This window comes from Oceaniglobus sp. K40-3, from assembly GCF_055808395.1.
In genome coordinates this window covers 283,808-340,590 of the sequence record NZ_CM147868.1, presented here as the reverse complement: position 1 = coordinate 340,590, position 56,783 = coordinate 283,808, and the positions used below count along the sequence as shown (strand labels likewise).

Here is a 56,783-nt window from a genome sequence, read left to right as displayed (position 1 = left end):
TGCTTTTGCCGTTAAAGTCGCACCGCAGAGACAAAAAGGAAACCGCGCTGTTCAAGGCCTGCCCAGATGGGCCGTGTGCGCGCTCCCGAGAGGCAGAGGCAGCTGGAGGCTGTGATTGATATGAATTCATTCTTCGTGCGTATCGGTGTGACCATGGCGCTTGCGGTGGGGGCGACGGGCGCATTTGCGCAGGCCGAATCCACCAACCGGGTTGCCGTTGAAACCGCTTGGGCCGTGTTCGTCGAAAACGATCCCAAGGAATGCTGGAGCGTGTCCAGCCCCAAACAGACCGTCAATTCGAAAGATGGGCGCGTTGTTGCCGTGCGTCGGGGTGATATCCTGATGTTTGTCAGTTTCCGCCCCGGATCGGGCGCAAAGGCCGAGGTATCGTTTACCGGTGGTTATCCCTTTGCGCCGGGATCGACTGTCAGCATGGATGTCGGCGGCACCAAGTTTGAGCTGTTCGTCGATGGCGAATGGGCCTGGCCGGCCTCGGATGCCGAGGATGCCAAGATCGTAGCCGCTCTGAAACGCGGCTCCGAGGCGGTGCTGACCGCCCGTTCATCACGCGGCACCAAGACCGAAGATACGTTTTCGCTGTTTGGTTTCACTGCGGCGATGGACGAAGCATCCAAGCGCTGCGCCAACTGATTGGCGGCCCGCTGCCTGGCGGGACACTTTGCGGCGACACAAAGGCGCGATTCGCCATACTGAGGTCAGGATCACCGGGTTGGGTGGGTGTGCGTTTACCCATACCGGATTCCCATGCCTCCTGATCCCTTTGCCGTTGTCACCTGCCCCGAAATCGTCGGCTTGTTTCACGCCCTGTTCATGGGCGTGCCCGCGGGGGCATGCCTGAGCCTGAACATCACACCGCTGGGCGGGATTATGGCATTGGTGGCACTTGGTGTGGGGGTGATGTGTTTGCAGATGTTGGTGCATCGGATGCTGCATGGGCCAAGTGCCGCGCAATCGGCACGGAAAGACGACGGGGCAAGCCTGCGTGACATTGGAAACCGCGCCCGGGCGCGGCGGGTGGGGGCCTGACGATGATCCTGCAAAGCTGTCATATGGGCCAGGCCCGTGATCTATTCGAGGTGCTGGCGGTTCTCCCCGATTGTGCCATCACCCTGGCCGGTCCGATGGTCATTCCGTTGGTCGCCGCAGTGTTGATTTTTCTGATCGGAGTCGCGCGTCATGGCTGCGTGGAAGACAATACGCCGCCCGCTGCCCTGTCGCGCCGTGAATGATCGCCGCGTCAGTGCAGGCTGTGCTTTGTATTTCACGCGCGAATCCCATATAGGCAGGACATTCAACCCTCGGAGTGTTTGCCATGCCCGCCCCCGCGCCCATTACGCAGGATCTTTTGACCCTTCCGCGCAAACTGCCCGAGGGCGGACCGCTTAACCTTGTGGGGTTGACGCGCGACGGAATGCGCGATGCGCTGATCGCGGCAGGAACGCCCGAGAAACAGGCGAAAATGCGCACCGGCCAGATCTGGCAGTGGATCTATGAAAAGGGCGTGCGCGATTTTGCCGCGATGACCAACCTGGCCAAGGCCTATCGCACGCTTTTGGCCGAAACCTTTGTGATCGAGATTCCCGAGGTGGTCGAACGGCATGTAAGTGCCGATGGGACGCGCAAATATCTGGTGCGGATCGCTGGGGGGCATGAGGTTGAAACCGTCTATATCCCCGAAGAACATCGCGGCACCCTGTGTATCTCTTCGCAGGTGGGCTGCACTCTGACCTGTTCGTTTTGCCACACGGGCACCCAGCGGCTGGTGCGGAATCTGACGGCAGGCGAAATCATCGGGCAGGTGATGCTGGCACGTGACGATCTGGGTGAATGGCCGGAAACGGGCGGGCCGAACGATGAAACGCGGCTGTTGTCCAACATCGTGCTGATGGGAATGGGCGAGCCGCTTTATAATTTCGAGTCGGTGCGCGATGCGATGAAAATTGCCATGGACCCCGAGGGAATTTCCCTGTCGCGGCGGCGGATTACCCTGTCAACCTCGGGTGTTGTACCTGAGATTGCGCGCACCGCCGAAGAAATCGGGTGCCTTTTGGCAGTGTCGTTTCACGCGACCACGGACGAGGTGCGTGACCGGCTGGTGCCGATCAACAAGAAATGGAACATCGCCGAATTACTGGGGGCCTTGCGCAGCTATCCCAAGGTAAGCAATTCCGAGCGGATCACGTTTGAGTATGTGATGCTGAAGGATGTGAATGACAGTGACGAGGATGCATATCGTCTGATCGAACTGATCCGGGGAATTCCGGCCAAGATCAATCTTATCCCGTTCAACGAATGGCCTGGCGCGCCCTATCAGCGGTCAAGCAACAACCGGATACGGGCGTTTTCCGAGATTATCTTTAACGCAGGCTATGCTTCGCCGGTCCGCAAGCCCCGGGGGGAAGATATCATGGCGGCCTGTGGCCAGTTGAAAAGTGAAAGCGAGCGGGTGCGTAAGGGCGTACGCAGGGAAGCGGCCAAGCTTTAGGTTTTTTTAACCAAACTGCGGTGTGATAGGACCATGGATGTGGTTCTTAAAATGCCGGACGAGATGGTGCAGACGCTGCGCAAGATTGCGTTGTCCGAGGATGTGAGTGTGGGGCAGATCGTGCGCAATGCTGTCGTGCGGGATTTGCGGCGCCGCAGGAGTGCGAAGAGGGACGACAGGACCGATGAGGCGCTCGTCGCTCCCTTGCGGTCGCTTCTCGCTGACGAATTTGCCTTTTCACCAACCTGGAAAGATTTGCAAATCGGTCTCGCCCGCAAGGGATATACCCTGCGTCCGGCCGGGGGTGGGCTTGTGCTTTGCATGGCAGAGACCGGTGCGCGGTTGTGCAAGGGATCGGATCTTGGGTATAGTCATCTGGCGCTGGCCCGCAGGTTCGGAACCCCCTTTCCGGGTCATTCCAATACGTTTCAGGTGCAGCGCCAGTTGCCCGACGCGGCACCTTGCACATGAATTCGCAGATCAGCGCCCGGGGATTTCCTGCCGTTTCGTACCGGCGCCGTCCCAACTGTCGATTGCCTCGATTGCGTCGGCTGCGGTTTCGACAAAGCGGAACAGGTTGAGATCGTCTTGCGAAATCGTGCCCGCTTCGGACAGGGCATCCCAGTTGATGATCCCTTCCCAAAAGGCGCGCCCGAACAACAGGAACGGCACACGCTCCATGCGGCCCGTTTGAATAAGGGTCAGGGCCTCGAACATTTCATCCAGGGTGCCAAACCCTCCGGGAAAGATACAAACCGCCCGCGCCCGCATAAGGAAGTGCATCTTGCGAATCGCAAAATAATGAAAGTTGAAACACAGGCCCGGTGTGACATATTCGTTCGGCGCCTGTTCGTGGGGCAGAACGATGTTCAGCCCGATCGATTGCCCCCCGGCATCCATGGCACCGCGATTGCCGGCCTCCATCACGCCCGGCCCGCCGCCGGTGACGATCACATCGTCATGGCCGCCGGATTCCATCGACCGCAGGGTCATCAGCCGGGCGAATTCGCGGGCCTCGGAGTAATAACGCGACAGGGCGGCCAGGGTTTTCGTGCGCGCACCGTCCGCTTTGGCCGGTTCGGGAATGCGGGCGCCCCCGAACAGCACCACTGTCGATTCGATTCCGGCCTCGGTCAGCAGCAATTCAGGTTTGAGCAGTTCCAGTTGCAGGCGCACCGGACGCAGATCGTCGCGACACAGGAAGGAATCATCGGCAAAGGCCAGTTGATATGAGGGTGCGCGGGTTTGCGGCGTATCCGGGATTTCCCTGGCCTGGCGCATGTCTTCCCGGGCCTGACGAAACGGCGAATTGCGGTGGTCCTTCATTGGTGGGTATCCTGTTGTTGGTGACCCCGACACTTATCTTGGAACGTCAGGCGTGGCCAGAGAACCCTGATTGAGGCAAGATTGCACGATGTGCGGCTTTGTCCGCTGGACGTGCCAATGACTCCCCGCTAAGAAACGGCAGAGAAACAACCTCGCCCAACGGCGGGGCTGTCCTGTATTTGCCCCATTGCGGGCCAGAAGATGGAGAATGCCGTGTCCCACGCTGATGATCCCGAAGGCACGCGCCGCGATTTCTTGTACTATGCAACCGGTGGCGCCGGTGTCGTCGTTGCGGGGGCTGCGGTCTGGCCGCTGGTCAACCAGATGAACCCGTCGGCCGATGTTCAGGCCCTGAGCAGCATCCGGGTGGATATAAGCGGTGTCGAAACAGGCACCCAGCTGACGGTGAAATGGCAAGGCAAGCCGGTGTTCATTCGCCGCCGTACCGAGAAAGAAATCACCGAAGGGCGCGATGTTCCCCTTGCCGATCTGCGCGATCCCACTGCCGAAAATCAGAACCTTGCCGCCGATGCGCCGGCAACGGATGCGAACCGCGCCCTGTCGGAAGACGGTCAATGGTTGGTGATGATCGGCGTCTGCACGCACCTTGGCTGTGTGCCTCTGGGCGAAGCGGGTGATTTCGATGGCTGGTTCTGCCCCTGCCACGGTTCGCACTATGATACCGCCGGACGTATCCGCAAGGGCCCGGCCCCCAAGAACCTCAAGGTTCCCGTCGCACGGTTCGACGACGAATCCACACTTGTCCTCGGATAACGGAGCATAAAATGGCTGGAATCCCGCACGACCATTACGAGCCGAAAACCGGCGGCGAAAAGTGGCTTCACCGTCGCCTGCCGGTTGTCGCGCTTCTTTACGACACGATCATGATCCCCACCCCGAAGAACCTGAACTGGATGTGGATCTGGGGCATCGTCCTGACGTTCTGTCTGGTGCTGCAAATTGTTACCGGCATTGTTCTGGTGATGCATTATACCCCTGACACCACACTGGCGTTCGCAAGCGTCGAACATATCATGCGCGATGTGAATGGCGGTTTCATGCTGCGCTACATGCACGCCAATGGTGCATCGCTGTTCTTTGTTGCGGTGTATCTGCATATTTTCCGGGGTCTTTACTATGGTTCCTACAAGGAACCGCGTGAGGTGACCTGGATCATCGGGATGCTGATTTATCTGCTGATGATGGCCACCGGTTTCCTTGGCTATGTGTTGCCCTGGGGGCAGATGTCATTCTGGGGCGCGACGGTGATCACCGGGCTGTTTGGTGCCATCCCGTTCATTGGCGAATCACTGCAACAATGGCTGCTTGGCGGGCCTGCCGTGGACAATGCCACGCTGACGCGGTTCTTTTCGCTGCATTATCTGCTGCCGTTTGTGATTGTCGGCCTGGTGGCCGTCCATATCTGGGCGTTCCACACGACGGGCAACAACAACCCCACCGGGGTTGAGGTGCGGCGCGGGTCAAAAGCCGAAGCCGAGAAAGACACGCTTCCGTTCTGGCCCTATTTTGTGCTGAAAGATCTTTTCGCATTGGCCGTGGTTCTGGCGGTGTATTTTGCGATTGTGGGCTTCATGCCCAATTATCTGGGTCACCCCGACAACTATATCGAGGCGAACGCCCTCGCGACGCCTGCGCATATTGTGCCCGAATGGTATTACCTGCCGTTCTACGCCATCCTGCGCGCCTTCACGGCGGATGTCTGGGCGGTACAGCTTGCCTCGTTCCTGACCGGTGGGATCGTCGACGCCAAGTTCTTTGGCGTGCTGGCAATGTTCGGTGCGATTTTCGTGATGGCGCTGGCACCCTGGCTTGATACCTCTTCGGTGCGGTCGGGCCGGTATCGCCCGATGTTCAAATGGTGGTTTGCGCTGCTGGCCCTCGATTTCATGGTGCTGATGTGGTGTGGGTCCATGCCCCCGGAAGAGCCATATGCTTCGATCTCGCTGATTGCGGCGGCCTATTGGTTCGCTTACTTCCTGATCATCCTGCCGCTTTTGGGTGTGATCGAAAAGCCGCGGTCGCAACCCGCAACCATCGAAGACGATTTCAATGCGCACTACGCACCGGAGGCCGGGGATAGCAAAGCCTCTGCCGCCCCGGCCGAGTGAGAAAGGACAGCATCGAGATGCTCAAGCAGCTTACCATTGCCGTAACTCTGGCGTTTGGCCTGTCCTCGGGGGCGGCTTTTGCCGCCGGGGAAGAGCCCCATATCCACGATGTGGACTTTTCCTTCGAAGGCCCGTTCGGCAAATACGATCAGAACCAGCTTCAGCGCGGGTTGCAGGTCTATACCGAAATCTGTTCGGCGTGTCATGGATTGGAATTCGTGCCGTTCCGCTCGCTCGGGGATGAGGGCGGCCCGCACCTGCCGGAAAATCAGGTGGCTGCCTATGCCGCCAATATCGACGTGTTCGACCCCGAACTGAGCGATGGTGCGGGCGATTATCGCCCGGCCAAACCCGTTGACCATTTCCCCAAGTCGGGCATGGCAAACGCGCCGGACCTGTCGTTGATGGCCAAGGCCCGCGCCGGGTTCCACGGGCCATATGGTTCCGGGATCAACCAGTTCGTCAAAGGGATCGGCGGGCCGGAATATATCGTCAATATCCTGACGTCCTTCACCGGCGAAGAAAAGGAACAGGCGGGAACGGTCCTTTATGAAAACACCGCATTTCCCGGTGGTTGGATCGGCATGACGCCGCCGCTGTATGATGATGCGGTGACCTATGCCGATGGCCATCCGGCCGACATGCACCACATGGCCGAAGATGTGGCCGCATTCCTGATGTGGACGGCCGAGCCAAAGATGATGGCGCGCAAGCAGGCCGGGTTTGTCGGGGTTCTGATGCTGGTGATCCTGTCCGTGCTTTTGTACCTGACCAACAAGCGGATCTGGGCGCCGATCAAACATCGCCGCAAAGACGGTGTTCCGGCTGAGTGATCTTTGTCTGAGTGACATTCAAAGGCGCGTCCCAAGCGGGGCGCGCCTTTTTGTTTGTGCGGCCTAAAGTGGCCGGCCCTGCAACAGATTGGGTCGGTCACCGGTCAGGCCCGCCGCCTCGCGGATAAAGCGACGGCGCAGGTGGGGCAGGGCGTTGACGGTGCCAAGGCCCAGATCACGGGCGGCGCGCAGCAGCGGGTTGTCGTTGGAAAACAGCCGGTTGAATGTGTCTGTGGCCAGGGCCATAGACGCGATATCGAACCGGCGCCATTGCTGATATCGCTCTAATACATCGGTCCGCCCGATATCTTCGCCGCGCCGTTTTGCCTCGGCCAGCACCTGTGCGAGGGCGGCGATGTCTTTCAGCCCGGCGTTCAAACCCTGTCCGGCGATGGGGTGCATCCCATGGGCGGCATCACCGCACAGGGCCAGGCGTGGCGCGATCATCGACTGGGCAAGGGACAGGGACAGGGGATAGGTGAACCGCGCGCCCGCCAGCGCAATGTCGCCCAGAAAACCCCCAAACCGGGGGCGCAGCACGGCAAGGTATTCTTCGGGTGGCAGGGCGTTGATGCGGCCTGCGGTGGCGTCACGCTCTGTCCAGACGATGGAGCTGCGGTTTCCGGACAGGGGAAGAATCGCCAGCGGCCCTTCGGGCATGAAAAGTTGATGCGCCACACCGTTGTGCGGGTGTTCGTGGGCGATGGCCGCAACCAGCGCGGTCTGCCCATAGCTCCAGCCCGTGTGGCGAATGCCGGCGCGCCGGGCGGTGCCGCTGGTGCGCCCGTCACAGCCGATCAACAGCCCGGCGTTGATTGTGCTGTGATCGTCAAGGGTGACAGTCACGCCGGTGGGGTCAACCATCTGGGCCGTGACGCTGCGCCCGGAAATCGCGGTGATTCCCGGCGTCGCATCAAGTGCGTCGAGAAGGCGCGGACGCAGGTGGCGATCCTCAACCATATGGCCCATGGGGCCTTCCTCGATTTCACTGTGATCGAATTCCAACACAAAAGGCGATGGTCCTTCGCCCGCGCGTCCGTCACTGACCTTGATGTCCAGAATCGGCTGGGCAACCTCGCGCAGCCCGTCCCACAGCCCCAGCGCGCGCAGCATTGCGCAGGACGAATGGGCAAGGGCATAACTGCGCCCGTCAAATGCCGGATCGGCACGGGTTTCGCGCGGTTTGCCGTCGATAAGCGTTACACTGAACCCGCCACTGGCCAAAGCCAGGGCCAGTGTTGCGCCGTTCAAACCGCCGCCTGCGATCACGATATGGGTGTCGGTATTCATGCCCAAAGAAATGGAGCAGACGGCGGCCATTGTCCATGCGCCCGACTGCCGCTAGCGTCGTCGCGACAAACAAGGGGGCAGGTGATGGCTGATTGGCTGAACATGACGGCGGGTGATTTGGGGCGTGGGATCGGGGCGGGGCAGATTGACCCGCTGGCGCTGTGCGACGCGTATCTTGCAGCCATCGAAACCCATCAGTTCACCCCGCGCATTTATGCCCGCACCACCCCCGACCGCGCGCGAAGTGAGGCCCGCGCCGCCCGCGATCGCGCGCAGGCGGGACGGCGCCTGTCGCTGCTGGATGGTGTTCCGATTTCGTGGAAAGACCTGTTTGATACCGCTGGCGTTGCCACCGAGGCAGGATCGGCCCTGTTGCGAGGGCGGGTGCCGGTGCGTGATGCGCAGGTGTTGCGCAACGCCGGGGCTGCCGGGTTGGTCTGTTTGGGCAAAACGCATATGACCGAACTGGCGTTTTCGGGGCTTGGCATGAACCCGGTCACCGCATCGCCCCCCTGCATCAACGATCATGGGGCGGTGTCGGGCGGCTCGTCCTCGGGGGCGGCAACCAGCGTGGCGTTCGGGCTGGCGGCCTGTGGTATCGGGTCGGATACGGGCGGGTCGGTGCGCGCGCCGGCGGTCTGGAACGATCTGGTGGGGTTGAAAACCACCCTCGGCCGGGTGCCGGTGGAAGGTGTCGTGCCGCTTTGCCCCAGATTCGACACGATCGGCCCCCTGTGCCGCTCGGTTGAGGATGCGGCGCTTATGCTGGCCGCGCTGGAGGGTGGCGCGGCGCCTGACCTGACCGGCGCCGACCTTGCCGGTGCCCGTTTCATGGTGCTTGAGACAATCGCCATGGATGATCTGGCGCCCGAAGTGGCGGCGGGATTTCAGAGCGCGGTTGAACGGTTGCAGGGTGCCGGCGCCATTGTGACGCGATGCACGATTCCCGAAGTGGACGAGGCGATGGCCCTGTCCGGCACGTTGTTCGCCCCCGAAGCATACGGTGTGTGGAAAGACGTGATCGAGGCCAACCCCGAGGCGATGCACGATCAGGTGCGCGAGCGGTTTCGCGGCGGCGCCAGGGTCAGCGCCCCCGATTATGTTGCCGCCTGGCGCACGATCGAGCGATGCCGCGCGGCATATGCCGCTGCCACTGCGGGTTTTGACGCGGTGTTGTTGCCCACCTGTCCGATTCTGCCACCAAATCTGGCCCGGCTGGAAAACGAATCCGATTACTTCGTCAATGCCAATCTGATGACTTTGCGCAACACACGCATCGGCAATCTGATGGGGCTGGCGGCACTGACCCTGCCCACGGGCCTGCCTTCGACCGGGATCACCCTGCAAAGCGGGCCGATGAGCGAACATCGCTTGTTGCGTCTTGGTGCTGCGGCCGAACGCGCCTTGGCCTGAAAGACACACCCGGCGCGCCAAACTGTGGAAATGGCGGGGCTTTTTCTGGACCGGGTGCGCGCGCCTGCGCTATCGTCCCCTCAAAGGGGCGACATGACCCCGAATTTTGAGGCACCGATGCAATACCCCCAGAGGTTTTCGAACCTGCCTGAGTACGCGTTTCCGCGTCTGCGGAACCTGCTGGACGTCCATACGCCCGGCGGAACGCCTGTTCACATGACGATCGGCGAGCCGCGTCATGAATTTCCGGCATGGGTCGTGGATGTGATCGCCGAACACGCCGCCGGATTCGGCAAATACCCCCCGAACGATGGCGCGCCCGAACTGCTGAGCGCGATTGCCGGGTGGGTGCAGCGCCGTTATGGCGTGGCCTTGGATGCGGCGACTCAGGTAATGGCGCTGAACGGCACCCGAGAGGGGCTGTTCAACAGCGCGATTGCCCTGTGCCCCGAGGTAAAGAATGGCAAGACGCCGGTGATTCTGGTGCCCAATCCGTTTTATCAGGTCTATGCCGTGGCCGCCCTGGCTGTTGGGGCCGAACCTGTCTATGTGCCGGCCACTGGCGCCACCGGATTTTTGCCCGACTATGGCGCGCTGCCCCGGGATGTGCTGGATCGGACCGCCATTGCCTATCTCTGTTCGCCGTCCAATCCGCAGGGCGCGGTCGCAAGCCGCGAATATTGGCGGGATCTGATCGCACTGGCCGAAAAACACGATTTCCGTGTTTTCGCGGATGAGTGTTATTCCGAGGTTTACCGTGATACCGCGCCCGTGGGGGCGTTGCAGGTGGCCCGGGAAATGGGCGCCGACCCGGACCGGGTGGTGGTGTTTCATTCGCTTTCCAAACGGTCGAACCTGCCCGGGTTGCGGTCGGGGTTTGTGGCCTCTGGGGCCGGCAATCTGAAAGCGTTGAAGCAACTGCGCAACTATACCGGTGCGCCGCTGCCCCTGCCGCTTCAGATGGCGGCGGCGGCGGTGTGGAACGACGAAACACATGTCGAGGCAAGCCGCGCACGGTATCGCGGCAAGTTCGACATCGCAGATCAGGTGTTTGCAGGTATTCAGGGCTGTGGTGCGCCCGAGGCCGGATTTTTCCTGTGGTTGCCCGTGGACGATGGCGAAGCGGCAACCGTGAAACTGTGGCGCGAAACAGGGGTCCGGGTGCTGCCGGGGGCCTATCTTGCGCGGGATGTGAACGGGACCAACCCCGGACATCAATATATAAGGGTCGCGCTTGTGGCCCCGGAACAAGAAATGCAGCGCGGGCTTGAACAGCTTCGCGACTGTCTCTTTACGTGAGGACGGACGAGTATGGCCTATCAGACCAGACAGCGTGACCCGCTTTTTGACAGCAACACACAGGCAGCGCTGGAACGGCGTGGCAAGGAATTGCTTGGCATGGCGCTGCTTGCGGTTGGGGTTCTGGTGGCGCTTTTGCTGGGATCCTATGTTCCGAATGACCCGTCGTGGTTTTCTGTCACCAGCGAACCCGCGCAAAACCTGCTGGGCCGGTTTGGGGCGTCGATTGCGGCGCCGCTGTTCAACATTGTGGGTTGGGGCGCCTGGGGTTTTGTGGTGGTGTTTATGACTTGGGGCGTGCGGTTTGTTGGCCATTTTGGCGATGATCGGGCATCGGCACGCCTGATATTCGCGCCTTTGGCAATTGCCCTGGCGTCGGTCTATATCTCGACCCACGAACCACCTGCCGGGTGGGCCCATTACTTTGGGCTGGGCGGGTTGTTTGGCGATACGATTTTGGGTGCCGTTCTCGGGGTTGTTCCGGTCAAGGCGACGTTTGGTCTGAAATTGATGGCGTTTTTCATGGCCATCGGAACACTGGCCATGGGGGCCTTTGTTCTGGGGTTCACCCGGCCTGAACTGCGCCATATCGCCAGTTTCCTGATCCTGTCGGTGATCCGCAGCTATGACATGATCATGAATGGCCTGGGGCAGGGGGCCAAGGGATTGGGCAAGGGCGCGGTTGTGGGGTTGCGGGCTGCGCATACCGCCTCGTCCTCCATGGCTGAAAAACGGGCCGTGTCGCGCGCGGCGGCGGCCGAGGCGGCAGAAATGCGCGCCCAGCTTGATGCCGAAATGGCACAGCCAGTGCCGCAACCCGAGGCGCCGCGCCGCACCCCGGTTTTGCGCGCCGCGCGTCACGATCCGGCACCCGTGGAAAATGACCCATACGGCGTGTTCGACGACGACGAAGTGATTGAGACCGCACCCAAACCTTCGTTGTTCACGCGCCTGCCGAACCTGTTCAAACGCCCCGCGGAACCCGATTATGTTCCGCAGGATGTGGCCGAAGACTATGATGTGGTGCCCGAGGTGGGGGATGACCGGATCAAGGCAAAGATTGCCGACGTGATCAAATCACGGATCCGCGCGCAGCCGATCCTGACGGCAGGTGCCGGGGCACGGGCCGAACCGCCGATGCGTGGGCGCCATCCGCGCGGCCCGCAACCGATGATCCTTGATACCGCTCCGCGTTTGCCCGCCGAACCGCCGCTGCACGCGCCAACCCCGGCGCCGGTATCGCGCGCAGCGGTTGAGGTTGAGGAAGATGCCGCATTGGCCGCCGCGCCGATGCCCGAGCCCGAGCTGGTCGCGCCACAACCCACCCCCGCCCCGGCGCCCCCGGTGTTTCGTTCGGCCCAGAGCGAAGCACCGAAAAGCGTGGTGCAGCACCCGCCGAAAAAGCCCGTTCAACCCAGCAAGCAGGCCCGGGCCGAGGCTCAGCCTGCCCTGCAATTCGAGGACAAATACGCCGCCTATGAATCGCCGCCATTGAACCTGCTGACCAGTCCCGACACCGTTACCCGTCATGTCCTGAGCGACGAAGCGCTGGAAGAAAACGCGCGGATGCTGGAATCGGTGTTGGACGATTACGGTGTGAAAGGCGAAATCGTGTCGGTCCGCCCCGGCCCCGTGGTTACGATGTATGAGCTTGAGCCGGCGCCGGGCCTTAAAGCCAGCCGCGTGATCGGGCTGTCCGATGATATTGCGCGTTCCATGTCGGCGCTTTCGGCCCGGGTTTCGACGGTGCCGGGGCGCAGTGTGATCGGGATCGAACTGCCCAATGTGAACCGCGAAATGTGCGTGCTGCGCGAAATTCTGGCGGCGCGCGATTTTGGCGACAGCTCCATGCGCCTGCCGTTGGCCCTGGGCAAGGATATCGGTGGCGATCCGGTGGTCGCGAATCTGGCCAAGATGCCGCACCTGTTGATTGCCGGGACGACGGGTTCGGGTAAATCCGTGGCAATCAACACCATGATCCTGTCCCTGCTTTACAAGCTGACCCCGGAAGAATGCCGGATGATCATGATCGACCCCAAGATGCTGGAACTGTCAGTTTACGACGGCATTCCTCACCTTCTTTCGCCTGTCGTGACCGACCCGAAAAAGGCGGTCGTGGCCCTGAAATGGACCGTGGGCGAGATGGAAGAACGGTATCGCAAGATGTCGAAGATGGGGGTGCGCAACATCGAAGGCTATAACGGTCGGGTGCGCGAAGCCCTTGAAAAAGGCGAAATGTTCTCGCGTACCGTGCAGACCGGGTTTGACGATGACACGGGCGAACCCGTGTTCGAAACCGAAGAGATCCAGCCCGAGATCCTGCCGTTTATCGTTGTCATCGTCGATGAGATGGCCGACCTGATGATGGTGGCAGGCAAAGAAATCGAGGCCTGCATTCAACGTCTGGCACAGATGGCACGGGCCTCGGGGATTCACCTGATCATGGCCACGCAGCGCCCCTCGGTCGATGTGATCACCGGCACGATCAAGGCCAACTTCCCCACCCGGATTTCGTTTCAGGTGACATCGAAAATCGACAGCCGCACCATTCTGGGTGAAATGGGCGCCGAGCAGCTTTTGGGCATGGGTGACATGCTTTACATGGCTGGCGGGGCCAAGATTACCCGCGTTCACGGGCCATTCTGTAGTGATGAAGAGGTTGAGGAAATCGTCAACTTCCTCAAGGGGTTCGGCCCGCCTGAATATATGTCGGGGGTGATCGAAGGCCCGGACGAGGACAAGGAAAGCAGCATCGACGCGGTGCTGGGTCTGGGCGGTGACGGCAACAGCGAAGATCAGCTTTATGATCAGGCCGTTGCGATTGTCATCAAGGATCGGAAATGTTCGACCAGCTATATTCAGCGCAAGCTGGCCATCGGTTATAACAAGGCCGCGCGCCTGGTGGAACAGATGGAGGACGAAGGCGTCGTTTCATCCGCCAACCACGTGGGGAAACGCGAAATTCTGGTGCCGGAACAGCATTGATCGCGTGATAAGACAACAAAGGCCCGGGCGCGCCGCCCGGGCCTTTTGCGTGGCGGTTGGTTATGCTGGCGCGTTCGAGCCGATGAACCACGCGTCTTTGTCCACAGCGCGGCTTACCTCGGTGAACAGATCTTCGGTACCTGCATCACCGGCATCGGCAGCCTCGTCTATTGCTTTGCGCAGGCTTTCGCCCACGGCCAGGAACCGCTCTTTCAACGCGGCGACATGATCGGAAAGTGGCTCCAGATCGGTGGGATAGGCCGAAAGGGTCGAGTGTTCCGCGGCCTCTTCCAGTGTGCCTTTGGCATGGCCCCCCAGAATAACAGCGCGTTCCGCCATCAGGTCGGCGCCATCGCGAAGACGGTCGGCCACATCATCCAGCAGTTCGTGAACCCCGATATATCCGGGGCCTTTCAGGTTCCAATGGGCCTGTTTCACGGCCATGGTCAGGGCGATGGTATCGGCCAGACGGGCGTTCAGCAGGTCGATCATCTTGTGGCGGGTTTGGTCGTTCAATCCGGCGATGAATGCTTCGGGCATTACAGGGCTCCTTTTACTTCTGTGCGTCATGGGGCGGGGTGTTTTCGCCCCCGGTTATTGCGATAACGCACAACCATTGGCGCGGTTCCGCCGATCAATATCGCGCCGATGTTATTGCCTGTCCTTGGCACCGGGCGCACCCTGCCCCTATATGAAAGGCAACCAACGCATGAGGACGACGATGTTGAACAGACGCAGATTTCTGGCCGCCGGCACGGCCGCCACGGCCCTTGCGACAGGCGCCCCGGCCATGGCCAAGACATCGCTGGGCGCGCTTTCGGCCTATCTGAACAAGTTGCAGACGGCGGTGGCCGATTTCACGCAGGTGAATGATGACGGCACCATTTCAACGGGCAAGATCTATATCAAACGGCCCGGACGATGCCGGTTCGATTATAATCCGCCGGAAAAAACCCTGGTGATGGTGGGGGGCGGTCAGGTGGCGATTTTCGATGCGAAATCCAACGCCGTTGAACCCGAACAATACCCCCTGTCGCGCACACCGCTGAGCATTATCCTTGAGCGCAACGTCGATCTGGCCCGGCGCAACATGGTGGTCGGCCATCGCGAAGACGGGCCGAAAACCATTGTCGTGGCCCAAGACCCGGAAAACCCCGAATACGGCAGCATCGAATTGGTGTTCACCGCCAACCCGATCGAGCTGCGTCAGTGGATCATCACCGATGGGGCGGGCGCCAGAACCACGGTGATTCTGGGCAATATGAAAACGGGGGGCAACCTGTCCTCAACGCTGTTCAATATTCCATACGAGGTGGGACAGCGCCGGGGATGATCAGATTTTTCGGCAGGACCGAAGCTGAACATCATAGGTGACGGCGCGGTTCTGCACCTCGCCGGCCACCCTTAACAGCCACGGTTTGCTGTTATAGCTTTGGCGGGAAAATCCGGTGCGCCCTTCGTGATAGGCCAGATATTGACTGCGCGCGTCGGCCTTGGAAATGCCCAGCCGCCGATTGGATTCGTGCATGTACCAGCCCATGAAATCGGTGGCATCCCGGATATCGTCGCGCTTTGCGCGGCGATTGCCCTGAATATCCTTGTATTCCTGCCAGGTGGCATCAAGGGCCTGAGAATAACCGAACGCGCTGGATTGCCGCCCCATGGGAATGATCCCGAGGGCGTATTGGTGCGGTGTTCGCGCATTGCCGATAAATTTGCTCTCCTGATAGATCGTCGCCATCTGCACGGCGACGGGGATGCCCCATTTCCGCTCAGTGGCTTTCATCGCCCTAAGGTATTTCGGACGCTGATCGACGATCGAACAGGCGTTATCCAGGTTTCGGGGCGCCTCAAAATCGCGGCTGCCGCAGCCAGCCACGAAAACCAATAGAATCAGGGCGCGAAGACGTCTGCTCATCTGCCTCTCGCTTTTTTTATCGTTTTGTTGTGGATAACCTAGCTGAAACTCGCGCCGGGGTGAAATGAAAATCCCCGCGCGTTCCGATCACAAACGCAAGTGTGACCGGAAGGGCAATCATCACCAGCGGCGCAGCAAATGACGTGTGATACAGCCCCGGCGTGTGACGCCGCCAACAGGAACACGGGGGCGGCCACGTCAAAGACTGTTAAAATTAGGTTCACAGACTGTTTCCCCGATTCTCGGGAGGTTCCATGGACAACGCAGGGCGGAATTGATTATTAACGTGTGTCAGGGGGACGACTCTATGCTTAAAACTCGCGCCAAATATCATTTGGGTCAGGTCGTGCGCCACCGGAAACATCCGTTTCGCGGTGTGGTGTTTGATGTCGACGCGATGTTTGCCAATACCGAGGAATGGTACGATGCCATTCCCGAAGACAGCCGCCCCAAAAAGAACCAGCCGTTTTACCACCTGCTGGCCGAAAACGACCAAAGCTATTACGTCGCCTATGTGTCAGAGCAAAATCTGGTTGCCGATTATTCGGGCGAACCGGTGGACCACCCGGATCTGGCTGATTTATTTGGCGATTTTCGCGATGGGGCCTATCCTCTCGATTTTCAGATGAACTGAGCCTGCGCGGCTCAGTATCCCAGTGCGCAGCCATCCTTGCGTGGGTCGGATGCCCCCTCCAACACGCCGGTTTCATGATTGATCCTGATCGCCTGCGCCCCGCCGATGGGGGTTTGCGGGATAGTCACCTTGTGCCCTCGCGCGGTCAGATCGGCGCGGACGGCATCGCTGTAGCCCCGTTCGACTTTCATCACCCCGGCATCGGAAAATGCCCGGGGGGCGTCGATGGCGGTTTGTGGGTCCATACCGTAATCGGTGAGATTTGACAGGAACCGCGCATGACCGTTGGGTTGATACGCGCCGCCCATTACGCCAAACGGCATGATCACCCGGCCATTCTGGCGCAACATGCCCGGAATAATCGTGTGCATGGGGCGTTTGCCGCCGCCCGCTTCGTTCGGGTGACCGGCCTCAAGCGTGAAACCGGCGCCGCGATTCTGGAACAATATCCCGTATTTGTCAGAGGCAAGACCCGCGCCAAAGCTGTGAAAGATCGAATAGATCAGTGAAACGGCCATCTGATCCTTGTCGACCACGGTGATATAAACCGTATCCTTATGCACGCTTTCGGAAATCTGTGCCGGGTTGGCCATGGCGCGTTTCGGGTCGATCAGCGCGGCCAGTGCGCTTGCCGTTTCCGGGGCCAACATATGGGACAGCCGCGTAATGTGATCTGGGTCGGCCATAAACCGATTGCGCGCGTCATAGGCCAGTTTGGTCGCTTCGGCCTCAATATGGGCGCGGTCGGCGCCGAATGGCTCCATGGCGGCTATATCAAAGTGCGACAGGATGTTGGTCAGCAAAATCGCCGTGGCACCCTGCCCATTTGGTGGATGTTCCACCAGGTCGATACCGTTGTAGGGGCCGCTGACCGGATCGGTGTAATCGCAGGCGGTGTTTGCGAAATCCTCCAGGGTATGGGTGCCGCCCAAGGCGCGCAGGCTGTTGACCAGATCTTCGGCCACTTCGCCCTCGTAAAATCCCGCGCGTCCATCCATCGCGACCCGGCGCAAGACCTCGGCCTGTTCAGGCGCGCGAAATATCTGACCGACCGCAGGGGCCTGCCCGTTCAAAAGGTATTTTTCCCGGGCCGTTCCCGCGATCCGGTCGGTGGCGATGGCCCAATCCTGCGCCACGCGTGGGGCAATGGGCACGCCCGCTTCGGCATAGTGGATTGCCGGGGCAAGGGTGGTTTTCAGGCCAATTCGCCCCCAATCGGTGGACAGGCGACAGAAGGCATCAATCGCACCGGGCACGGTCACGCAATCGGCGCTGTCCAGGGGCATGGTTTGCAAACCCTTGGCGCGGAGGGTGTCGGGGTTCAGCGCCGCAGGCGCGCGGCCCGATCCGTTCAGCGCAAGAATATCATCGCTGCCCGCAGGCGAGAGGAGCACAAAACAATCGCCGCCAAGGCCGGTCATCTGTGGTTCGCAAATGCCCAGAACAACCGCACCCGCGATGGCGGCATCCACTGCATTGCCGCCGGATTCCAGCATCTGAACGGCGATCTTGGCGGCAAGGGGTGGGACGTGGCGCACATGCCATTGGTGGCAAACACCGGCGAGCGGCCGGGAAGATGAAAATCACGCATACGTCTGGCCTTTCGCGGGTATCCCGGGAAAGGTTACCCGTGCGGCATTTAATTGCAATGGGAGAGTAAACCTCGACGCCGCGCACTGGGTGGGGGCTGTTACACACGGCGCCGAGGGAAGCTTTAAGCAGCTACAAGTCTGTTATGACGTTTCAATCTGGCCGCGATGGGGTGGGTTTGGGGCCATTTCAGGGCATCGTGCTGGTCGCCGGAGGCCGGTATCGGACATGCCAATCGCCCGTCAGCGCCGGGCTGGCGGGCAGGGGTGCGACGTCATTTGTTCAGTTGCGGTGCAGGGCCTGCCCGATTTCAATTTGAAAGCTGAGGATGTTTTTGCCAGCGTCGCGCAGATAGGCAAGGTTGCGGGTCAACTTGCGGATCAGAAACCAGCCAAACCCGCCCTCAGGTTGCAGTTCCAACGGACGATCGAAGTTGGGCGGATAGCCCTGTGGCGGTGTGTTGCTGGGCATCGCCGCGCCACTGTCGATCACGCGGCAGGACAGGCCGTTATCCGTCTGTTTCAGGTGCAATTCGATCAGGCCCGCGTCTTCGTTGTGATAGGCGTGTTCGGTGACGTTGTTCAGCACCTCGGCCAGCACCAGTTCAACGGTGCTGCTGTCATCCTCTGACAGGTTCATGGCGCCCAGCCCTGACATGATGCTGGCCAGGGCGCTGCGGACGTTTGGCTGGGTGCAGGGGAACGTCAGGCGCAGTTCCACTGTGTTGCCGCTGCTGCGCTCTTCGATGATCTGAACGTCGCGCGCGACTGCCTCAGTACGCATGAGCCCGGCCTTGGTTTGTCGGCCCTATGCCGTTCACACCCAACAGGGCAGCGGCCAGATCGGAATGGATGGTGAAAATACTGTCCATGCGGGTCAGGCGAAATACCTTTTCGACGGCAGGGTTCAGACCCGAAAGTTCCAGCTTGCGGTCATGGCCAAGCTGTTTCATCGCGCCGATGACTGCCCCGAGACCGCTGCTGTCAAGAAAGCGGACCGTCGCCATATCCAGCACCACCCGCGGCGGGGCGTCATTGGTCAAATCGCGCATGCTTTCCTTGAAATCGAGGGCGATGGCGGCATCCATCCGGTTTTCGCGCACAGAAACCACCATGAGACCATCATATTGCGCTGTATCGAGTTGCATTTTCACACTCCTTCGGTCCGAATGAATGCACCTTACCCGCCTAGGGGTTATCAATCTGTAATCATCTGGCGGTTGAATCCAATTGTCGCGATTTTTCACCGTGAATGGGGCCGAGATGACAGCGAAATACACCGAACTGGCGCGGATCATCGCCAGTCTGACCGACGGCGAAACCGATGCCGTTGCCCTGATGGCCACCATCACCTGCGAGGTGCATCACAGCGACGACCGCTTTGATTGGACAGGGTTTTATCGGGTCGTGGCGCCTGAAATGCTGAAAATCGGGCCGTATCAGGGTGGTCATGGCTGCCTTGTCATTCCGTTTTCGCGGGGCGTGTGCGGGGCTGCGGCACGCACGAAGCAGGTGCAGATCGTCGCGGATGTGAATGCCTTTGCGGGCCATATTGCCTGTGCGTCCTCTACCCGGTCCGAACTGGTTCTGCCGGTGACAAACGGCGCGGGCGATTTGATTGCGGTGTTCGACATCGATAGCAACCGCAGCGATGCCTTTACTCTGGAAGACGCAGATCAGATCGCGGCGATCCTTGGGCGGTGTTTTTCCGCGGTTGCCGCCCCAACCTTCCAGGGTGTTGATACCCATGGTAAAATTTCGCTTCTCTGATCTTTAGGCGGGCAGCCGCGCGGAAAATGCGGTAATCAACGGAAATGAGCACACCATATTCTCCGCCCGACACCCCGCTTGAGGTGATCCACCGCGACCATGAACTGTTGATTCTGGCCAAACCTGCGGGCCTTTTGTCGGTCCCGGGCAAGGGGCCGGATCTGGCGGATTGCCTGTTGCGCCGCGCGCAAGAGGCGTTTCCCGAGGTGTTGCTGGTGCATCGGTTGGATCGCGACACGTCGGGGGTGATGGTGTTTGCCATGTCGCCCCATGCCCAGCGGCATCTGGGGCTGCAATTTGAAAAGCGCTATATGAAAAAGACATATGTGGCGCGGGTTTCGGGGCGGATGACGCCCGCGACGGGAACGGTTGACCTGCCGTTGATCGTGGATTGGCCGAACCGGCCACGGCAGATGGTGGACCATGAGAATGGCCGTGCGGCGGTGACGGATTACCGGGTTGTGCGGGCGACGGATGCGGAAACCCGGGTGCGGCTTTACCCCAGGACCGGGCGTTCCCACCAGTTGCGGGTGCATATGCTGGCGCTGGGACATCCGATTTTGGGGGATCCGTTCTATGCCAGCGGCGCGGCAGCGGATTTTCCGCGCCTGATGCTGCACGCCGAGAGCCTGCGCCTGCGCCATCCCGATGGGGGCGTGGGGATGACGTTTCGGGTGAAATGCCCGTTCTGAAAGGCTGCGCGTGGCGTAGAGGGGGTGAATTTGGCGGGTGTGACGCATTGCACCTTCACCTTGCGGGGCGGCTGACCTATCTGTGAAGGAATTGCAGCCGATAAAGGAGCCAGCCATGGCACTTCGTATCAATGACATCGCCCCCGATTTTACCGCCGACACGACCGAAGGGTCGATCCGGTTTCACGATTGGATCGGGGATGGTTATGCGGTCCTGTTTTCGCACCCCAAGGATTTCACCCCCGTCTGCACCACCGAGCTGGGCCTGATGGCCGGGATGATCGACGATTTCGCCAAGCGGGATGCCAAGATCATCGGAATTTCGGTGGACCCGGTAGAAGATCACCATCGCTGGAAATCCGACATCACCGCCCTGACGGGCAATGAAGTGTCGTACCCGATGATCGGCGACCCGGAAATGAAGGTGGCAAAATTGTTTGACATGCTGCCCGCCGAAGCCTCGGGTGATCCGGCAAACCGGACCCCGGCGGACAATCAGACAGTGCGTACCGTGTTCATTATCGGGCCGGACAAAAAGGTGAAGCTGGCGCTGACCTATCCGATGTCGACCGGGCGCAATTTCGATGAAATCCTGCGCGCGCTGGATCTCGATCCGCCTGACGGCCATGCATAAGGTGGCAACGCCGGCCAACTGGAAACAGGGTGAAGATGTCATTCTGACCGGTGCGGTTTCAGACGAAGAAGCGAATGAAAAATTCGGCGGGTTCGACAAGAAGCTGCCCTATCTGCGCACGACAAAACAGCCGGGTTGAGCTGGCACGGGCGGGCGACTGCGCGCTGTGCGCGGCACCCGCCCACCCGGCCACGCCCGGGGCAGATTTCGCGTGGTAGGGGGTGCGGTGGGCGCCGCGTCGCATTCTGTCGGCCTGATCTGAACGCGAATCCGCGTGTCTGGTGCATATTGTGCAGATAGCGAAATAATAATTGCGGGATGACAGGACTCCTATAGTCTGATCGATAATTTTGATCATTGTGCAGACTATAGGGTAATTTCCATGGCAATCATTACAGAAACAACTGACGCCGCAACAGGTTTGAATACCATTTACCGGCTTCAGGTTGGGGATACCTTTGCGGGATCAGTCGCCGGCTCAAATGATGAAGTGGATCGTGTGCTTGTCGATCTGATGGCTGGCGAAACCTATACCGTGGTTTTGAACGGCCTGCATGGCGGTGCAAGTGTGGGGTCGCTCGGGCTTGGCAATTACGACAACGGCGTGACCTCCTGGACCCTTCGCTATGCCGACGGAAGCACGGTCGGGCAGATTACGGGATTGCAGGTAATCGACCTCGGAGATGGCTGGCACGTGACGTTCGAGGCACCGCTAACGGGCGAGTATTCCTTGTTCGTCGATGATAATGGCGATGCGTCGGCTGGCGCATATAAGATGTCGATCCTTCAGGGCGGCGGCCCGGGAAATGACCAGATGACAGGTACGGCGGGTGATGACTGGCTCTTTGGCAGAGCTGGCAACGATATTATCTGGGGCGGCGCTGGCAATGACAGCCTTGATGGTGGCTCTGGCGATGACACGCTGATTGGCGGTGAGGGCGATGACACGCTGGTCGGTGGCGAAGGGGATGATGAGTTCCGGCTTGAGAGTGGCCATACGGGCAGTGGCGGCGAGGTGTATCGGGGGGGCGACGGCACGGATGTGCTGACCCTCTTTTCAGGTGATATCCGCTTTTCCTCCCTGACGCTGGATGCCACTGCAAGTGTTGAGCGGATTGTCGATAATGCGGGCTTCGGCCTTCGCGGCACCAGCGGCGACGATGTGATCGACATTCACGGTCTGAGTGATGTCAGTCAGTTGTACCAATATGCCGGTGTCGATCTGGGCGATGGCGATGATCGTTTCCTTGGCACGGCGTTGGCGGACCAGGCGATTGGCGGTGGCGGTGACGATACGTTGATCGGGGGCGCCGGGGATGATCTTCTTTCCGGTGGACACGGGGCCGATGTTTTGCGGGGCGGCAGCGGGTCAGATACGATTTACAGCTGGGCCGGGAACGACAATATTGGCGGTGGTGCCGGGGACGACAGTATTTCTGGTCAATATGGCCGGAATACGATCTGGGGTGGCACTGGCGATGATACGATTCAGGGCGGCGCCCATTCCGACACGATTTATGGCGGCGGCGATGGCACAAACAGGCTGTTTGGCAATGCCGGGAGAGACCTGATTTATGCTGGCGCGGGCGGTGATTTTATCGGAGGCGGTTCGGGCAGAGATATCGTTCGGGGCGGCATCGGCGAGGACACGATTTTTGGCGGAGCGGGCAATGATAATATTGCCGGCGGCGCCGGGAATGATCTGATTTATGGCTCGGTGGGTGAGAACACCATTTATGGCGGAACCGGGAACGATACTGTTCAGGGTGGCTCTGGCTCCGACACCATTCATGGCGGCGGCGATGGCACCAACAGATTGATCGCGAATGGCGGCAACGATGTTATTTTCGCGGGGTCGGGCGGCGATCTTATCGGCGGCGGGGCCGGTGATGACACCATCTATGGCGGCGATGGCCGGGACACGATTTATGGCGGTGCCGGAGATGACATGATCCACGGTTCGACGGGGATTGATCGGGTGTACCTTGGCGGTGGCGACGATACGTTCAGCGCGGGCACGGGCAAGGATATCGTGACCGGTGGTCCCGGTGCAGACGTTTTTGTGTTTGCGTCAGCCGCGCAGATCGGCACCGGGGCCGACAGGGATGTGATTACCGATTTCACCAGCGGCGTCGATCAGATCAACCTTGAGGGGCTGAACACCCAGTTCAACGGCTCGGCCGGTTTGATCGGGGGCGGTGCATCGTCGTTCTATTTCTTTGCCGCCGGTGGCTTGCTGATTGGCGACACCGATGGCGATGGTGCCAGCGATTGGGTGCTGGACCTTGGCGGTGCCACCGCTGTTTCGGGGGCCGATTTCAGCCTCTGACCATGCTTTCATAGATTGAACAAAAAAGGCCCCGGTGGAAACACCGGGGCCTTTTTCATAATCTGTCGCAATGCGGTTATTCGCTTGCCTCTTCGGCCTTGGCCATTTCGCCGGTGGCCTGATCGACGACCTTCATCGACAGGCGAACCTTGCCGCGATCGTCAAAGCCCAGCAGTTTGACCCAGACTTCCTGACCTTCCTTGAGCACATCGGACGGATGGTTCAACCGGCGGTTTTCGATCTGGCTGACGTGGACCAGCCCGTCGCGCTTGCCAAAGAAGTTCACGAAGGCGCCGAAATCGACCAGTTTGACGACGGTGCCCTTGTAGATCTTGCCTTCTTCCGGCTCGGCCACGATCGAGTGGATCATGTCATAGGCCTTTTTGATGGCCTCGGCGTTGGAGCTGGCGATCTTGATGATGCCATCGTCGTTGATGTCGACCTTGGCGCCCGACACTTCGACGATCTCGCGGATCACCTTGCCGCCCGATCCGATCACTTCGCGGATTTTGTCGGTTGGCACCTGCATGGTTTCGATCTTGGGGGCATGTTCGCTGAACGCGGCGGCGCCGGACAGCGCCTTGTTCATTTCGCCCAGGATGTGCAACCGGCCATCTTTGGCCTGTGCCAGCGCCTTTTCCATGATCTCGGGCGTGATGCCCGCGACCTTGATATCCATCTGCAACGACGTGATGCCTTCGGCGGTGCCGGCAACCTTGAAATCCATGTCGCCCAGGTGGTCTTCGTCACCCAGAATGTCAGTGAGGATGGCGTAAGATCCGTCCTCTTCGAGGATCAGGCCCATGGCCACTCCGGCAACCGGCGCCTTGAGCGGCACACCGGCATCCATCATCGACAGCGACCCACCACAGACCGACGCCATGGAGGAGGAGCCGTTGGATTCGGTGATCTCGCTCACAACGCGGATGGTATAGGGGAAATCGGTGGCAGCGGGCAGAACGGCCTGAAGGGCGCGCCATGCCAGTTTGCCGTGGCCGATTTCACGACGTCCCGGAGGGCCGAAACGGCCAACCTCGCCCACCGAATAGGGGGAAGTTATAGTGCAGCAGGAAGTTGGATTTGTACGTCCCGTGCAGCGCGTCGATCATTTGTTCGTCGTCGCCTGTGCCAAGGGTGGTCACGACCAGACCCTGGGTTTCGCCACGGGTGAACAGGGCCGACCCATGGGTGCGGGGAGAAAACCGGTTTCGGCAACGATGGGGCGCACGGTCGACGTGTCGCGCCCGTCAATCCGCTTGCCGGTTTTCACGACGTCACCGCGCAGGATGCCGGATTCCAGCTTCTTGATCGCGGACCCGAGGTTTTCGTCGGCCTGCTGATCGTCGGTCAGCGCGGCCTTGATCGAGGCAACGGCGTTTGAAATGGCCGTGGTGCGTTCCTGTTTGTCGGTGATCGCAAAGGCGGCGCGCATGGCGGTTTCGCCTGCGGCCTTGACGGCACCGTACAGTGCCGAATAATCGGCAGGCTGGAAATCGAACGGTTCTTTCGCGCAGGCCTCGGCCAGGTCGATGATCAGGTCGATCACCGGCTGGATCTGTTCGTGGGCGAATTTCACCGCGCCCAGCATTTCGGCCTCGGTCAGCTCGTAAGCTTCGGATTCGACCATCATCACGGCGTCTTTGGTGCCGGCAACCACCAGATCAAGCCGCTGTTCGGGCTTGAGTTTCAGGTTGTGCATGTCGTCGATCTCGGGATTCAGCACATAATCGCCATCGACAAAACCAACGCGGCACCCGGCAATCGGGCCCATGAAGGGCGCGCCGGAAATGGTCAGGGCGGCCGACGCGGCGATCATGGCCACCATGTCGGGGTCATTGACCAGATCGTGGGACAGCACGGTGCAGATGACCAGAACTTCGTTCTTGAAACCGGGCACGAACAGCGGGCGGATCGGACGGTCGATCAGGCGGCTGGTGAGGGTTTCTTTTTCGGTCGGGCGCGCTTCGCGCTTGAAGAAACCGCCCGGCACCTTGCCGGCGGCATAGTATTTTTCGTTGTAATGCACGGTCAGCGGAAAGAAATCCTGCCCCGGCTTTTGGCTTTTCGCGAAGGTCACGTTGGCCATGACGCTGGTTTCGCCCAGCGTGGCGATGACCGAACCGTCGGCCTGACGGGCAACCTTGCCCGTTTCCAGTGTCAGCGTCTCTTCGCCCCACTGGATTGATTTTGTCGTAACGTTGAACATGTAAGTTCCTCATGTCGGCCCGCAGGCCATTGCATAGGGGGCGTATTCCCCCTGACCTCTGTATCTTTTTTGTAAGGCGCTGAGGTCCGGGCGCCTTCTTTCAGATTGCGTGGCCTTACAGCAGTTTTGCCCGTTTGGAAAGGTGTTCTGCCCAAGACGTGATAAGCGGGCCAATGGCGGTGGGAACCCGGACAGGGCCGGGGCGCGTTGAACGATCAGCACGGCGTTGCCATATGTTGCCGAATGAAAGGACATCTCATGACCAATACGGCCCTTGTCACCGGCGCATCGTCGGGCATCGGAATGGAGTTCGCCCGGATACACGCGGAAAAGGGCGGCGATGTCATTCTGTCGGCCCGGAATGTGGGCGCGCTGGAAAAACTGGCCGCCGAGCTTGAATCGGCCCACGGGATCGCTGCCCATGTGTTTCCTCTCGATCTGGGGGCAGAGGGGGCGGCGCAGCAGCTTTATGACCGGGTAAAGGCGGCGGGGTTGAAGGTGGATGTCCTGATCAACAACGCCGGGTTTGGCGGCCAAGGGCGGATGGTTGACCGGGCCGTGGCCGACGATCTGGCGATGATTGACCTGAACATCAAGGCGCTGGTGGTGCTGACCCATGCCTTTGCCCGCGACATGGCGGCGGCGGGCGGTGGCAAGATCCTGAACGTGGGGTCCACCGCCGGGTTCATGCCGGGGCCGTATCAGGCGACCTATTTCGCCACCAAGGCGTTTGTCGCGTCGTTCAGTCAGGCGGTGGATCACGAATTGCGCGATCAGGGCGTAAGCTGCACCGTTCTGGCGCCGGGATATGTGGAAACCGGGTTCGCCAAGGCCGCGAACCTTGAGGGCACCGGGCTGGTTTCGGGGGGCGGTGCCAGCGCGCGCTCCGTGGCCGAACATGGATACGCCGCGATGCAGGCGGGGAAATTGGTGAGCGTGAATGAAACCCTGTTGGGGATCGCCGTGAACTGGATCATCCCGCTGGCCCCACGCCGGATGGTGATGAACATGATTGCGAAGATGCAGAAGAAATAGGCACATCTGCCAACAAAAAACCGCGCCTCGTTTGCACGGGCGCGGTTCGGATCGTTGCCTTGGTGAGAGACTCCGCAGGTTTTCTGACGAAAACCCGCTCTATCTCTACGGGTCGCGCTGAGGGCGCGACCGGCTTAGCGGCGGATGCCCAGACGCTTGATCAGATCCTGATACCGGGTCACATCTTTGGATTTGGTGTAATCCAGCAGCTTGCGGCGCCGCGCGACCAGTTTCAGAAGGCCACGACGCGAGTGGTTGTCCTTCTTGTGGGTCTTGAAGTGTTCGGTCAGGGTGGTGATCCGCGATGTCAGAACGGCAATTTGCACCTCAGGCGAACCGGTGTCGTCCGCTTTGGTGCCGAATTCTTTCATCAGGCGGGTCTTTTCTTCGGTCGTAATCGACATCGGGGTCTCCTTTTTCAGACGAAGGGAATGGCGCAAGCCGGGATGTCGTCCAGCAAGGCCCTTGAAACACCGCACGGGGCGGATGGGGGCGTATAGAGGAGTTTGCGCGCAGGGGGAAGTGGCGCTGATGATTCTCTTGGTTCAGGGGTTGGGCCGCGTGATTGTTTGCGCTGTGGAGGCAATGACCTTCAGTCGCTTGCATTGTTGCGCAGATGTGGGGGGAGGGCCATACGCCATTGATTTAAGGTATTTATTTGTTAACATTGATTGATAGGGTGAGAGTGAAAATTCATTTCGTCGCACGAGATGCGCCGGCAGGAGAGGGGTGGGGTAATGTTATTATTGGCTGCGGTATTCGGGGTGCTGACGTTGGGTTTGGTGTTTGACGCGTTTTCCGACGACGATTCGTCACCTGAAACCGATGAACCGACGAACGGCGATGACGTTCTGATCGGCACCGATGGCGATGACATGATCGACGGTCTGCACGGCGACGATGTGATCCGGGGCCTGAGCGGTGACGATGCCCTTGGAGGCGGTGCCGGCAAGGATGAATTGTTTGGTGGCGCAGGCAACGATGATCTTTTCGGCGGCGACGGTGACGATACCGTGATGGGCGGCAGCGGTGCGGATATGATCCGGGGCGGCCCCGCGTCGGATGACATGTTTGGCGAAAGCGGTGGCGACACCATCATCGGCGGCGGTGGCAGCGATTTTGCCGATGGCGGCGCTGACCGTGACGATATCTCTGGTGGCTCGGGGGCCGATACGCTGTTCGGCGGCACCGAAACCGACACGATCCTTGGTGGCACCGGCGCAGATTTCATTGACGGTGGCGATCAGGGTGACACTTTGGACGGCGGCGGTGGTGCCGATACGATGCTGGGCGGTGAAGGCGCCGATACGGTTGCCGGGGGCAACGGCGACGATCTGATCGCGGGCCAAATGGGCGACGATCAACTGTTCGGCAACGAGGGCAATGATTCAATCCGCGGCGGCGCGAATGACGACATGATCGGTGGCGGTCTGGGTGACGACACCCTGTCCGGCGGGGAAGACAACGATACGTTGATGGGCGCCAGTGGTGCGGATAACCTGTTCGGCGGCATGGGAGAGGATTCCCTGTCGGGTGGCGGCGGCGATGATGTGTTGGTCGGTATGATGCGCGGTGCGCCCGCCGAAGACGGATCGACCTCCGACACCGACGCGGGCGATACCTTGTCTGGCGATGGCGGTGACGACACCCTTTATGGCGGCAACGAGGATATCCTGACTGGCGGCGACGGGGCCGATGTGTTTGCCGCGGGCACCTGGGTCAGCACCACCAGCGCGCTGCCCGAAGTAACGGATTATACGCCGGGCGATGATTCGCTCGTCGTGATCTATGATCCCGCGGTGACGCTAGATCCGACAATCACGGTCACACCCACCGGCACCGGTTCGGATTCACTGGTGTCGCTGAACGGGGCGGGGGTGATGGTTGTGGTCAATTCCGTCGGCCTCACGGCGGATGACGTGACCCTGATGGAAGAGCAATTTGCCCTGAACGAAGGCACGATTGACGACACCGCAATCGTCACCCCCGAGGCCCCGACGCCGACCCCGACGCCGGAAACGCCGACCGCGCCGGCGGACCCCGAACAGCCTGCGGATGGACAACCGACAGATGAGAGCCCCGAGGAACCGGCAAATGGCGACCCGGCAGAGCCCGTCGTTGAACCGGAGGAGCCGGTGGTGGTGGTCCCGACCTGAAAACTGCCGAAGGCGGGCGCGACAATTTTGACCAACGCGCCGGGCCCATCCCCGCAGATAAAATGGCCGCCCGTAACAGGCGGCCATTTTCAGTTTGGGGCAGAATTGATGAAATTAACCTAAAATCCTGAATTATTTCGACACCTGACCGTAAGACTCTCACTATAGGCTTGGGGGATCGGTTGCTCGGCAGGGGGGCGTCATGCTGGCAGGATTGTTGTTTTTGGGCGTATTGGCAGCCACGTCGTTTCCCGATGTGATGGATATCATGCACGCCAATGCCGCGGGGGACGATCCCTCCGACGACCACACTCAGGGCGACGAGAATGCGGATCAGATGATTGATGAACCCTCTGGCGATGATGTGGAGGACGAGGATCAGGCGCTGGGCGAAGACCTGTTTGCAGAGCCGCCCGCCGGGCGCACCAATGTTGAAGCGTTCAAACCCGGACGTGATACGCTGACCATCGCGGTGCCCGACGAGGCGCAGGAATTCACGGCCCATGACGGGAATGATACCGAAAATGCTGTTTTGCGGTATGAAACCGATGAGGGCGCGGTTGAGATTCAGTTTGACGGATTGAACCGCGTTCCGGTCGGGGATGTGTTTCTCCGGGTGTCGGATGGCGGATCGCCCACCCATGACGCCGATCTGTCCCTGTTGCAATTGTTGGATAACAGCAGCAACGGCGCAGTTCTTGACCCTGTCGATCCCACCATGCCCGACGATCCGCCCCCCGGATGAGGGGGAGGGCGTGGTGCTTGCGCCGGTTGATCCCACGCTTCCGGATGATCCGCCCGAAACGTCGGAGGAGGGGCAGGTATTGTACCCGGTCGAGCAAGAGGGCGTGCCGTTGGGATCAGGCGATCTGGCCGCGCTGCTGGAGCGGGATGGCGGGTCGTCGGTTGGCATTGGCCCCGACGCGCCCGCGCCACAGGTGTACGGTGATGACGCGGACAGCGCGACCGTGCCGGCAGTGGGCGCAACCGGCACGCTGACCCTGACCGAGGCTGTTCCGTCGCTGCACGCTGAGACTGGTGACGTGACGGCGATGGATATGGGCGGCGGCGCCGATACTCTGATTGTTCAGGACGGCGCGACCTATGGGTTTGGCGGCGGCGGCGACGATACGCTGGCAGGGGGCAGCGGGGCTGTGGCGCTCTATGGTGGTGCGGGGGCCGACCTGTTGCGCGGCGGCGATTCGGGCGACGGCCAGACGATGCTGAACGGCGGCACTGGCGATGATCAGATTTTCGCAGGCGCCACTGGGGCCTATCTGGATGGCGGTGAACATGACGAGGCTCCGGGTGAAACGGGCAACGACGTGATCATTGGGGGCGAAGGTGGCGATACAATCCGCGGAGGATGGGGTGCCGATTACCTCTCGGGGGCGGGCGGAGATGATGTGATTGACCATCGCGGCGTTGATGCGGAACGGATCATCGCGGAACGCCATGAATTCGCCTGGCATCAGGACGGTGCAACCGACACTTTGGATGGGGGCGATGGCAACGACACGTTGATTTTTGAGCAGGGGGATATTGTTCGCGGCGGTGCCGGTGATGATGTGTTCTGGCTCTATTCCGACCCCGCAAGCGGCGGTGTTGCGGATATCGCCGATTTCACGCCGGGGCAGGATTTCCTGCGGCTTTCACTTAACCCGCACATTGCCGGAAATGGGGCCGTGGCGCTTGTGCCATCCGCGAACGGACAGGATGGATTGGTGCAGGTCGATGGTGCTACGGTGGCGGTGCTGCGCGGTGCGCCCGGCGCAACGCTGACCGACCTTTATGTCGAAACCCGGCCCGACGTTTTTGCCTGATCCAGGTGGTTGCGCCCAGCCGCACAGTGGTTATTCGTACAGCGCGCGCGGTTGGGCGGCAAATAATGGAATGCGCCCGAAGGGCGCTCTGCTGGATCACACCCCTTGGTCACGGACGGACAGCAAAAACCCGGGCGAATGTCGCCCGGGTTTGGTTTTCAGGTCCGTTGATCTCAGCCTTTGGCGAATTCGGGATACGCTTCCATGCCCAGTTCGGCCACGTCCAGCCCGTTGATCTCGTCCTCTTCACTGACGCGAATGCCGGTGACAGCCTTCAGGATCAGCCACAACACACTGCTCGTCACCAGAACAAAGGCGCCGACGATGATGATCGAGCTGATTTGCCCCACGATAGTGGCGTCGGAGTTGGTCAGAACCACGGCGAGCGTCCCCCAGATGCCACAGAACAGGTGCACCGGGATGGCGCCCACCACATCGTCGATCTTCAGCTTGTCCAGGAAGGGAACCGCGAACACCACGATCACCCCACCGACGGCGCCGATCAGCGTGGCTGCCCCCAACGAAGGCGTCAGCGGCTCGGCGGTGATCGATACCAGCCCGGCCAGCGCGCCGTTCAGCACCATGGTCAGGTCGGGCTTTTTATACAGAACCTGCGTCAGGATCAGTGCGGCAATCGCGCCCCCCGCTGCGGCGGTGTTGGTGTTGGCAAAGATGCGGCTGATGTCAGCCACATTGGCGGCGGTGTCCATATAGAGCTGCGATCCGCCGTTGAACCCGAACCAGCCCAACCACAGGATGAACGTGCCCAAAGTGGCCAGCGGCAGGTTGGCGCCGGGCATCGGGTTGACGCGGCCATCCTTGCTGTATTTGCCCAGACGCGGCCCCAGGATCAGCGCCCCGGCCAGCGCGGCCCAGCCGCCCACCGAATGCACCACGGTCGAACCGGCGAAATCAAGAAAGCCCAGGGATTCGTTCAGATACCCGCCGCCCCATTTCCAACTTGCCTGGATCGGATAAATCACGCCGGTCAGCACAATGATGAAGAACAGGAAAGGCCAAAGTTTGATCCGCTCGGCCAATGTGCCGGATACGATAGAGGCGGTGGTGGCGCAGAACATCAACTGAAAGAAGAAATCGGATCCGACCGACGCATAGGACAGATCGGTCTGGGTTCCGGCCAGGCCGACAGGTTCAAGCGATGCCATGCTCAACGCCCCCAGCCAGCCGGGAATCATCCAGCTGTCCGGGTAAACGCCATCGGTCGGTGCGCCCGGATACATCAGGCCATAGCCCAGCACATAATAAAGGACGGCGGCAAAGCCAAACAGCGCGACGTTTTTCATCAACTGCATCGTGGTGTTCTTTTGGCGCACCAGTCCGGCTTCGAGCATGGTAAATCCGGCCGCCATCCAGAACACCATGAAACCGGTGACCAGAAACATGAAGGTGGTGAGGATATAGCCAATCTCGGCCACGGGCGGCGTGTTGTCTGCAACAGCGGCGGCGTCCTGGGCAAGGCCCGCCGTGGGCAGCGCCAGCACCGCCACGAATGGAAGAAGTTTGATCAGTTTCATCGTTTGTTTTCCCTTTGTAAGGATGCTGGTGCCAATTACAGCGCGTCGTCGTTGGTTTCGCCGGTGCGCACCCGCACGGCGGATTCGACATCGAGCACGAAAATCTTGCCGTCCCCGATCTTTTCGGTCCGGGCGGTATGGGCGATGGTTTCGACCACCTGATCGACCATGGAATCAGAGACGACGATCTCAAGCCGGGCCTTGGGCACAAAGTTCACCGCGTATTCGGCGCCGCGATAGATTTCGGTGTGGCCGGATTGCGAGCCAAACCCCTTGATTTCGGTTACCATCATGCCGCGCACGCCGATGGCGGTCAGCGCCTCGCGAACCTCCTCGAGCTTGAACGGTTTGATTGCTGCAATAATCAGTTTCACGGTTTTCCCCTTCGGTCCGTTGGGGCGCTGGCCCCCTGAGTGTGGTCATTCCAGCAACAGGTGGGCGGGACCGCTGTTTCACAAGCTTCGGGCGCATTTCTGCGGGCCTGATGACGCGGGGTTTGCACAATTTTTGCACTAATTGTGGTGTGTGGTTAAAAACTGTGCGGTCAGAAAAAACCAAAGTTGACGGGTTGCGCCCTCTACTTTTGCTGCACTGCGGTGTAATCTGGCGAAAACAGATAAAGCACCGAGGGCTGAGCATGGCCGGTACAGGCAGAAAAAACCACCTCTGGTGGCGGACAAGCGGCGTGGTGCAAAGACGCCGCAAAAGCCGAAGCCACGTCGCAAACCCACGCGGCGCAAGGCCGCCCCGCGCCGCCGTGGGGGCATTGTCGGGATGATCACCGGGTTGTTCCGCTGGATCCTGACATTGATCTGGCGGCTGATGTGGCGGGGAACGGCCGTGGTCGTTTTGCTGATCGCGCTGGGTGTGTTCTATTTTTATGCCACAATGCCGCCCCTCGCGAACCTGTTGGATGCGCGATCACGCGGGTCGGTCACGCTGTTGGATCGTGACGGTCAGGTTTTTGCCTGGCGGGGCGAACAATTTGGCGGTCAGACCACGGCAAACAGCGTGTCGCCCTATCTGAAACACGCCATCATCGCGACCGAGGACAAGCGGTTCTATCATCATTTCGGGGTGTCGCCCCGGGGCATCGCCAGCGCGATCAAGATCAACCTGTCCGAAGGACGCGGCGCGCTGTCGGGCCATGGCGGATCGACCATCACCCAGCAGACGGCGAAATTGCTGTGTCTGGGGGTGCCGTTCGACCCGGAAGAGTGGAAAAATGAAACCGCCTATGAGGCGGATTGCCGGGTCGGTTCCATGTGGCGCAAGATCAAGGAAGCGGTCTATGCCATGGGGCTTGAGGCGCGGTTCACCAAGGATGAAATCCTGACGATCTATATGAACCGGGCGTTTCTGGGTGCAGGTTCGCGCGGGTTTGAGGCAGCGGCGCAACGGTATTTCGGCAAATCCGCCGCTGATGTCGACCCGGCAGAGGCGGCGATGTTGGCCGGTTTGCTGGTGGCGCCCACCCGCTATGCCCCGACCAACGATCTGGCCCGTTCACAGCGGCGTTCGCAAACGGTGCTGCGGTTGATGGCGGAACAGGGCTATCTGTCCACCGCCGAGGCGCAGAACGCCGAAAGCCACCCTGCCGAGCTGTCACAAGCAGCCGAGGCGCGGGCGGGGGGTATTACGCCGATTGGGTGATGGATGCAGGGCCCGATTTCCTGACCCGGGACACGACCGAGGATGTGGTGTTGCGCACCACGTTCGATCCGCATCTGCAAAAGGCCGCCGAAGAGGCGTTGGATGAAATATTCAAAACCAAGGTCAAGGAAGGCTCCAAGGCGCAGGCCGCCATCGTGGTGATGAGCAGTGACGGCGCGGTGCGCGCCATGGTTGGCGGGCGCAGGTTTCGCGGGGTCGCGGGCCAGTTCAACCGCGCGATCATGGCCAAGCGGCAGACCGGTTCGGCGTTCAAACCCTTTGTCTATGCCACCGCGCTTGAACTGGGCTATGGCGCGTTCGACACGGTGGTCGATGAACCCCTGACCCTGAATGTGCCGGGGTCGGGGCCTTGGTCGCCGCGCAATTATGATGGCAAATTTCGCGGCAGGGTCACTTTGACCGAGGCTCTGAAAGATTCCCTTAACATCCCTGCTGTAAAAGTGTCCGAAGCGGTGGGCCGGGATAATGTCCGCAAGGTGGCCGAGGATTTCGGCATCGTATCGGACCTCGCCTCGGGGCCGGCGCTGGCGCTTGGGGCGTCGGAATCAACGCTGTTGGAAATGACTGGTGCCTATGCCGGTATTCTCAACGGGGGAACATCGGTGCGGCCCTATGGTTTGCTTGAATTGCGGCTCAAGGGGGATGATGCGCCGCTGATCGGTCAGGATGGCGGCATGGGCGAACGGGTGATTTCCCGGGATGCGGCTGAACAACTGACCTATATGATGACGCGGGTGATCGAGGATGGCACCGGCAGACGCGCGAAACTGCCCAACCGCGAGGCGGCGGGCAAAACCGGAACCACCCAGGCGGCGCGCGATGCGTGGTTTCTGGGGTTTACCGCCGATTATGTCGCCGGGGTCTGGATGGGGTACGATGACAATACCCCCCTGACGGGGGTAACGGGCGGCGGTCTGCCTGCCGAAATCTGGCACGAGGTCATGGTGCGGGTGCATCAGGGTCTTCCCGCCCGCCCGCTGCCCATGCGCCGCCCGGCGGCCCCCGCGCCCGCCGAGGTGCCAGGCACCAGCAATTCGGCCAGTTCCGGCAATGCAGAACGCGCCCCGCAACCGGTGCCGCCGCCCCGCGAACCCGATCTGGTCGAGCGGATCATCGACGACGTGCTGGGCAATCTGTTCGGGGGTGGCAACTGATCATTCGGTGATGCCGATTTCGTCCGAGGTGATGATGGTGCCCTGCGCCGGGTCATCGCGGCAGCGGTCGTATTTATAGGCGAAACCGTTCCAGGCCATGATCAATCCGCCATCTGCCGCGCGCATGAACAGCGCGCGCTGGCTCCAATCATCACCATCGCCGGTGCAGACCATGTCATAAAGCACCGCGTCCATGTCCCGAACATTGACCGGCTGGGTCATCTTGCACTGGCCCTGAACGCCGAAAAACACATTGTCGGCGATCTTGAGCGCCCCGCCCGTCGCCCCGGTGACGCTGCAATCGGATGTTGGCGACACCCGGTACACGCCGTCAAAGGGGGCGGCCAAAACCGGGCCTGCGCACAATATGGCGCACAACGTGCCGGCAATGCGGTGTGACATTGAATTTTTGGTCATGATACCCTCGCAACAATAGCCACCTTGCCCAACCGGGCACGTTCAGGGAATCCCGGCTATTGTGCCACATCCGGAATTGTCCGGCGCCGAACAATATGATTTCCGTGAACTATTGGTTAAGATACTCTATGCCATGAAGATAGGCGTGGAAGGTCAGGGTAACAAGCGGCCGGGGTTTGGCCAGCAGACGTGGGGCATATGACGCAAATCAATACCGCAACCGGCCGGTCCGAACTTGCCAAGGTCAGGTCCGAAAGTCGCAGTCTGTTCTGGGCGGTGGGACTATTCAGCATGTTCGTCAACGCGCTGATGCTGACCGGCCCGTTGTTCATGTTGCAGGTCTATGACCGCGTGCTGGGCAGCCGGAGCGAGGCGACGCTGCTGGCGCTGTTCGTCCTGATGGGGTTTCTGTTCCTGATCATGGGCATCCTGGATTACGCCCGTGGCCGGATTCTGGCCCGAATCGGCGCGCGGTTTCAAACGCGGCTGGACCGGCGGGTGTTTGCGGCGATGGTGCGCAAAGCGGCCGTCGCCCCCGAAAAAGAGGCGCAGGCGTCCAACAACCTGCGCGATCTTGAGGCCGTGCAGCGGCTGTTGTCGTCGCCGGTGTTGACCGCCATGTTCGATCTGCCCTGGACACCGCTGTTTTTGCTGGGGATCGCGCTGTTCCACCCATGGCTGGGCATTCTGGCTGTCTGTGGCGGATTGGTGTTGGTGATTGTGGCCGTGATCAACCAGGTCACCACCATCAGCCCGGTGATGAAGGCCAATCAGGCCACCCTGCGCGCCGAACGGATGGCCGAACAGATCCGTGTCGAGGCCGAGCTTGTACGATCCCTCGGGATGCAGGATTCAACCTTCAGCCGCTGGCAGGTGCTGCGCGATGCGTCGCTGTCGGAAACGATCACGGCGTCGGATCTGGGCGGCGGTTTCACGGCGACAACCAAAACCTTTCGCATTTTCCTGCAATCCACCATGCTTGCCCTTGGGGCCTATCTGGTTTTGCAGCAGCAAATGACACCCGGTGGCATGATCGCGGCGTCGATCCTGATGGGGCGGGCGCTGGCGCCGATCGACATGGCGTTGGGCCAATGGCAAATTGTACAGCGCGCCCGGGAAGGCTGGAAGCGGCTGGCCGAACTTCTGAGCCTTGTCGGCGTTGAGCCGCCGCGCACCGCGCTGCCGAGGCCCAAGGCCCGGTTGTCAGTGAATCAGGTCACGATCATCCCGCCGGGTGAACAACAGGCCAGCGTGCGCATGGTGAATTTCGAGGTGGAACCCGGAGAAGCGGTCGGGATCATCGGCCATTCGGCGTCGGGAAAATCCACCTTGGCACGGGCGCTGGTCGGGGTCTGGCGCCCCTCGGGGGGAAAATCCGCCTTGATGGCGCCGCGTTGGAGCAATACGAGCCTGACGTTCTGGGCAAGCATATCGGCTATCTTCCCCAGCGGGTGCAGTTGTTTGATGGCACCATCGCCCAGAATATCGCACGTCTTCAGCCCGATGCCCGGGACGAAGATATCGTAACGGCCGCAAAAAAGGCCGCTGCCCATGATATGATCGTCAAAATGCCCGATGGTTATGACACGCTGGTCACGCCCACGGGCGGGCGCCTTTCGGGGGCCAGATGCAGCGGATCGGCCTGGCCCGGGCGATGTTCGGCGATCCGGTTCTGCTGGTGCTGGATGAGCCGAATTCAAATCTGGATAACGAAGGCTCCGAAGCGTTGAATGCGTCAATCCGCGCGTTGAAATCCGAGGGAAAATCAATCCTGATCATGGCCCACCGACCTGCCGCGATCAAGGAATGTGACAAGCTTCTGGTCATGGAGGCGGGGATGCGTCGCGCGTTTGGCCCGCGCGATGAGGTGCTGCGCGAAATGGTCAGCAATCACCGTGATATCGCCGCCAATCCGGTGCGGGCGGGCGTGCAATGAGCGGCGAAAAATCCTGGTCGGCCACCCGGCCCGTCGTGGTTGGCATGCTTGCGCTGCTGGTACTTGTCGGCGGTTTTGGCACTTGGTCAATGATGATCGAGATTTCCGGCGCGATTATCGCTTCTGGCCAGATCGAGGTGGAACGAAACCGCCAGGTGGTTCAGCATCCCGATGGCGGCGTCGTCTCCGAAATTCTGGTAGGCGAAGGCGACACGGTAGAGGCCGGCGAAACCCTGGTCCGGCTTGATCCCACGCTGCTGCGATCGGATTTGACAGGGGTGGAAAGCCAACTTTTTGAACTGATGAGCCGCCGTGCCCGTCTGACCGCAGAACGTGACGACGCGGATGAAATCACCTTCGCGCCCGAACTTCTCAGGGTGGCGGCAAAACAGCCCGAGGTTCTTGATCTGGTCGATGGTCAAGAGCGCCTGTTTGACGCCCGCAAGGATTCGATGGCGCAGCAAGTCAAGCAATTGAACCAGCGGCGCCAGCAGATCGCCAGCCAGATCAGCGGAATATCAGCGCAGCAAGAGGCCCTGACCACCCAGGTTTCGCTGATCCAAGAGGAATTGGCCAGTCAGCAATCCTTGCTGGATCGTGGTCTGGCGCAGGCCAGCCGCGTTCTGGGATTGCAGCGCGAAGATGCCCGTCTGCGCGGCACCATGGGCGAGCTGGAGGCGAGCGGGGCGCAGGCCTCGGAGAAGATCACCGAGATCGAGCTTCAGATTCTGGCATTGGGGACAACCCGGCGCGAGGACGCGATCACCCAGATCCGGGATCTGCAATATCGCGAACTGGAACTGGCCGAGCGTCGTCGTGCGCTCCACGAACAATTGTCGCGGCTCGACATCAAATCACCCGTGGCCGGCGTTGTGTACGGCATGACTGTGTTTGCCGAACGCTCGGTCATTCGCCCCGCCGATCCGGTCTTGTATATCGTGCCGCAGGATCGCCCGCTGGTTATCGCGACGCGGGTATCGGCGATCAATATTGATCAGGTTTATGTGGGGCAGGAGGTGGTTCTGCGGTTCTCGGCCTTTGATCTCGCGCACGACCCCCGAATTCATTGGCGAAGTGACCCAGATTTCGGCGGATGCCTTTGTGGATGAGGCGTCTCGCAGTTCGTTTTATCGTGCCGAAATTCAGTTGAAACCGCATGAATTGGACAAATTACCCGACAATCTGACGCTGATTCCCGGGATGCCGGTCGAGGCGTTTTTGCGCACCGAAGACCGCACGCCGATGGCCTATTTCCTGCGCCCGGTTGCGAATTATTTCACCAAGGCGTTCCGCGAAAGTTGAACACGGGCCTTTCCGTTGGGGCACTGGCAGAGTAGCGTCAGCCCGAAATAGCTACGCACTGAAAGGATGTTCCATGGGACAGATCGAAGACCGCCTTGCCGAATTGGGTGTCAGCCTGCCCGACGCCCCCGCCCCCGCTGCCAATTATGTGCCCCATGTCGTGGTCGGTGATACCGTGTATGTGTCGGGCCAGATTTCGCAAAATGCGGATGGATTGATTACCGGCAAACTGGGCGCGGGTGTTTCGGTCGAAGAGGGCGCCGCCGCTGCCCGCACCTGCGCGATCAGCCTGCTGGCGCAGGTCCGGGCGGCCTGTGGTGGCGATATTGAACGGCTGGTGCGGGTCATCAAACTGACCGGGTTCGTCAATTCCACGGCAGATTTCACCGATCAACCGAAGGTGATCAACGGGTGTTCCGATTTCCTGGTCGAGGCGCTGGGCGATGCCGGGCGTCACGCCCGTTCAGCAGTGAGTGCCGCAGCGTTGCCTTTGGGCGTTGCCGTTGAAATCGAAGGCATCTTTCAGATCAAATGATTGCGCTGCCCGATGACTTTGTGAAAGCCCCGATTGCGCATCGGGGGTTTCACGACATGGCGCAAGGCCGCCCCGAAAACAGCCCTGCGGCGTTTCGCGCGGCTGTGGCGGCGGGTTTTGGCATCGAGTTGGACGTGCAGCCTTCGTCCGATGGCGTCGCCATGGTGTTTCACGATTATGCCCTGACGCGGCTGACCGGGCGATCCGGCACCATTGGCGGTTTGCCGGCGTCTGATCTGGCTGACATTGCGTTGCGCGGTGGTGATGAGGGCATTCCAACACTGGCTGAAATCTGTACCCTGATTGCCGGGCAGGTGCCGCTTTTGGTGGAAATCAAGGATCAGGATGGCGCGCTTGGCCCCAACGTGGGGCCGCTTGAAAACGCGGTGGCCGATGTGCTGCGCAATTATCGCGGTCCGGTGGCGGTGATGTCGTTCAACCCCCATTCGGTTGCCATGCTGCGTGACCTTCTGCCAGACACCCCCCGGGGCCTGACGACCTGTGATTTTGCCCCCTCCGATTGGCCGGTGCCTGCCCCCATTTGCGCGGCCCTGCGCGATATTCCCGATTTCGACCGCACCGGTGCTGGGTTCATCAGCCACGATCGCCGTGATCTGGCCAACCCGCGCGTCGCGGCATTGAAACAACAAGGGGCGACAATTCTGTGCTGGACCGTGCGCAGCGCCGCGCAAGAGGCCGAAGCGCGGCAGGTGGCCGATAACATCACCTTTGAAGGATATGCGGCGGCGTTGGCTTGACCCCGGGCTGATCTGTGCCAGTTTGCACAGAGAAGGCGGACAGGCATGAGCGAAACCCAGATTGAAATCAATGTATTGTCGTCCCTGTCGCAGATCGCGGCGGAGGATTGGGATGCCTGCGCCTGCCCCGAGGTGGCGGACGGCGGGCGCGCCATTGATCCGTTTACCACCCATGCGTTCCTGTCAGCCCTGGAAGACAGCGGCAGCGTCGGCCCCGGCACCGGCTGGCAGCCCCGCTATCTGGTGGCAAAAGCGGCGGACCGGGTGATTGCCTGCGCGCCGCTTTATGCCAAGGGCCACAGTCAGGGCGAATATATTTTCGATCACAACTGGGCGCATGCGTTTGAACGGGCCGGGGGGCGGTATTATCCGAAACTTCAGATTGCGGTGCCGTTTACCCCCGCCACCGGGCGGCGGCTTTTGACCCGCCCGGGCCACTTTGAAACCGGCACCGCCGCGCTGGTGCAAGGGGCGGTGCAGCTGGGCGTTGAAAATCAACTGTCTTCCCTGCATGTGACGTTTTGCACCGAGGCCGAGGCCGACGCAGGGCAACAGATGGGGCTACTGGCGCGCACCGGCCAACAATTTCACTGGCACAATCGGGGCTACGGCGATTTCACCGATTTTCTGACCCAGCTTTCCAGCCGCAAGCGCAAGAATATCCGCAAGGAACGGACAGTGGCGCAAGGGTTTGGCGGTGACATCGTGCAACTGAGTGGCGATCAAATCGAGCCGCATCATTGGGATGCTTTCTGGGAATTCTATCAGGATACCGGCGCGCGCAAATGGGGCACGCCCTATCTGACCCGGGCGTTTTTTGATATTGTTCAGGAAAAGTTGCGCGATGACATTCTGTTGGTGCTGGCCATGAAAAGCGACCGGCCCGTGGCCGGAGCGATGAATGTCATCGGGCGCGACGTTCTTTATGGCCGCTATTGGGGCTGCACCGAGGATCACCCCTGCCTGCATTTCGAACTGTGCTATTATCAGGCCATTGATTACGCCATCGCCAATGGCATGGTGCGGGTCGAGGCGGGCGCGCAGGGCGAACACAAACTGGCGCGCGGGTATCTTCCCACGCCCACCCATTCCCTGCACTGGATCGCGGACCCGGGCTTTGCCGGCGCGGTCGAGGAATACCTGACCGCCGAACGGGCCGCTGTGGACGAGGAAATCGAAGTGCTGACGGGGTATGGCCCGTTCCGCAAGATCAGGGGAGAAAGCGAATGAGCGAAAAACTGAGCGAAGCCGCGCGCGCGCAACATCTGACGCCTTTGCTTGGCGATGGCTGGGCCATGGTCAAGGGGCGCGATGCCATTGAAAAGACGTTCAAATTCGCGAATTTCATCGAGGCATTCGGTTTCATGACCCGCGCCGCGATTCATGCGGAAAAGCTGAACCATCACCCGGAATGGTCGAACGTTTACAATCGGGTTGTGGTGGTGCTGACCACCCATGATGCCGACGGTCTGAGCGACCTTGACGTGAAAATGGCCAGGCGGATGGACAAGCTGGCCGGTTAACGGATTGCCCCGCCCGGTGGCGGGCGGGGCCAAGGGTCAGATGGCGGCAACCATGGCTTCGCCGCCTGACGCTTCGCAGACGCCGGGGTTTTCTTCCTTGTGCAGCACCTTGACCACGCCATCCTCGACCAGCATGGCATAGCGTGCGGAACGGGAAATCAGACCGGCGGGCGGGGCGTCGAAATCCATACCGATGGCCTTGGTGAACTCGCTGCCCGAATCGCCGAGCATGGTGATTCCGGCGGCAGTGGCGCCTGTGGATTCACCCCATGCCTGCATCACGAAGGGATCGTTGACCGCAACGCAGATCACTTCCTCGACGCCTTTTGCGCCCAGGGCATCCTTGGTGCGCATGAAGCTGGGAACATGGGCCGTGGTGCAGACGCCGGTAAACGCGCCGGGGACCGCAAAGATCACAACCTTGCGCCCTTTGGTCAGCGCAGTCAGATCGACGCCTTCGGGGCCTTCGGCCCCCATGCGAAGCAATGTCGCGGAGGGCAGAGTATCGCCCGTGTTGATTGCCATTGGTTTTGTTCCTTGGTTGGATTGCATGATCGCTGCCCCAAGATATAGGTTGCACGCAATAAAGTGGCCAGCACAGCAGAGGGGTTCCATGGAACAAATTGTGGTAATTGGCGGCGGTCAGGCCGGTTCCTCTCTGGTTGCGCGGTTGCGGGCCGGTGGGTTTGAGGGCGCAATCACCCTGATTTGCGGCGAAACGGTGCCCCCCTATCAACGCCCGCCCCTGTCCAAGGCCTATCTTCTGGGCGAGATGGAAGAGGCGCGCCTGTATCTGCGCCCGGAAAGTTTTTATGCCGACAAGAACATCACCCTGCGGCTGGATTCCCCCGTGGTGGCGATTGACCGCGCGGCCAAAACGGTGACGCTGGCCGATGGTGTGTTGCCCTATGATCAGCTTGCCCTGACCACGGGGTCGGTGCCGCGCCGTTTGCCCGCTGCCATTGGTGGCACGCTGAAGAATGTGCATGAGGTGCGCCATCTGCGCGACGTGGATCAGATGCAGCCGGCTTTTGCCCCGGGCAAGCGGGCGTTGATCGTCGGGGGCGGGTACATCGGGCTTGAGGCCGCGGCGGTCGCGGCCAAGTTGGGCGTTGATGTGACGCTGGTGGAAATGGCGCCGCGTATCCTGCAACGGGTGGCCGCGCCCGAAACCTCGGATTACTTCCGCGATCTGCACAGCGCGCGGGGGGTGAAAATCCGCGAAGGGCTGGGGCTTGAGCGGTTGTTGGGCGAGGATCAGGTTAGCGGCGCATTGTTCACCGACGGCAGTGAAATCGCGGTGGATTTCGTCATCGTCGGTGTTGGCATCGCCCCCGACGCGGCACTGGCCGAGGCGGCAGGTGTGGCCGTCGACAATGGCATCGTCGTGGATGGTCAGGGCCGCACATCCGACCCGGCGATCTGGGCCGCGGGCGATTGCGCGACCTTCCCGCGCAAGGGGCAGATGATCCGCCTTGAATCGGTGCAGAACGCCATTGATCAGGCCGAACTGGTGGCCGACAACATGCTGGGCGCCGGGCGTGATTATGACCCGATGCCGTGGTTCTGGTCGGATCAATATAATGTGAAATTGCAGATTGCCGGGCTGAACACCGGGTATGACCGGGTTGTGGTGCGCCCCGGCGCCGATGGGGCGTGCAGTCATTGGTATTACGCGGGCGATACATTGCTGGCCGTGGACGCGATGAACGATTCGCGCAATTACATGATCGGCAAGCGGTTGATCGAGGCCGGAAAATCGCCCAGCCCCGAACAGATCGCTGACCCCGACACCGATATGAAGGCGCTGTTGCGCGCGTGAGGATCATCGGCGGCAGGATGCGCGGCACCACGCTTGCCTCGGTCGGGGCGGGCGATCCGGGCGCGCATCTGCGCCCCACCACGGACCGGGTGCGCGAAAGCCTGTTCAACCTGTTGCTGAACGGGGGATATGGCAATCCGGTGGCGGGCGCGCGGGTGCTTGATCTGTTTGCCGGAACCGGCGCCTTGGGGCTTGAGGCCCTGTCGCGCGGCGCGGATCATGTGAGTTTCGTGGAACAGGGGCGCAAGGCCCTGGCGCTGATCGGCGCCAATATTGCCAAGTGCAGGGCCGAAGCGGACACCACGGTGATCCGGCGCGATGTGCGCCGTCTTGGCCCCTGTGCGGATGATCCGTTCACCCTGATCCTGCTTGACCCGCCCTATGGCACTGATCTGGGGGCGCGGGCGCTGATGGGTGCGCTGGCCGGGGGCTGGATCGGCGACGATGCGTTGATCGTGTGGGAGGACGACGCCGCGCCGGTGCCGCCACCGGGGCTGGAACAGTTGGATCAGCGGCGCTATGGCCAGACATTGATTACCATCCTTGGAAAGCGTTGATATGCCCCCTGAATTGCCCCGCCTTGTGATTTTCGACTGTGACGGCGTGCTGGTCGATAGTGAGCCGGTGACAACCCGCCTGATGCTGGCCAGTTTCTCGCGTTATGGCCTTGAGATGAGCTATGACGAGGCGGACAACCTGTTCGTGGGGGGCACCATGCAGGGTGCCGCAGATGAGGCACGGGCGCGTGGCGCGACCCTGCCCGACGATTGGCTGCGCGAGATTTACGGTGAAATCCATGATCGCCTGCGTCAGGGTGTGCCGCTGATTGATGGCGTCGTCGCGGTGCTGGATGCGCTGGACGGGGCGGGTGTGCCCTATTGCGTGGGCAGCAATGGCAGCGAAACCAAGATGGGCATCACCCTTGGCCCTTCGGGGTTGTTTCAGCGGTTAAAGGGGCGGCTTTATTCGGCTCATACCCTTGGCGTGGCCAAGCCTGATCCGGGGATGTTTCTGCGCGCTGCTGCCGATTTCGGGGTGCCGCCCGAGGCCTGCGTCGTGGTCGATGACAGCCCCGCAGGCTGCACCGCCGGGGTGCGGGCGGGCATGCGCACCATCGGATATGCCGAAACCACCGATGCCGACAGGTTGGCGGCGGTCGGGGCCACGCCGGTGCGCAACATGGCTGGGGTGGCCGGGGCGCTGGGTCTGTCTCTTGGGTGATCCTGCGGCGGCCTGCCCCGGCTGCGGGGCCGCGCGCCCGGTCAATCCGCGCCATCCCCGTGCCTTTTGTGCAACCTGTGTTGCAACGGCGACGGATGGCACGGGGCGGGCGTTGTGGTTTGCCAATGGATCGGTGTCAGGTGGGTTGGTCTGGCATCATGTGGATGGTGTCAGGCACGCGGCTGTTGCGGTGGCCTGTTTGATCCGCAACCAACGGGTTCTTGTGCAAGAGGGCCGGTTCGGCGGGGTGGTGGCCGAACCGCTGGACCCTGACGCCACTCACCGCCACCTGACCGATCTGACGCGGGCCTAATAGGTCGGGTGGAACTTGCCGCCGGGGGAGAGGGTGAAAATCTCGCACCCATCCGCCGTGACGCCGATCGAATGTTCAAACTGCGCCGACAGGGATTTGTCCCGTGTCACCGCTGTCCAGTCGTCGGCCAGAACCTTGGTTTCCGGACGTTTGAGATTAATCATCGGTTCGATGGTAAAGAACATCCCTTCTTCCAGCTCCGATGTTTTATCATGGCGTTCGATACCGTATCTATTGACTTTACGACCGTCGGCATTGAGACGAAAATCTGCATAGTGCACTACATTGGGCAGGGCGTGAAACACCCGCCCCAACCCATGGCCGCAAAAATCGCGCACCACCGACATGCGCTGACTTTCGGCATAGGTCTGAATGGCATGGCCAATGTCGCCAAAGGTGTTGCCGGGTTTTACCGCCTCGATTCCTTTCATCAGGGAATCGTGAGTGACTTGGATTAGGTTCTTAGCGTAGGGTTTGAGCTTTCCTGCGACATACATACGGCTGGTGTCGCCGTACCAGCCATCAACAATTACGGTTACGTCAATATTTAGTATATCGCCGTCTTTCAGCTTGTCGTCCGGGCGTGATTTTTCATAGTCCTGACTGGCGGTTTCGTTTCGCCACATTGGGATAGGGTTGCCCGGAATCCCGTGGCACACCACATGGTTCACTGAAATACAACTGGCGTGTTTGTATCCCTTGTATCCGATGGTGGCCGATGTGGCGCCTGCCTCGTCCACCCAATGGGTGATCAGGCGGTCAAGTTCACCAGTGGTCTGCCCCACAGTCACATGGGCGGCGATATCATCAAGAAGCTTTGCCGCCAGCGCCCCGGCGGTGTGCATTCCGGCGAAATCACGGGTTTCGTAAATGCGGATGCCGTCTTTGGTCAGGCGGCCACGGTTGGTTTCGTCCACTCTGGGCCTCATGGGTGGTTTCGGGCAGGGTCGGGGTAATAATAAGCGGCATGGCCCGGATGTTCCAGCCCCGCAGGTCGTCAAATACCGCCACTTATGGCAGGTGGATCGGCAGCGCGCGGTTGAACCGCACGCCCGTCACATCAATGGCAGTGTCAAAACACAGCATTTCCACCCCGGCACCCTGGGCGGCGGCCACCCCTGCGGCATAGGCGGGGTCAAGATCGCCGGCCATGGCAAGGGCGGTGCAATCGGTGCGCTGCACCAGATACAGCATCACCGCCCGGTGCCCGGCGGCAACCATCAGCGCCAGTTCATGCAGGTGTTTGGCGCCCCGCGTCGTCACGCAATCGGGGAATTCGGCCAATGTGCCACGGCGCAACAGATGCACATTCTTTACCTCGACATAGGCGTCGGGCAGGCCCGGTTCGCTCAGCAGAAAATCAACCCGGCTGTTGGTGCCGTATTTCACCTCGGGGCGCACGGTGCCATAGGCGGCCAATGTGGGAACAGCGCGGGCGCGCAGGGCCTCGCCCACCACGCGGTTCGGCACGGCGGTGTCGATCCCCGCCCAGTGGCCGTTGTCGAATTCCGCCAGCCGCCAGCCATAGCGCAGCTTGCGCTTTGGGTCGTCGTTCGGTTCCAGCCAGACGCGCAACCCCGGGTCTTTCAACCCCAGCATGGCGCCGGGATTGGGGCAGTGGGCGCGCACGGTTTCGCCGGTGTCCAGCGTGACCTCGCACAGAAACCGGTTCCAGCGGCGCACAAGGTGACCGGGGATCAGGGGGTGGCAAATTCCATAGGGCAGGGCGTAGCAGACCGCGCAGGGGCGTAACAGCCCGCGTGATTTTCGCGCCGGTGCTTCTGGTCTAAGCGCGCGCCGGGGGTAATCATGGGGCGAAACCTATGAGGAGTCCCGAGATGGCAAATCCGACGGCTGCGATGCTGGTCATTGGCGATGAAATTCTGTCGGGGCGCACGCGCGACGCCAACATGCACCATCTGGCGGGCGAGCTGACAAAGCACGGCATCGATCTGCGCGAAGTGCGGATCGTGTCCGATGACCGCGACGCGATCATCGCGGCGGTGAATGGCCTGCGCGCCAGTGCCGATCATGTGTTCACCTCGGGGGGATCGGCCCCACCCATGATGATATCACCGCCGATTGTATCGCCGCCGCTTTTGACGACCACATTGATGTGCGCGACGATGCCCGCGCCCTGCTTCAGGCCCATTACGACAGGCAGGGGTCCGAGCTGAACACCGCCCGCCTGCGCATGGCCCGTATTCCCGATTCTGCCACGCTGATTGACAATCCGGTGTCCATCGCGCCGGGGTTCACCATTGGCAATGTCCATGTGATGGCCGGGGTGCCGAATGTGTTTCAGGCCATGGTCGCCAGCGTTCTGCCCACATTGAACGGGGGCGCGCCGGTGCTGTCGCAAACCCTGCGGATTGACCGGGGCGAGGGGGATATTGCCGGGCCGCTTGGCGAATTGGCGGCGGGCTTTCCCGACCTCTCTATCGGGTCTTATCCGTTTCAGCGCAACGGCGCCTATGGATCGAACATCGTGATCCGGGGCAGTGACGGTGCCCGGATCAACGCCGCCATGGCGCAGCTTTCGGCCCTGTTTCCCGGCGCGCCGGAATGACACCCGCGGCCCTGTTTGCGGCGCTTGAGGCAACATGGCCTGCCGCCCGGACGATTGCCTTGCCCCCTTCCAGATCCGCGAAGGCCGGGGCGGGGGCAAACGGGTGTCGGCGACCATTGCCACGGGGCCGGTGGATATGGCGGATATCGACGCCGCCGAACATGCGATGCTTGCCCTCGGGCAACCGCGCCTGTTTACCCTGCGCGATGAGGGCGATCCGCTGGACGCGGTGCTGGCGCAGCGCGGCTATCGCATTTGTGATGCAACGGTGATCCGGGCCTGCCCCATCGAATCGCTTTTGGGGCCGCCGCCACCGCCGTTGTCGGCCTTTACCATCTGGGAGCCCCTGCAAATCATGCGCGATATCTGGGCCGAGGGCGGCATTGGCCCCGACCGTGTGGCGGTGATGGAACGGGTGAACGTGGCGAAAACCGCCGTGTTCGGGCGCAGTCGCGACAAACCGGCCGGCACCGGGTTTGTGGCCGTATCGGATGGGGTGGCCATGGTTCATGCCCTTGAAGTCAGGGGCGGTTTTCGCCGTCTTGGCACCGCGCGCCACATGATGCAGGCTGCGGTGAACTGGGCTGCGGGGCAAGGCGCGCACCATGTGGCATTGGCGGTGACACAGGCCAATGAGGGCGCAAATGCCCTCTACTCTTCCCTCGGGATGCCAATCTGCGCTAAGTATCACTATCGCATCAAGGATTAGGATAATGGACAAGGACGCGCCGACGGCTCTCGATCTTCCCATGGTCGATCCGCTGCCAGAACAGACGCAGAAATATTTCGATATCTGTCAGGAAAAACTGGGCATGGTGCCCAACGTGCTGCGCGCCTATGCCTTTGACATCGCCAAACTCGATGCATTCACGGCGATGTATAACGATTTGATGCTGGGTGCGTCCAACCTGAGCAAGCTTGAGCGTGAAATGATCGCGGTGGCGGTATCTGCCGAAAACCGGTGCTATTATTGCCTTGTCGCCCATGGTGCAGCGGTGCGGCAATTGTCGGGTGATCCGCTGTTTGGCGATCAGATCGTGCTGAACTGGCGGGTGGCACCACTGGATGCACGGCAGAGGGCCATGCTTGAATTTGCCGCAAAGCTGACAGAATCCTGCCACATTGTTGGTGAAAATGATCGTGAGGCCCTGCGCGCGGTGGGGTTCAGCGATCGTGACATCTGGGATATCGGATCGGTCGCCGGGTTTTTCAACATGACCAACCGGGTTGCTTCGGCAACAGATATGAAACCAAACGCCGAGTATAACGCTTCATACAGATGACAACACGCACTCTCACTGCTCTGGCCCTTGGTGTGTGGCCCATGACCGCCCCGGCCCTGACGCTGAATTTCCCGGCGCCCGCAACGGTGACGGCGGATCAGGTGACAGATGGGGATGAGGCGCGGCTGCCCATGGGGCCGTTCGATGGCGCAAAGGTGGCCATGCGCACGGCTGACGGCCAGGTGGCGCGCCGGGCGTGGCGTCTGGCGTCGGGGCGGATGACCACCGGTCAAATGCTCACTCCCTTGCGCCAACAGCTTGAGAGTGACGGATTTCACGTGGTGTACGAATGCCGCGATCGGGTCTGTGGCGGATTTGATTTCCGCTTTGCCGCCAATGTCATGAACGAACCGGCAATGCATGTCGATCTGGGGGATTACCGGTATCTTCTGGCCGAGAATGACGCAGGCGTCAGTGTTGCCCTGATGGTCAGCCGCGCGCCGGATGCCGGGTTTGTGCAACTGACCCGGGTGGGTGCGCCGGGCAACCTGCGGACAGGGGTGGTCACTTCGACCAAATCCGCCGGTTTTGCGACCTCTGCGGTGTCCGGTTCGCTGTTGGCAACGCTGGCCGAAACCGGGCGCGCGCCGCTGGATGATCTGTTGTTCAAGACGGGCTCATCGGATCTTGAGGAAAATGAATTTCCATCCCTGCGCACACTGGCCGAATATCTGGCCGATAATCCGCAGCAAAAGATCGCGCTGGTGGGGCATACCGATACCGAAGGATCGCTGGACGGCAACATTGTCCTGTCGCGGCGTCGGGCGGCTGCGGTGCGCGATGTGCTGATCCAGACCTTCAATGTGGACCGCAAACAGCTCAGCGCCGAAGGGGTTGGCTATCTGGCGCCACGGGCCAGCAATGCGACGGATGACGGCAGATTGGCAAATCGCCGGGTCGAGGTTGTTCTGACCGATTGAACCGGGCGCCAGCGGGCCCCGCGCCCGGCGAATGCCGGGGGTGGGGGCTTGTCTTGGCGCGCTTGCGCGCCGCCTTTGGATCAGGTCACCAGGTGTCAGGGCCTTTGTCGGCAAAGGCATGGACCAGAAAATCAATGAACGCCCGCACCTTGGGCTGGGTGAACCGCCCCGGTGGATACACCGCGTAAATGCCCTGGGTTTCCAGGGGCAGTTCGGGAATCGCCTCTTGTACCAATCCGTTGTCCAAGGCATCCGCATAGAGAAAACTGGGCAGATAGGCGATGCCAAGGCCGGAAATCGCGGCGTTCAGCAAGCTTTGACCGTCATTCACCGAAAGCCAGCCGGCGGTGCGCACCTGACGTTTCTCGCCCGAAGGCGCGGTCAGTTTCCAGACAGCGCCGTTGGATTGGCTGGAATAATGCAACAACTTGTGTTCGTTCAGATCGTCGATTTTCAACGGGCGCCCGTATTGTTGAAAATAGCTGGGCGCGCCGATCATCCGTTTTGTGGTTTCGGTCAGCTTGCGGGCGCGCAGGGTGCTGTCTTCCAGCTCGCCAATGCGTACGGCCATGTCAAAGCCTTCGGAAATCAATTCGACATATCGGTTGTTCAGCACCATGTTCACGGTGATTTCGGGGAATTCGCTCAGGAATTCACCCAGAATGGGCGAAAGATGGTTCACGCCGAAATCCGTCGCCACCGAAATGCGTAACAACCCCGATGGCGCCGATTGCATGGATGTGACCAGCGAATCCGCCTCGCCTGCGTCGTTCAGCACCCGGCGCGCGCGGTCGTAATAGGCCAGACCGATTTCGGTCGGGCTGACTCGGCGGGTGGTGCGGTTCAACAGCCGGGCACCCAGACGCGCCTCAAGGGATGAGACATGTTTGCTCACCGCCGATTTCGAGATGCCCATTTTCTTGGCCGCGTCGGTGAATCCGCCCTGATCCACAACCGTGGCAAAGGCCTCCATTTCGGTCAATCTGTCCATCTTAAATCCTCAAAACTCACCGCGCTGACCTTAGAGATGACAGTGAAATCAGGCAGGATTGGGGAGGAGCAGAGACAATATAAGGGAGAGACCCCGAGTGTTGTCAGCCGGGAAACGGGCGGCACGTGGAATTTATCATATCAAGGCCAATGGGTTAACGCTAAATATGCGCGGTTTCCGGCACCGATGTCAGCACAGTGCCGTCTTTCAAAAACTGGCTGAGGTTGTCACAAACCAGATCGCCCATTGCCTGCCGTGTTTCCACCGTGGCGCTGGCCACATGGGGCAAAAGGGTGACGTTTGGCAACGCGCGCAGGGTGCCGGGCACATGGGGTTCGGCCTCGAACACATCCAGCCCGGCCCAGCCCAGTCGCCCGTCCTGCAAGGCGGCGATCATCTCGGGTTCGTCCACGACGGTGCCACGGGCAAGGTTGATCAGGGTGCCTTGCGGGCCAAGTGCCTCGATCACCTCGCGATTGATCAGTTTGTCGGTTCCGGCGCCACCGGGGGTGATGACGATCAGGTAATCCACATCCCGGGCCATGTCGGTCAGGCTGTCGTAATACCGGTAATCGACGTCCTTGCGACTGCGGGAATGATAGACGACCGTGGCATCAAAGGCGGCCAGCTTTTGCGCGATCCGCTGGCCGATCCGGCCCAGACCGACAATGCCCATCACCTTGCGTTCGGGGCTGCGGGTCAGGGGCGTGTTGCCTTCTGTTTCCCAGCGTCCGGCGCGCACATAGGCATCGTTGAACACCATATCCCGTGAGGTGGCCAACAGCAGCAACAGCCCCGTGTTTGCCACATCGTCGTTCAGCACATCGGGGGTATGGGTTACCTTGATTCCGCGCGTGGCACAGGCATCGGTGTCGATGCCATCGTATCCCACGCCATAACTTGCGGCCACCTTCAGGTTCGGACAGCCATCCATGATCGCCGGGGGAACACCGTCGTGGCCATTGGTGGCCACGGCGATGATCGAGGGGCCATGCCCGGTCAGGAACACCGGCAGATCGTCGATGTCCCGAAACCGATGCACGGTAAATTCGGCGGCGAAGCGATCGAGCATCCGATCGCTTGCGCCGCCCATCACCAAAAGACCCGGTGCTGTCATGCGTCCTGCTTGACGTGCTGTTGCTGCTCGCCCAGCTTTTCGATGCCAAGGCGGATAACGTCGCCTTCCTTGAGGTACACAGGGTTGGGTTTCATCCCCATGCCCACACCCGGAGGTGTCCCGGTGGAAATCACATCGCCCGGGTGCAGCGTCATCAGTTGCGACAGATGCGAGATGATCTGTGCGACGGTAAAGATCATGGTGTTGCTGTTGCCGGTCTGGCGCCGCTCGCCGTTCACATCCAGCCACATGTCCAGATTCTGCACATCGCCCACTTCGTCACGGGTGACCAGCCAGGGGCCGGTGGGGCCAAAGGTGTCGCTGGATTTTCCCTTGGTCCAGTTGCCCGAAAGCTGGGTCTGAAAGTAACGCTCGGATACGTCGTCGATCACGCAATACCCGGCGACATGGTTCAGGGCGTCTTCTTCGCTGACATATTTTGCCTTGCTGCCAATGACGACACCCAGTTCGACTTCCCAATCGGTCTGGGTTGATCCGCGGGGGATATAGACATCATCGTTGGGGCCAACCACGGCGCTGGTGGCCTTCATGAACAGCACGGGATGATCCGGCACGGCAAGGCCGGATTCGGCGGCGTGATCGGAATAGTTCAGGCCGATGCACATGAATTTGCCGATCTTGCCCACGCAAGGGCCAAGGCGCGGGTTGCCTTCGACCTTGGGCAGTTGCATCACGTCCAGCTTGGACAGGCTGTCGAGGGTTTCAGGCGCAAGGGTTGTGCCTGAAATGTCGTCGACCTCGGCGGACAGATCGCGCAGATCGCCATTGTGGTCGATCAGGCCGGGGCGTTCCTGGCCGGGTTCTCCGTAGCGGCAAAGTTTCATTCAATGTCTCCTTTGAGTGATATCAGTGGTTATCGCGCGGCAGGCCCTTGTGGGCAATGTCGCGGTATTTGTCGGCCCCACGCAGGGTCATGCCTTCGGAAAGTGGTTCAACACGTTCGCGGAAAATTTCCTGCCACGGCGACTGGCTTTCGGGGGCGAAGGGGTGTTCCGGCAGGGCGGCGCGGCGTTTTTCCAGCTCGGCGGCATCCACCAGCATATCAGCGGTGCATTTGCGCAGGTCAATGCGCAGCATGTCACCCGTCGCAACCAGCGCGAGGCCCCCCCGCCGCCGCCTCGGGTGAAGCGTTGAGGATCGAGGGCGAACCAGAGGTGCCCGATTGCCGCCCGTCACCGATGCAGGGCAGGGCGTGGATGTCTTTCTTCAACAGATACGCGGGCGGGCGCATGTTCACCACCTCGGCCGCCCCCGGATACCCGATGGGACCGGCGCCGCGCATGATCAGAATGCAGTTTTCGTCGATGTTCAGCGATTCATCGTCGATCCGGTGATGGAAATCCTCTGGCCCGTCAAACACGATGGCCCGGCCTTCAAAGGCGTCGGGATCATCGGGGTTGCTCAGATACCGCTTGCGGAATTCGGGTGAAATCACGCTGGTTTTCATGATTGCGCTGTCGAACAGATTGCCCTTGAGGTTCACAAAACCGGCCTCGCCCAGCATCGGGTTTTCAACCGACATGATGACATCGGGGTTGGCGGTCAGAACGCCCTCGCAGTTCTCGCGCATTGTCTTGCCGTTCACGGTCATCGCGTCGGGGTGCGGCAACAACCCGGCTTTCAGCAATTCACCCACAACGGCAGGCACACCACCGGCGCGGTGGTAATCCTCGCCCAGATATTTGCCCGCCGGTTGCAGGTTCACCAAAAGCGGCACTTTGTGCCCCAGCGTTTGCCAATCGTCGTTGTTCAGCGCCACACCAATATGGCGTGCAACACCGTTCAGGTGGATCGGGGCGTTGGTGCTGCCGCCGATGGCGCTGTTGATAACCACGGCGTTTTCAAAGGCTTCGCGGGTCATCACGTCCGAGGGTTTCAGATCTTCGTGCACCATATCGACGATGCGCTTGCCGGTTTCATAGCTGATCTGCCCACGTTCGCGGTATGGTGCGGGGATGGCCGCCGAACCGGGCAGTTGCATGCCCAACGCTTCGGCCAGAGAATTCATCGTGGTGGCGGTGCCCATGGTGTTGCAATAGCCCACGGATGGCGCAGACGACGCGACAAGCTCCATGAAACCGTCATCGTCGATCTTGCCCTCGGCCAGAAGTTCGCGGGCTTTCCACACGATGGTGCCGCTGCCCGTGCGTTCGCCGTTGAACCAGCCATTCAGCATTGGCCCGACAGACAGGGCGATGGCGGGGATGTTCACCGTCGCGGCTGCCATCAGCAGGGCCGGAGTGGTTTTGTCACAGCCGATGTTCAGCACCACGCCGTCGATCGGATAGCCAAACAGCGTTTCAACAAGCGACAGATAGGCAAGGTTGCGATCCAGCGATGCGGTGGGCCGCTTGCCGGTTTCCTGAATCGGATGCACCGGAATTTCGATCACGGTGCCGCCTGCCGCAATCACCCCGTCACGCACCCGTTTGGACAGTTCGATATGGTGGCGGTTGCAGGGCGAAAGATCGCTGCCGGTCTGGGCAATGCCGATGATCGGCTTGCCGCCCTGCAATTCTTGGCGGGTCAGGCCATAGTTCAGGTATCGCTCAAGATAAAGCGCGGTCATCTCCGGGTTTTCCGGGTTGTTGAACCACTTTTGCGATCTCAACTCTGTTTTCTTGCTCATTGGAAATTCCCGTTGTTGCCGGGGCGCCCTCAACGGCGCCCCATGTTGGTGCCTTGTGTTGTTGCCGCTGAACAGCGCCCGTTAGCCGGACCAGCCGCCGTCGATGACATGGGGTTGCCCGGTGGTGAACCCGCTTTCATCGCCTGCAAGATAGACGACCAGCGCCGCGATTTCTTCGGCGGTGGCGATGCGGCCCATGGGCTGGCGGGCGACGAAGGCTTTCATTGCCGCTTCGTAATCGCCGGTGGCCTTCAGGCGTTCGTGCAGCGATGGCGATTCGACCGTACCGGGGCAGATGCAGTTACAGCGGATGCCTTTGGTGATGTATTCAATGGCGATCGATTTGGTCAGGCCAATCACTGCCGCCTTGGTGGTGCCATAGACAAACCGGTTGGGCGCCCCGATGATCGAGCTACAGGCCGATGACATGTTCACGATGCTGCCCGCGCCGCGCTCCAACATGCCGGGGAGGGCGTTGCGAATTGTGCGCCACTGCGACCGCACGTTCAGATCAAAGGCGAAATCCCAATCGTCGTCGGTGCATTCCAGCGCGGTTCCGGCATGTACGAACCCGGCACAGTTGAACAAAACATCGGGCCGGGCGTGGGCGACGCCCTCTTTTACCGAATCGTCGCTGCGCACATCCAGCACATAGGTTTCGATATTGTCACGTCCCTCGGCGGCCAGCGCCTCCAGCGCCTTTTCGTTCACGTCGGTTGCGAAAACCTGGGCGCCTTCGTCGGCCATGGCCAGGGCCGCTGCACGACCGATGCCCTGACCTGCTGCTGTGATAAGGGCGCGCTTGCCGGAAAGACGTTGTGTCATCGAAGAATCCTCAGATAAGAAGAACCATGCGCGCAAATCGCCGGGATGGCGCGCCTTTGGTGAATGTTATCGTTAAAAGCGGGGCTATTACTAGCCCCGCGGACATACTACTGTCCAAAGAACCCCGGGGGATCAAGCGCAATCTTGCGCCCGGGGATAGATGCGCCGCGCGATTGTGCCGGGAATTGCCGTGCCGGCTGACAAAGGAAAGACAGTGATGAAGACTCCGATAATTGCGCTTCTTGGTACGGGTCTGATGGGGGCGCCGATGGCGCTGGATCTGATCCGTGCGGGATTTGCGCTGCGGGTCTGGAACCGCAGCCCGGAAAAAGCCGCGCCGTTGGGGGGCGCCGGGGCTGTGGTGGCCGATACGGCTGCGGCGGCTGCCCTGGGGGCGGATGTGGTGATTACCATGCTCAGCGACGGCGCGGCTGTTGGCGGGCTGGTGCGCGATGGCGCAGTGACATCGGGCCTGTCCCAAGGGGCGCTCTGGCTGGATATGTCGTCGGTCAAACCGGACGAGGCCCGCAGCCATGCGGCCCATTTGCGCACCCTTGGCGTCGCCCATCTTGACGCGCCGGTGTCTGGCGGCACCAAAGCGGCCGAGGCGGCGACGCTGGCGATCATGGTTGGCGGTGACGGTGATGCGTTTCAACGCGCCACCCCGGTGTTTCAGGCCATGGGCCGCCCGGTTCACGTTGGCCCCGATGGCAGCGGACAGCTCAGCAAACTGGCGAATCAGGCCATCGTTGCCGTAACCATCGCCGCCGTGGCCGAAGCGATGCTGCTGGTGCGTCAGGGCGGCGGCGATCCGGCGGCGGTGCGTGCCGCCCTGAAGGGGGGCTTTGCCGACAGCGTGATCCTGCAACAGCACGGCGAGCGTATGACCACAGGCAATTTCACCCCCGGCGGCCCCAGTAAACTGCACCTCAAGGATCTCGACAATCTGCTGGGCGAGGCGGGGTCGCTGGATCTTGCCCTGCCGGTGTCACAGCATGTGCGCGACCGGTTCGAAACCCTGTGCCGCGATATGGACGGCGCCGATCTTGATCATTCGGGTCTGTTTCTGGAGCTTTTGCGCCAGAACGGCCTGTCCACATAGGAAAGCCCGAGAATCCCCCGGCACCGATTGCGTTTGAGGAAACCACATGACTGATTTTATCCGCCTTGATGCCGCCGACAATGTGGTCACGGCCACCCGCAGCCTGCCTGCGGATCACCCCATCGAAGATATCGCAACGGCGGGGCTGATCCCCTCGGGGCACAAGATTGCCACCCGTGCCATCGCCAAGGGCGAACCGATCCGCAAATATGCACAGTTCATCGGTCTGGCGTCCGAAGACATCGCGCCGGGCAGCCATGTTCACACCCACAATACCGAATTCCGCAACACCGACATGGAGTATGAATTCGGCACCGATATGCGCCCCGTGACCCCGGCCACGGGCGACACGTTCATGGGATACCGCCGCGAAAACGGCAAGGTTGGCACGCGCAATTACATCGCCATTGTCACATCGGTGAATTGCTCGGCCACCGCTGCGCGCCGGATCGCCGATTCCTTTGGCCCCGAGGAACTGGCCCAATATCCCAACGTCGATGGTGTGGTGGCCTTTGTCCACGGCACTGGCTGTGGCATGGCGGGCGATGGCGACGGGTTCGAGGCATTGC

50 protein-coding genes and 9 pseudogenes (1 of these 59 cut by a window edge) are annotated in these 56,783 nt (G+C 60.9%); 39 read left to right on the top strand and 20 right to left on the bottom strand.

What is annotated here, in order from left to right; all coding sequences use genetic code 11:
- Nucleotides 1-120: 120 nt before the first annotated feature.
- From AC0L7P_RS01790 to AC0L7P_RS01770, 5 genes are all read left to right on the top strand, one after another.
- On the top strand, nt 121-651 hold the full coding sequence (locus tag AC0L7P_RS01790) for an invasion associated locus B family protein (protein ID WP_473434223.1): 531 nt from the start codon (nt 121-123) through the stop codon (nt 649-651).
- Between the two features lie 114 nt (nt 652-765).
- On the top strand, nt 766-1,047 hold the full coding sequence (locus AC0L7P_RS01785) for a hypothetical protein (RefSeq protein WP_473434222.1): 282 nt from the start codon (nt 766-768) through the stop codon (nt 1,045-1,047).
- 2 nt (nt 1,048-1,049) lie between these two features.
- A complete protein-coding gene (locus AC0L7P_RS01780; RefSeq protein WP_473434221.1) occupies nt 1,050-1,250 on the top strand; it encodes a hypothetical protein in 201 nt (66 codons plus the stop codon).
- 83 nt (nt 1,251-1,333) lie between these two features.
- Nucleotides 1,334-2,506, top strand: a complete 1,173-nt coding sequence (gene rlmN / locus AC0L7P_RS01775) for a dual-specificity RNA methyltransferase RlmN (RefSeq protein WP_473434220.1) — start codon at nt 1,334-1,336, stop codon at nt 2,504-2,506.
- Between the two features lie 33 nt (nt 2,507-2,539).
- Nucleotides 2,540-2,977 carry a hypothetical protein gene (locus AC0L7P_RS01770; protein WP_473434219.1) on the top strand — a complete coding sequence of 146 codons (438 nt, stop codon included), beginning with the start codon at nt 2,540-2,542 and terminating at the stop codon, nt 2,975-2,977.
- A gap of 9 nt (nt 2,978-2,986) precedes the next feature.
- Here AC0L7P_RS01770 and AC0L7P_RS01765 read toward each other — a convergent pair whose 3' ends face one another.
- On the bottom strand, nt 2,987-3,832 hold the full coding sequence (locus AC0L7P_RS01765) for an LOG family protein (protein WP_473434218.1): 846 nt from the start codon (nt 3,830-3,832) through the stop codon (nt 2,987-2,989).
- A gap of 213 nt (nt 3,833-4,045) precedes the next feature.
- Here AC0L7P_RS01765 and petA point away from each other — a divergent pair, with 213 nt between their 5' ends.
- The 3 genes from petA to AC0L7P_RS01750 are packed head-to-tail and all read left to right on the top strand — an operon-like array spanning nt 4,046 to nt 6,794.
- A complete protein-coding gene (gene petA / locus AC0L7P_RS01760; protein ID WP_473434217.1) occupies nt 4,046-4,606 on the top strand; it encodes a ubiquinol-cytochrome c reductase iron-sulfur subunit in 561 nt (186 codons plus the stop codon).
- Nucleotides 4,607-4,617: 11 nt separating this feature from the next.
- Nucleotides 4,618-5,961, top strand: a complete 1,344-nt coding sequence (gene petB / locus AC0L7P_RS01755; protein WP_473434216.1) for a cytochrome b — start codon at nt 4,618-4,620, stop codon at nt 5,959-5,961.
- 17 nt (nt 5,962-5,978) lie between these two features.
- Nucleotides 5,979-6,794: a cytochrome c1 gene (locus AC0L7P_RS01750; RefSeq protein WP_473434215.1), complete on the top strand. Its 816-nt coding sequence runs from the start codon at nt 5,979-5,981 to the stop codon at nt 6,792-6,794.
- A 63-nt stretch (nt 6,795-6,857) separates the two neighbouring features.
- Here the strand turns inward: AC0L7P_RS01750 and AC0L7P_RS01745 are convergent, their stop codons facing one another.
- Nucleotides 6,858-8,084, bottom strand: a complete 1,227-nt coding sequence (locus AC0L7P_RS01745) for a UbiH/UbiF/VisC/COQ6 family ubiquinone biosynthesis hydroxylase (RefSeq protein WP_473435521.1) — start codon at nt 8,082-8,084, stop codon at nt 6,858-6,860.
- Between the two features lie 84 nt (nt 8,085-8,168).
- Here AC0L7P_RS01745 and AC0L7P_RS01740 point away from each other — a divergent pair, with 84 nt between their 5' ends.
- The 3 genes from AC0L7P_RS01740 (at nt 8,169) to AC0L7P_RS01730 (ending at nt 13,781) form a co-directional block, all read left to right on the top strand.
- A complete protein-coding gene (locus AC0L7P_RS01740; RefSeq protein WP_473434214.1) occupies nt 8,169-9,497 on the top strand; it encodes an amidase in 1,329 nt (442 codons plus the stop codon).
- 117 nt (nt 9,498-9,614) lie between these two features.
- A complete protein-coding gene (locus AC0L7P_RS01735; RefSeq protein WP_473435520.1) occupies nt 9,615-10,796 on the top strand; it encodes an aminotransferase class I/II-fold pyridoxal phosphate-dependent enzyme in 1,182 nt (393 codons plus the stop codon).
- A 12-nt stretch (nt 10,797-10,808) separates the two neighbouring features.
- Nucleotides 10,809-13,781, top strand: coding sequence for a DNA translocase FtsK (locus AC0L7P_RS01730; protein ID WP_473434213.1), 2,973 nt, complete (start codon nt 10,809-10,811; stop codon nt 13,779-13,781).
- A 60-nt stretch (nt 13,782-13,841) separates the two neighbouring features.
- Here the strand turns inward: AC0L7P_RS01730 and dps are convergent, their stop codons facing one another.
- Complete coding sequence (gene dps / locus AC0L7P_RS01725; RefSeq protein ID WP_473434212.1) at nt 13,842-14,321, bottom strand: DNA starvation/stationary phase protection protein Dps; 480 nt, start codon at nt 14,319-14,321, stop codon at nt 13,842-13,844.
- Between the two features lie 181 nt (nt 14,322-14,502).
- Here dps and AC0L7P_RS01720 point away from each other — a divergent pair, with 181 nt between their 5' ends.
- Nucleotides 14,503-15,114 (top strand): LolA family protein, encoded by a 612-nt coding sequence (locus tag AC0L7P_RS01720; RefSeq protein ID WP_473434211.1) that lies wholly within the window; start codon nt 14,503-14,505, stop codon nt 15,112-15,114.
- On the opposite strand, the gene AC0L7P_RS01715 is transcribed toward AC0L7P_RS01720, so the two are convergent.
- A complete protein-coding gene (locus tag AC0L7P_RS01715; RefSeq protein WP_473434210.1) occupies nt 15,115-15,699 on the bottom strand; it encodes a transglycosylase SLT domain-containing protein in 585 nt (194 codons plus the stop codon).
- A 307-nt stretch (nt 15,700-16,006) separates the two neighbouring features.
- Between AC0L7P_RS01715 and hspQ the strand changes: the two genes are divergently transcribed.
- Nucleotides 16,007-16,333 carry a heat shock protein HspQ gene (gene hspQ, locus AC0L7P_RS01710; RefSeq protein ID WP_473434209.1) on the top strand — a complete coding sequence of 109 codons (327 nt, stop codon included), beginning with the start codon at nt 16,007-16,009 and terminating at the stop codon, nt 16,331-16,333.
- Nucleotides 16,334-16,344: 11 nt separating this feature from the next.
- On the opposite strand, the pseudogene AC0L7P_RS01705 reads toward hspQ, so the two are convergent.
- From AC0L7P_RS01705 to AC0L7P_RS01695, 3 genes and pseudogenes are all read right to left on the bottom strand, one after another.
- Nucleotides 16,345-17,924, bottom strand: a pseudogene (locus AC0L7P_RS01705) (gamma-glutamyltransferase family protein).
- 281 nt (nt 17,925-18,205) lie between these two features.
- Nucleotides 18,206-18,706 (bottom strand): ATP-binding protein, encoded by a 501-nt coding sequence (locus AC0L7P_RS01700; RefSeq protein WP_473434208.1) that lies wholly within the window; start codon nt 18,704-18,706, stop codon nt 18,206-18,208.
- Nucleotides 18,696-19,070, bottom strand: coding sequence for an STAS domain-containing protein (locus tag AC0L7P_RS01695; RefSeq protein WP_473434207.1), 375 nt, complete (start codon nt 19,068-19,070; stop codon nt 18,696-18,698). Before AC0L7P_RS01695 ends, AC0L7P_RS01700 begins: the two co-directional genes overlap by 11 nt.
- A gap of 115 nt (nt 19,071-19,185) precedes the next feature.
- Between AC0L7P_RS01695 and AC0L7P_RS01690 the strand changes: the two genes are divergently transcribed.
- From AC0L7P_RS01690 to AC0L7P_RS01675, 4 genes and pseudogenes are all read left to right on the top strand, one after another.
- Nucleotides 19,186-19,692, top strand: a complete 507-nt coding sequence (locus AC0L7P_RS01690) for a GAF domain-containing protein (protein ID WP_473434206.1) — start codon at nt 19,186-19,188, stop codon at nt 19,690-19,692.
- A gap of 44 nt (nt 19,693-19,736) precedes the next feature.
- Nucleotides 19,737-20,384, top strand: coding sequence for a pseudouridine synthase (locus tag AC0L7P_RS01685; protein ID WP_473434205.1), 648 nt, complete (start codon nt 19,737-19,739; stop codon nt 20,382-20,384).
- A gap of 115 nt (nt 20,385-20,499) precedes the next feature.
- Nucleotides 20,500-21,157, top strand: a pseudogene (locus AC0L7P_RS01680) (peroxiredoxin).
- A 243-nt stretch (nt 21,158-21,400) separates the two neighbouring features.
- The gene (locus AC0L7P_RS01675) at nt 21,401-23,347 is read left to right on the top strand and encodes a calcium-binding protein (RefSeq protein WP_473434204.1); all 1,947 of its coding nucleotides are present in this window, start codon (nt 21,401-21,403) and stop codon (nt 23,345-23,347) included.
- Nucleotides 23,348-23,423: 76 nt separating this feature from the next.
- Here AC0L7P_RS01675 and pnp read toward each other — a convergent pair.
- A pseudogene (gene pnp / locus AC0L7P_RS01670) lies at nt 23,424-25,553 on the bottom strand (polyribonucleotide nucleotidyltransferase).
- Nucleotides 25,554-25,811: 258 nt separating this feature from the next.
- Here pnp and AC0L7P_RS01665 point away from each other — a divergent pair.
- Nucleotides 25,812-26,588, top strand: a complete 777-nt coding sequence (locus AC0L7P_RS01665; RefSeq protein WP_473434203.1) for an SDR family NAD(P)-dependent oxidoreductase — start codon at nt 25,812-25,814, stop codon at nt 26,586-26,588.
- 134 nt (nt 26,589-26,722) lie between these two features.
- Here AC0L7P_RS01665 and rpsO read toward each other — a convergent pair whose 3' ends face one another.
- A complete protein-coding gene (rpsO, locus tag AC0L7P_RS01660) occupies nt 26,723-26,992 on the bottom strand; it encodes a 30S ribosomal protein S15 (protein ID WP_473434202.1) in 270 nt (89 codons plus the stop codon).
- A gap of 333 nt (nt 26,993-27,325) precedes the next feature.
- Here rpsO and AC0L7P_RS01655 point away from each other — a divergent pair, with 333 nt between their 5' ends.
- From AC0L7P_RS01655 to AC0L7P_RS01645, 3 genes are all read left to right on the top strand, one after another.
- The gene (locus tag AC0L7P_RS01655; protein WP_473434201.1) at nt 27,326-28,744 is read left to right on the top strand and encodes a calcium-binding protein; all 1,419 of its coding nucleotides are present in this window, start codon (nt 27,326-27,328) and stop codon (nt 28,742-28,744) included.
- A gap of 202 nt (nt 28,745-28,946) precedes the next feature.
- On the top strand, nt 28,947-29,489 hold the full coding sequence (locus tag AC0L7P_RS01650; protein WP_473434200.1) for a hypothetical protein: 543 nt from the start codon (nt 28,947-28,949) through the stop codon (nt 29,487-29,489).
- Nucleotides 29,443-30,567 carry a calcium-binding protein gene (locus AC0L7P_RS01645; protein ID WP_473434199.1) on the top strand — a complete coding sequence of 375 codons (1,125 nt, stop codon included), beginning with the start codon at nt 29,443-29,445 and terminating at the stop codon, nt 30,565-30,567. The genes AC0L7P_RS01650 and AC0L7P_RS01645 overlap by 47 nt, the downstream gene beginning before the upstream one ends.
- A 173-nt stretch (nt 30,568-30,740) precedes the next feature.
- On the opposite strand, the gene AC0L7P_RS01640 is transcribed toward AC0L7P_RS01645, so the two are convergent.
- A complete protein-coding gene (locus AC0L7P_RS01640) occupies nt 30,741-32,102 on the bottom strand; it encodes an ammonium transporter (protein ID WP_473434198.1) in 1,362 nt (453 codons plus the stop codon).
- A gap of 35 nt (nt 32,103-32,137) precedes the next feature.
- Nucleotides 32,138-32,476 (bottom strand): P-II family nitrogen regulator, encoded by a 339-nt coding sequence (locus tag AC0L7P_RS01635; RefSeq protein ID WP_473434197.1) that lies wholly within the window; start codon nt 32,474-32,476, stop codon nt 32,138-32,140.
- 229 nt (nt 32,477-32,705) lie between these two features.
- Here AC0L7P_RS01635 and AC0L7P_RS01630 point away from each other — a divergent pair.
- Nucleotides 32,706-34,930 (top strand): annotated as a pseudogene (locus tag AC0L7P_RS01630) (transglycosylase domain-containing protein).
- On the opposite strand, the gene AC0L7P_RS01625 reads toward AC0L7P_RS01630, so the two are convergent.
- On the bottom strand, nt 34,931-35,347 hold the full coding sequence (locus AC0L7P_RS01625) for a hypothetical protein (RefSeq protein ID WP_473434196.1): 417 nt from the start codon (nt 35,345-35,347) through the stop codon (nt 34,931-34,933).
- Between the two features lie 198 nt (nt 35,348-35,545).
- Between AC0L7P_RS01625 and AC0L7P_RS01620 the strand changes: the two are divergent.
- The 6 genes and pseudogenes from AC0L7P_RS01620 to AC0L7P_RS01595 all read left to right on the top strand — a co-directional run bounded on the left by AC0L7P_RS01620 (nt 35,546) and on the right by AC0L7P_RS01595 (nt 41,401).
- A pseudogene (locus tag AC0L7P_RS01620) lies at nt 35,546-37,283 on the top strand (type I secretion system permease/ATPase).
- Nucleotides 37,280-38,585: pseudogene (locus AC0L7P_RS01615) on the top strand (HlyD family type I secretion periplasmic adaptor subunit). The pseudogenes AC0L7P_RS01620 and AC0L7P_RS01615 overlap by 4 nt, the downstream one beginning before the upstream one ends.
- A gap of 73 nt (nt 38,586-38,658) precedes the next feature.
- Nucleotides 38,659-39,120, top strand: a complete 462-nt coding sequence (locus AC0L7P_RS01610; protein ID WP_473434195.1) for a RidA family protein — start codon at nt 38,659-38,661, stop codon at nt 39,118-39,120.
- Nucleotides 39,117-39,878 carry a glycerophosphodiester phosphodiesterase family protein gene (locus AC0L7P_RS01605; protein WP_473434194.1) on the top strand — a complete coding sequence of 254 codons (762 nt, stop codon included), beginning with the start codon at nt 39,117-39,119 and terminating at the stop codon, nt 39,876-39,878. Before AC0L7P_RS01610 ends, AC0L7P_RS01605 begins: the two co-directional genes overlap by 4 nt.
- 45 nt (nt 39,879-39,923) lie before the next feature.
- Nucleotides 39,924-41,108 carry a GNAT family N-acetyltransferase gene (locus AC0L7P_RS01600; RefSeq protein ID WP_473434193.1) on the top strand — a complete coding sequence of 395 codons (1,185 nt, stop codon included), beginning with the start codon at nt 39,924-39,926 and terminating at the stop codon, nt 41,106-41,108.
- Entirely contained in the window at nt 41,105-41,401 is a 297-nt protein-coding gene (locus AC0L7P_RS01595) for a 4a-hydroxytetrahydrobiopterin dehydratase (protein ID WP_473434192.1), read from the top strand. The genes AC0L7P_RS01600 and AC0L7P_RS01595 overlap by 4 nt, the downstream gene beginning before the upstream one ends.
- Before the next feature lie 36 nt (nt 41,402-41,437).
- On the opposite strand, the gene AC0L7P_RS01590 is transcribed toward AC0L7P_RS01595, so the two are convergent.
- Nucleotides 41,438-41,926, bottom strand: a complete 489-nt coding sequence (locus tag AC0L7P_RS01590) for a redoxin family protein (RefSeq protein WP_473434191.1) — start codon at nt 41,924-41,926, stop codon at nt 41,438-41,440.
- An 88-nt stretch (nt 41,927-42,014) separates the two neighbouring features.
- Here AC0L7P_RS01590 and AC0L7P_RS01585 point away from each other — a divergent pair, with 88 nt between their 5' ends.
- The 4 genes from AC0L7P_RS01585 to AC0L7P_RS01570 are packed head-to-tail and all read left to right on the top strand — an operon-like array spanning nt 42,015 to nt 44,757.
- Nucleotides 42,015-43,223, top strand: coding sequence for an NAD(P)/FAD-dependent oxidoreductase (locus AC0L7P_RS01585; RefSeq protein WP_473434190.1), 1,209 nt, complete (start codon nt 42,015-42,017; stop codon nt 43,221-43,223).
- Complete coding sequence (gene rsmD, locus AC0L7P_RS01580; protein WP_473434189.1) at nt 43,220-43,780, top strand: 16S rRNA (guanine(966)-N(2))-methyltransferase RsmD; 561 nt, start codon at nt 43,220-43,222, stop codon at nt 43,778-43,780. Before AC0L7P_RS01585 ends, rsmD begins: the two co-directional genes overlap by 4 nt.
- Nucleotides 43,767-44,444 carry an HAD family hydrolase gene (locus tag AC0L7P_RS01575; RefSeq protein ID WP_473434188.1) on the top strand — a complete coding sequence of 226 codons (678 nt, stop codon included), beginning with the start codon at nt 43,767-43,769 and terminating at the stop codon, nt 44,442-44,444. Before rsmD ends, AC0L7P_RS01575 begins: the two co-directional genes overlap by 14 nt.
- The gene (locus AC0L7P_RS01570) at nt 44,437-44,757 is read left to right on the top strand and encodes a hypothetical protein (protein ID WP_473434187.1); all 321 of its coding nucleotides are present in this window, start codon (nt 44,437-44,439) and stop codon (nt 44,755-44,757) included. Before AC0L7P_RS01575 ends, AC0L7P_RS01570 begins: the two co-directional genes overlap by 8 nt.
- Here AC0L7P_RS01570 and map read toward each other — a convergent pair.
- Both map and sfsA read right to left on the bottom strand, forming a co-directional pair.
- Nucleotides 44,754-45,686: a type I methionyl aminopeptidase gene (map, locus tag AC0L7P_RS01565; RefSeq protein WP_473434186.1), complete on the bottom strand. Its 933-nt coding sequence runs from the start codon at nt 45,684-45,686 to the stop codon at nt 44,754-44,756. The genes AC0L7P_RS01570 and map overlap by 4 nt on opposite strands.
- 82 nt (nt 45,687-45,768) lie before the next feature.
- The gene (gene sfsA, locus AC0L7P_RS01560) at nt 45,769-46,470 is read right to left on the bottom strand and encodes a DNA/RNA nuclease SfsA (RefSeq protein ID WP_473435519.1); all 702 of its coding nucleotides are present in this window, start codon (nt 46,468-46,470) and stop codon (nt 45,769-45,771) included.
- Between the two features lie 110 nt (nt 46,471-46,580).
- On the opposite strand from sfsA, the pseudogene AC0L7P_RS01555 reads away from it, so the two are divergent.
- From AC0L7P_RS01555 to AC0L7P_RS01535, 5 genes and pseudogenes are all read left to right on the top strand, one after another.
- A pseudogene (locus AC0L7P_RS01555) lies at nt 46,581-47,032 on the top strand (competence/damage-inducible protein A); the annotation flags it as partial.
- A 3-nt stretch (nt 47,033-47,035) separates the two neighbouring features.
- Nucleotides 47,036-47,326, top strand: a complete 291-nt coding sequence (locus tag AC0L7P_RS01550) for a hypothetical protein (RefSeq protein WP_473435518.1) — start codon at nt 47,036-47,038, stop codon at nt 47,324-47,326.
- Nucleotides 47,327-47,360: 34 nt separating this feature from the next.
- Nucleotides 47,361-48,035, top strand: a complete 675-nt coding sequence (locus AC0L7P_RS01545; RefSeq protein ID WP_473434185.1) for a GNAT family N-acetyltransferase — start codon at nt 47,361-47,363, stop codon at nt 48,033-48,035.
- 4 nt (nt 48,036-48,039) lie between these two features.
- Entirely contained in the window at nt 48,040-48,609 is a 570-nt protein-coding gene (locus tag AC0L7P_RS01540; protein WP_473434184.1) for a peroxidase-related enzyme, read from the top strand.
- Entirely contained in the window at nt 48,606-49,529 is a 924-nt protein-coding gene (locus AC0L7P_RS01535; RefSeq protein WP_473434183.1) for an OmpA family protein, read from the top strand. Before AC0L7P_RS01540 ends, AC0L7P_RS01535 begins: the two co-directional genes overlap by 4 nt.
- A gap of 85 nt (nt 49,530-49,614) precedes the next feature.
- On the opposite strand, the gene AC0L7P_RS01530 is transcribed toward AC0L7P_RS01535, so the two are convergent.
- The 5 genes and pseudogenes from AC0L7P_RS01530 to AC0L7P_RS01510 all read right to left on the bottom strand — a co-directional run bounded on the left by AC0L7P_RS01530 (nt 49,615) and on the right by AC0L7P_RS01510 (nt 55,112).
- The gene (locus tag AC0L7P_RS01530) at nt 49,615-50,520 is read right to left on the bottom strand and encodes a LysR family transcriptional regulator (protein ID WP_473434182.1); all 906 of its coding nucleotides are present in this window, start codon (nt 50,518-50,520) and stop codon (nt 49,615-49,617) included.
- A gap of 160 nt (nt 50,521-50,680) precedes the next feature.
- Entirely contained in the window at nt 50,681-51,637 is a 957-nt protein-coding gene (locus AC0L7P_RS01525) for a 2-hydroxyacid dehydrogenase (RefSeq protein ID WP_473434181.1), read from the bottom strand.
- Nucleotides 51,634-52,482, bottom strand: coding sequence for a fumarylacetoacetate hydrolase family protein (locus AC0L7P_RS01520; protein WP_473434180.1), 849 nt, complete (start codon nt 52,480-52,482; stop codon nt 51,634-51,636). Before AC0L7P_RS01520 ends, AC0L7P_RS01525 begins: the two co-directional genes overlap by 4 nt.
- Before the next feature lie 22 nt (nt 52,483-52,504).
- Nucleotides 52,505-54,287, bottom strand: a pseudogene (locus AC0L7P_RS01515) (IlvD/Edd family dehydratase).
- 81 nt (nt 54,288-54,368) lie between these two features.
- A complete protein-coding gene (locus AC0L7P_RS01510) occupies nt 54,369-55,112 on the bottom strand; it encodes an SDR family oxidoreductase (protein WP_473434179.1) in 744 nt (247 codons plus the stop codon).
- A 217-nt stretch (nt 55,113-55,329) separates the two neighbouring features.
- Here AC0L7P_RS01510 and AC0L7P_RS01505 point away from each other — a divergent pair, with 217 nt between their 5' ends.
- Both AC0L7P_RS01505 and AC0L7P_RS01500 read left to right on the top strand, forming a co-directional pair.
- Nucleotides 55,330-56,214: an NAD(P)-dependent oxidoreductase gene (locus AC0L7P_RS01505; RefSeq protein ID WP_473434178.1), complete on the top strand. Its 885-nt coding sequence runs from the start codon at nt 55,330-55,332 to the stop codon at nt 56,212-56,214.
- Between the two features lie 46 nt (nt 56,215-56,260).
- Nucleotides 56,261-56,783 (top strand): annotated as a pseudogene (locus tag AC0L7P_RS01500) (UxaA family hydrolase); it runs 981 nt beyond the window's last position.

Coding starts and splice junctions, on each gene's coding strand:
- AC0L7P_RS01790 (WP_473434223.1), top strand. CDS start 121: ATGAATTCATTCTTCGTGCGTATCGGTGTGACCATGGCGCTTGCGGTG.
- AC0L7P_RS01785 (WP_473434222.1), top strand. CDS start 766: ATGCCTCCTGATCCCTTTGCCGTTGTCACCTGCCCCGAAATCGTCGGC.
- AC0L7P_RS01780 (WP_473434221.1), top strand. CDS start 1,050: ATGATCCTGCAAAGCTGTCATATGGGCCAGGCCCGTGATCTATTCGAG.
- rlmN (WP_473434220.1), top strand. CDS start 1,334: ATGCCCGCCCCCGCGCCCATTACGCAGGATCTTTTGACCCTTCCGCGC.
- AC0L7P_RS01770 (WP_473434219.1), top strand. CDS start 2,540: ATGGATGTGGTTCTTAAAATGCCGGACGAGATGGTGCAGACGCTGCGC.
- AC0L7P_RS01765 (WP_473434218.1), bottom strand. CDS start 3,832: ATGAAGGACCACCGCAATTCGCCGTTTCGTCAGGCCCGGGAAGACATG.
- petB (WP_473434216.1), top strand. CDS start 4,618: ATGGCTGGAATCCCGCACGACCATTACGAGCCGAAAACCGGCGGCGAA.
- AC0L7P_RS01750 (WP_473434215.1), top strand. CDS start 5,979: ATGCTCAAGCAGCTTACCATTGCCGTAACTCTGGCGTTTGGCCTGTCC.
- AC0L7P_RS01745 (WP_473435521.1), bottom strand. CDS start 8,084: ATGAATACCGACACCCATATCGTGATCGCAGGCGGCGGTTTGAACGGC.
- AC0L7P_RS01740 (WP_473434214.1), top strand. CDS start 8,169: ATGGCTGATTGGCTGAACATGACGGCGGGTGATTTGGGGCGTGGGATC.
- AC0L7P_RS01735 (WP_473435520.1), top strand. CDS start 9,615: ATGCAATACCCCCAGAGGTTTTCGAACCTGCCTGAGTACGCGTTTCCG.
- AC0L7P_RS01730 (WP_473434213.1), top strand. CDS start 10,809: ATGGCCTATCAGACCAGACAGCGTGACCCGCTTTTTGACAGCAACACA.
- dps (WP_473434212.1), bottom strand. CDS start 14,321: ATGCCCGAAGCATTCATCGCCGGATTGAACGACCAAACCCGCCACAAG.
- AC0L7P_RS01720 (WP_473434211.1), top strand. CDS start 14,503: ATGTTGAACAGACGCAGATTTCTGGCCGCCGGCACGGCCGCCACGGCC.
- AC0L7P_RS01715 (WP_473434210.1), bottom strand. CDS start 15,699: ATGAGCAGACGTCTTCGCGCCCTGATTCTATTGGTTTTCGTGGCTGGC.
- hspQ (WP_473434209.1), top strand. CDS start 16,007: ATGCTTAAAACTCGCGCCAAATATCATTTGGGTCAGGTCGTGCGCCAC.
- AC0L7P_RS01700 (WP_473434208.1), bottom strand. CDS start 18,706: ATGCGTACTGAGGCAGTCGCGCGCGACGTTCAGATCATCGAAGAGCGC.
- AC0L7P_RS01695 (WP_473434207.1), bottom strand. CDS start 19,070: ATGCAACTCGATACAGCGCAATATGATGGTCTCATGGTGGTTTCTGTG.
- AC0L7P_RS01690 (WP_473434206.1), top strand. CDS start 19,186: ATGACAGCGAAATACACCGAACTGGCGCGGATCATCGCCAGTCTGACC.
- AC0L7P_RS01685 (WP_473434205.1), top strand. CDS start 19,737: ATGAGCACACCATATTCTCCGCCCGACACCCCGCTTGAGGTGATCCAC.
- AC0L7P_RS01675 (WP_473434204.1), top strand. CDS start 21,401: ATGGCAATCATTACAGAAACAACTGACGCCGCAACAGGTTTGAATACC.
- AC0L7P_RS01665 (WP_473434203.1), top strand. CDS start 25,812: ATGACCAATACGGCCCTTGTCACCGGCGCATCGTCGGGCATCGGAATG.
- rpsO (WP_473434202.1), bottom strand. CDS start 26,992: ATGTCGATTACGACCGAAGAAAAGACCCGCCTGATGAAAGAATTCGGC.
- AC0L7P_RS01655 (WP_473434201.1), top strand. CDS start 27,326: ATGTTATTATTGGCTGCGGTATTCGGGGTGCTGACGTTGGGTTTGGTG.
- AC0L7P_RS01650 (WP_473434200.1), top strand. CDS start 28,947: ATGCTGGCAGGATTGTTGTTTTTGGGCGTATTGGCAGCCACGTCGTTT.
- AC0L7P_RS01640 (WP_473434198.1), bottom strand. CDS start 32,102: ATGAAACTGATCAAACTTCTTCCATTCGTGGCGGTGCTGGCGCTGCCC.
- AC0L7P_RS01625 (WP_473434196.1), bottom strand. CDS start 35,347: ATGACCAAAAATTCAATGTCACACCGCATTGCCGGCACGTTGTGCGCC.
- AC0L7P_RS01610 (WP_473434195.1), top strand. CDS start 38,659: ATGGGACAGATCGAAGACCGCCTTGCCGAATTGGGTGTCAGCCTGCCC.
- AC0L7P_RS01605 (WP_473434194.1), top strand. CDS start 39,117: ATGATTGCGCTGCCCGATGACTTTGTGAAAGCCCCGATTGCGCATCGG.
- AC0L7P_RS01600 (WP_473434193.1), top strand. CDS start 39,924: ATGAGCGAAACCCAGATTGAAATCAATGTATTGTCGTCCCTGTCGCAG.
- AC0L7P_RS01595 (WP_473434192.1), top strand. CDS start 41,105: ATGAGCGAAAAACTGAGCGAAGCCGCGCGCGCGCAACATCTGACGCCT.
- AC0L7P_RS01590 (WP_473434191.1), bottom strand. CDS start 41,926: ATGGCAATCAACACGGGCGATACTCTGCCCTCCGCGACATTGCTTCGC.
- AC0L7P_RS01585 (WP_473434190.1), top strand. CDS start 42,015: ATGGAACAAATTGTGGTAATTGGCGGCGGTCAGGCCGGTTCCTCTCTG.
- map (WP_473434186.1), bottom strand. CDS start 45,686: ATGAGGCCCAGAGTGGACGAAACCAACCGTGGCCGCCTGACCAAAGAC.
- AC0L7P_RS01550 (WP_473435518.1), top strand. CDS start 47,036: ATGGCCGGGGTGCCGAATGTGTTTCAGGCCATGGTCGCCAGCGTTCTG.
- AC0L7P_RS01545 (WP_473434185.1), top strand. CDS start 47,361: ATGGCCTGCCGCCCGGACGATTGCCTTGCCCCCTTCCAGATCCGCGAA.
- AC0L7P_RS01540 (WP_473434184.1), top strand. CDS start 48,040: ATGGACAAGGACGCGCCGACGGCTCTCGATCTTCCCATGGTCGATCCG.
- AC0L7P_RS01535 (WP_473434183.1), top strand. CDS start 48,606: ATGACAACACGCACTCTCACTGCTCTGGCCCTTGGTGTGTGGCCCATG.
- AC0L7P_RS01530 (WP_473434182.1), bottom strand. CDS start 50,520: ATGGACAGATTGACCGAAATGGAGGCCTTTGCCACGGTTGTGGATCAG.
- AC0L7P_RS01525 (WP_473434181.1), bottom strand. CDS start 51,637: ATGACAGCACCGGGTCTTTTGGTGATGGGCGGCGCAAGCGATCGGATG.
- AC0L7P_RS01520 (WP_473434180.1), bottom strand. CDS start 52,482: ATGAAACTTTGCCGCTACGGAGAACCCGGCCAGGAACGCCCCGGCCTG.
- AC0L7P_RS01510 (WP_473434179.1), bottom strand. CDS start 55,112: ATGACACAACGTCTTTCCGGCAAGCGCGCCCTTATCACAGCAGCAGGT.
- AC0L7P_RS01505 (WP_473434178.1), top strand. CDS start 55,330: ATGAAGACTCCGATAATTGCGCTTCTTGGTACGGGTCTGATGGGGGCG.